Annotated in this window: 20 protein-coding genes and 10 pseudogenes; 10 read left to right on the plus strand and 20 right to left on the minus strand. The window is 47.1% G+C overall.

Going from position 1 to position 45,622, the window contains the following annotated elements; all coding sequences use genetic code 11:
• The first annotated feature begins 2 nt into the window (after positions 1-2).
• The 9 genes and pseudogenes from JCM16496_RS15620 to bamJ all read left to right on the plus strand — a co-directional run bounded on the left by JCM16496_RS15620 (position 3) and on the right by bamJ (position 13,389).
• The gene (locus JCM16496_RS15620; RefSeq protein WP_025835459.1) at positions 3-1,019 is read left to right on the plus strand and encodes a GRP family sugar transporter; all 1,017 of its coding nucleotides are present in this window, start codon (positions 3-5) and stop codon (positions 1,017-1,019) included.
• A gap of 75 nt (positions 1,020-1,094) precedes the next feature.
• Positions 1,095-4,151, plus strand: a complete 3,057-nt coding sequence (locus JCM16496_RS15625; protein WP_025835461.1) for a SusC/RagA family TonB-linked outer membrane protein — start codon at positions 1,095-1,097, stop codon at positions 4,149-4,151.
• Between the two features lie 20 nt (positions 4,152-4,171).
• Complete coding sequence (locus JCM16496_RS24110) at positions 4,172-5,158, plus strand: RagB/SusD family nutrient uptake outer membrane protein (protein ID WP_244440429.1); 987 nt, start codon at positions 4,172-4,174, stop codon at positions 5,156-5,158.
• On the plus strand, positions 5,137-5,718 hold the full coding sequence (locus JCM16496_RS24115; protein WP_244440430.1) for a RagB/SusD family nutrient uptake outer membrane protein: 582 nt from the start codon (positions 5,137-5,139) through the stop codon (positions 5,716-5,718). The genes JCM16496_RS24110 and JCM16496_RS24115 overlap by 22 nt, the downstream gene beginning before the upstream one ends.
• Positions 5,719-5,739: 21 nt before the next feature.
• Positions 5,740-7,242 carry a DUF1593 domain-containing protein gene (locus tag JCM16496_RS15635; protein ID WP_244440431.1) on the plus strand — a complete coding sequence of 501 codons (1,503 nt, stop codon included), beginning with the start codon at positions 5,740-5,742 and terminating at the stop codon, positions 7,240-7,242.
• Between the two features lie 73 nt (positions 7,243-7,315).
• Entirely contained in the window at positions 7,316-8,512 is a 1,197-nt protein-coding gene (locus JCM16496_RS15640; RefSeq protein ID WP_025835462.1) for an esterase, read from the plus strand.
• Between the two features lie 13 nt (positions 8,513-8,525).
• Positions 8,526-10,862, plus strand: coding sequence for a beta-glucosidase (locus JCM16496_RS15645; protein WP_025835464.1), 2,337 nt, complete (start codon positions 8,526-8,528; stop codon positions 10,860-10,862).
• Between the two features lie 238 nt (positions 10,863-11,100).
• Positions 11,101-12,641 (plus strand): annotated as a pseudogene (locus JCM16496_RS15650) (glycine--tRNA ligase).
• Between the two features lie 115 nt (positions 12,642-12,756).
• Positions 12,757-13,389, plus strand: a complete 633-nt coding sequence (bamJ, locus tag JCM16496_RS15655) for a BamJ family beta-barrel-assembly machinery protein (RefSeq protein WP_025835466.1) — start codon at positions 12,757-12,759, stop codon at positions 13,387-13,389.
• An 84-nt stretch (positions 13,390-13,473) separates the two neighbouring features.
• Here the strand turns inward: bamJ and JCM16496_RS25310 are convergent.
• The 17 genes and pseudogenes from JCM16496_RS25310 to JCM16496_RS15740 form a co-directional block, all read right to left on the minus strand.
• A pseudogene (locus tag JCM16496_RS25310) lies at positions 13,474-15,394 on the minus strand (serine hydrolase).
• Positions 15,395-15,422: 28 nt separating this feature from the next.
• On the minus strand, positions 15,423-16,232 hold the full coding sequence (gene murQ / locus JCM16496_RS15665; RefSeq protein ID WP_025835468.1) for an N-acetylmuramic acid 6-phosphate etherase: 810 nt from the start codon (positions 16,230-16,232) through the stop codon (positions 15,423-15,425).
• Between the two features lie 57 nt (positions 16,233-16,289).
• Complete coding sequence (locus tag JCM16496_RS15670) at positions 16,290-17,129, minus strand: BadF/BadG/BcrA/BcrD ATPase family protein (protein ID WP_005824980.1); 840 nt, start codon at positions 17,127-17,129, stop codon at positions 16,290-16,292.
• Positions 17,130-17,257: 128 nt separating this feature from the next.
• Positions 17,258-18,442, minus strand: coding sequence for an acyltransferase family protein (locus tag JCM16496_RS15675; RefSeq protein ID WP_025835472.1), 1,185 nt, complete (start codon positions 18,440-18,442; stop codon positions 17,258-17,260).
• A 33-nt stretch (positions 18,443-18,475) separates the two neighbouring features.
• A pseudogene (locus tag JCM16496_RS15680) lies at positions 18,476-21,549 on the minus strand (FAD-binding and (Fe-S)-binding domain-containing protein).
• A gap of 176 nt (positions 21,550-21,725) precedes the next feature.
• A pseudogene (locus JCM16496_RS15685) lies at positions 21,726-22,966 on the minus strand (exo-beta-N-acetylmuramidase NamZ family protein).
• 27 nt (positions 22,967-22,993) lie between these two features.
• Positions 22,994-24,316, minus strand: coding sequence for an MFS transporter (locus JCM16496_RS15690; protein ID WP_025835474.1), 1,323 nt, complete (start codon positions 24,314-24,316; stop codon positions 22,994-22,996).
• A gap of 27 nt (positions 24,317-24,343) precedes the next feature.
• Positions 24,344-25,510 (minus strand): annotated as a pseudogene (locus JCM16496_RS15695) (DUF8618 domain-containing protein); the annotation flags it as partial.
• A gap of 90 nt (positions 25,511-25,600) precedes the next feature.
• Positions 25,601-26,032 (minus strand): annotated as a pseudogene (locus JCM16496_RS22105) (SpoIID/LytB domain-containing protein); the annotation flags it as partial.
• Between the two features lie 41 nt (positions 26,033-26,073).
• The gene (locus JCM16496_RS15700) at positions 26,074-27,006 is read right to left on the minus strand and encodes a DUF4922 domain-containing protein (protein ID WP_025835475.1); all 933 of its coding nucleotides are present in this window, start codon (positions 27,004-27,006) and stop codon (positions 26,074-26,076) included.
• A gap of 1 nt (position 27,007) precedes the next feature.
• Positions 27,008-28,467, minus strand: a pseudogene (locus JCM16496_RS15705) (glycosyltransferase family 2 protein).
• A gap of 24 nt (positions 28,468-28,491) precedes the next feature.
• Positions 28,492-30,350: pseudogene (locus JCM16496_RS15710) on the minus strand (outer membrane protein assembly factor BamB family protein).
• A gap of 1,531 nt (positions 30,351-31,881) precedes the next feature.
• Positions 31,882-33,480 (minus strand): golvesin C-terminal-like domain-containing protein, encoded by a 1,599-nt coding sequence (locus JCM16496_RS25315; protein ID WP_439644536.1) that lies wholly within the window; start codon positions 33,478-33,480, stop codon positions 31,882-31,884.
• Positions 33,481-33,495: 15 nt separating this feature from the next.
• Complete coding sequence (locus tag JCM16496_RS15720) at positions 33,496-34,950, minus strand: sodium:solute symporter (RefSeq protein ID WP_025835477.1); 1,455 nt, start codon at positions 34,948-34,950, stop codon at positions 33,496-33,498.
• Between the two features lie 144 nt (positions 34,951-35,094).
• The gene (locus JCM16496_RS15725) at positions 35,095-36,261 is read right to left on the minus strand and encodes an exo-beta-N-acetylmuramidase NamZ family protein (RefSeq protein ID WP_025835479.1); all 1,167 of its coding nucleotides are present in this window, start codon (positions 36,259-36,261) and stop codon (positions 35,095-35,097) included.
• Positions 36,262-36,443: 182 nt separating this feature from the next.
• Positions 36,444-37,766 carry an ATP-binding protein gene (locus JCM16496_RS15730; RefSeq protein WP_025835481.1) on the minus strand — a complete coding sequence of 441 codons (1,323 nt, stop codon included), beginning with the start codon at positions 37,764-37,766 and terminating at the stop codon, positions 36,444-36,446.
• A 226-nt stretch (positions 37,767-37,992) separates the two neighbouring features.
• Positions 37,993-38,244 (minus strand): annotated as a pseudogene (locus JCM16496_RS15740) (helicase); the annotation flags it as partial.
• 371 nt (positions 38,245-38,615) lie between these two features.
• Between JCM16496_RS15740 and JCM16496_RS15750 the strand changes: the two are divergent.
• On the plus strand, positions 38,616-39,239 hold the full coding sequence (locus JCM16496_RS15750) for an HU family DNA-binding protein (protein ID WP_025835486.1): 624 nt from the start codon (positions 38,616-38,618) through the stop codon (positions 39,237-39,239).
• Between the two features lie 154 nt (positions 39,240-39,393).
• On the opposite strand, the gene JCM16496_RS15755 is transcribed toward JCM16496_RS15750, so the two are convergent.
• From JCM16496_RS15755 to JCM16496_RS25320, 3 genes and pseudogenes are all read right to left on the minus strand, one after another.
• On the minus strand, positions 39,394-39,834 hold the full coding sequence (locus JCM16496_RS15755) for a nucleotidyltransferase substrate binding protein (RefSeq protein ID WP_025835488.1): 441 nt from the start codon (positions 39,832-39,834) through the stop codon (positions 39,394-39,396).
• A 263-nt stretch (positions 39,835-40,097) separates the two neighbouring features.
• Positions 40,098-41,957: a RagB/SusD family nutrient uptake outer membrane protein gene (locus JCM16496_RS15760; RefSeq protein WP_025835489.1), complete on the minus strand. Its 1,860-nt coding sequence runs from the start codon at positions 41,955-41,957 to the stop codon at positions 40,098-40,100.
• A gap of 12 nt (positions 41,958-41,969) precedes the next feature.
• Positions 41,970-45,432 (minus strand): annotated as a pseudogene (locus tag JCM16496_RS25320) (SusC/RagA family TonB-linked outer membrane protein).
• Positions 45,433-45,622 lie beyond the last annotated feature (190 nt).

Below are 45,622 nucleotides of genomic sequence, written 5' to 3' on the forward strand. Positions count from 1 at the left end.
TTATGATACTTGTTGACAACTATATTGGGGCCATTCTGTGTTGTGTCTATTGTTGCCTCTGTTGGGGCTCTTGGGCGAATACGCAGAAGATGGTGACATCGAAAAGCTGGAGTTTTGAGCTTTTCTACTGGGATTTGACTTTCGGTTTATTTTTCACAGCTCTGTTAGGTGCCCTGACATTGGGCAGCTTGGGAAGTGAAGGCCGTACTTTCTTTGAGGATTTGGCAGTAATGGACTGGAATAGTATGAAGTATGCGCTCCTGGGCGGTATTGTATGGAATTTCGGTAATATCTTTCTGACAGCAGCCATTGCTGTAGCTGGGATGTCGATAGGTTTTCCCATTGGTGGAGGCTTAGCTTGGATAGGCGGTATAATTTTTAATTATCTACTGATATCTTTGGCCGGCGAAGTATACCCTGGAAACCAGACATTGCTTTGGATAGGAGTAGCTGTTATTGTGATAGCCATCTGCATTTGTGGCAAGGCTTATGGAAAAATGTCGGCAAGTCAGGCGTCTACTCCTAGAAAAGGTATCTTATTGGCTATTGTAGCGGGGTTGGCCATTATGTTCTTCTATGGCTTGGTTGTAAAATCACTAGATCCTCAGTATGTAACGGGTGGTACGGGAACACTGACTCCTTATACCGGTGTATTTTGTTTTGCTGCCGGTGTCCTTATCACGACTCCTATCTTTAATACGTTTGCTATGAGTCATCCGGCTCAGGGAAACAAGGTGACACTAAAGGATTATCTGAAAGGTGACACCCGTACACATCTGATTGGTATGTTGGGAGGTTTTATTTGGATGAGTGGTATGGTAGTCAGCTTTATGGGAGCTGGCTCTGCTAATCCGGCTATAGCCTATGCATTGAGCAATGCCGCACCAGTGGTAGCCATGGTTTGGGGATTCTTTGTATGGAAGGAGTTCAAAGGCGCTCCAAAGGGGACTGTACCTATGATTGCAACTATGTTTGTGCTCTTTGTTGTGGGACTGGTACTGATTACTCTTTCAAACTGATATTTTAAATTCATTGTTAACCCAAAATAATATTAAATGAAAACGATTGTAACACAAATTAGACAGAAAAGGTTAATGGCCTTAGTGCTGTTCCTTTTGGTAGGTATGACATCTGTTTTTGCACAGAAACAAGTAAATGTATCTGGCAGAATTACTGATGAGCTTAATGAACCGATGATTGGTGTAAGTGTATTGGAAAAAGGAACGACAAATGGTGTTATAACTGATTTGGATGGCAATTATACTTTGTCAGTGAATGAGGGTTCCATTATTGTCTTTTCGTATATCGGGTATGTGACCCAGGAAAAAAAAGCCGTTGCAGGTACTATGAATATAATGCTGAAGGAAGATAGCAAGACTTTGGATGAAGTGGTTGTTGTGGGATATGGTGTACAGAAGAAAAGTTCCGTAACAGGGGCGATTTCTTCCGTAAAGGCAGAAGATTTTGAGAATCGTACCATAACCAATGCTGAGCAGGCCCTGCAGGGTAAGACAGCCGGTGTGCAAATTATTTCTGCATCTGCGGCTCCTGGTTCGAATCCCGCCATTCGTATCCGTGGATATAGCAGTAATGCTAGTTCAGATCCTTTGTATGTGGTCGATGGTCTGCGTACGAAAGACATCAGTAACCTTGATCCGAATGATATTGAGAGTATGGAGGTGTTGAAGGATGCTGCTTCTGCTGCTATCTATGGTGCCCAGGCAGGTAATGGTGTTGTCTTGATTACCACTCGGAAGGCAAAAAAGGGAGTTCGTCGTATTTCTTATGATTTCCAGTTGTCCTCCCAGTCTTTAGGTCGTACTCCTGATATTCTGAATGCTCAGGAATATGTCAATTATATGACTGAAGGCAATCTTATTCCCAGAGAAACAATAGATAGGTATTGGGATGGAAAGACAAATACAGATTGGGTAGAAGAGACTTTTGAATCATCCATGATGCAGCGTCACAATGTCAATTTCCAAGGTGCCAATGATAATGGCTCATTATTCGCCTCACTCTCTTATTTGAGTAATAATGGTCCCATTGTTGGCAATAAGGATGTTTTTGACCGCATTACCGGTACTGTCAATGCAGATTATAAAGTAAAGGATTGGTTGAAGTTCACGACAAACAATTCATTTTTCCGTTATCATGTACAGTCTGTAAGCGAAGGCTCAGCAACCGGTTCTTTGATGCTGTCTGCCATTCAGCTTGACCCTCTTACTCCAGTCACCTATACACCGGATAAACTACCTGACACTATGATTAATTATATGAACCAAGGGCATACCTTGCTTCAGAATGCTAATGGTGATTATTATTCTATTTCCCCTTATGGTGACTCCAATAATATCAATCCGTATATTATGCGTGACCGTGGTACAACGAAAAGAGATGGTTTTGTGTTCAGCGGTTCCACTTATCTGGATTTTAATCCGATAAAAGAACTTGTCATCACTTCACGTTTGGGATATCGCTATACTTATAGCAACTCTTATGGCTATACTATGCCTAACATTACTTGCTCTGATCTTTATCAGGATTATGTATCGGTAAATGCTACAAGCTCTAATACGACGTATTGGCAGTGGGAAAACTTTGCTAACTACACTAAGACATTTGCGGATAAGCACAATGTAAATGTGATGCTTGGTATGTCTTATTCTTCCAATACCTCTTTTGGAGTGACAGGAGGAATCAATGGTAGCCGTTCTGGTGACAAGGTTGATTTAGGTATTACCAAGTTGGATCCCAACTATGCCTATTTTGCGTTCCAAACTGGTACTGCCACCCGTACGGTAAGTGGTGGAGAGAAAAGGAGATATGCAAATCTTTCTTACTTTGGTCGGGCTTCTTATGACTATGCGGGTAAATATTTTGCTCAGTTCACTCTTCGTGCGGATGCTGCCGACTTGTCTATCCTTCCTTTGCAGAAACGTTGGGGCTATTTTCCGGCTGTATCTGTTGGCTGGGTGCTTTCCAATGAGAAGTTTATGGAGAACCTCAAGTCGATTTCTCATTTGAAATTGCGTGCAAGCTGGGGACAGAATGGTAGTATTGCTGGTTTGGCAGACTATATGTATGATGCTACAATTCTGTCTGAAATCAATTATCCAATGTCCGGAGATGTGTCTTATGAAACGGGTTCACTGCCCTCTGCAACAGGCAACTATGATTTGAAGTGGGAAACTTCTGAACAAATTGATTTAGGTATTGATCTTCGGATGCTGAACGACCGGTTGAGTTTCGGATTTGACTATTATGAGAAAAAAACTAAGGATTTAATTGTAACCGGTATTACTCCTTCGCTGATTGTAGGTAACACGACTTCACCTATGAATGCAGGAAATGTCAAGAACAGCGGATTTGAGTTTGAGCTTTCATGGCGTGATAATATTAAGGATTTCAACTATAGCATAAAAGGAAACATTGCTACTTTAAAGAATAAAGTTACTTATCTGCATGAAACTTTGGAACGCATTGAGAGTACGACAAGTGCAGGCATCGGTGTTATGAATTATTTTGAAGAAGGGCACCCCATTTGGTACATGCGTGGTTATGAGTGTACGGGCATTGACTCACAAACGGGTGACCCGATATTCAAGGATATGAATGACGATGGCATTATTGGAGATGCTGATCAAACGGAAATAGGTTCAGCCATTCCCGACTTTACTTATGGTATTACTTTGACTGCTGCATGGAAAGGTTTCGATTTGACGATATTTGGTTCCGGTTCTCATGGCAATGATGTGTTTGCTGGTTATAACCGTACTTCCCGTATGAAAGCGAATACCTTGAAGGAATTCTACGATGGACGCTGGACAACTGCAGGAGACAATGCAAATTATGCCCGTTCCAATCCTAGTAATTATGATAAGTACTTGAAAAGCTCCAAGTTTGTATTCGACGGTTCTTACTTTAAAATCAAGCAGATACAGTTGGGCTATAATTTACCAAAGAATTTGTTGAAGCAGATTGGTTTGAGCAATCTTCGTTTGTATTGTTCTTTGGACGACTTCTTTACATTTACCAAGTATCCTGGATTTGACCCTGAATTTACAAGTACAGGTAGTGCAATGGGGTTGGATATGGGTTCTTATCCGTCCAGCAAGAAAGTCGTGTTCGGTCTTAATGTAGCATTTTAATCTTTAATTCAATACGAAATATGAAAGCAAAATATATTTTATCAAGTTTGTTGCTTGCTAGTTGTACTTTCTTTTCCTCTTGTGTGGACAATCTGGATATCTCGCAGCATGGAGTAAGCACTTTTGAAAGTTTCTATAAAACGGATGCTGATGCGGAAGAAGCCATTGTAGCCTGCTATAGTAATTGGAAGGATACTTATGCACCTGCATTCTGGCTGAAGAATCTTCTTTCGGATGATTGCTATTCGGCAGGGGAGAGTTGGACAGCTGCTAGTGCGCAATTGCTGTCGACTTATACATTCGACTCTGATTTTTCTCATATTAAAACGTTGTATACGAATCTTTATAAGGTGATTTATGCCGCCAATATTGTTTTGCAGTATGTAGGGGATGATTCGGTAATTAAACTTCGTGCACGTGCAGAGGCAAAGGTTTTCCGTGCGATGTCCTACATCGAATTAATTAGTCTTTGGGGGACTCCGCCATTGGTGGATCATCCGTTAACGCCAAATGAATATTCCCAGGCTAATGGTAATACTGAGGCGCTATGGGCATTGGTGAACCAAGACCTTACTGAGGCTGTCAACAGTGGTGATCTGGAGGAAAAGACAAGTTTGGATGACTTTACCTATCGTATCACCAAACAATTTGCACAAGCTCTGTTAGGTAAGGCATATGTATTCCAGAAGAATTATGGTGCTGCCGCCACTGCCTTGGATGAGGTGATCAATAGCGGAAAGTACGACCTTTACAGTGATTATGAAAATATTCAGACTACTAAAGGAGAGGCAAACTGCGAAAGCTTATTTGAGAGTAACTATGTCTACGATGCCAATAATGCTACTGGTATTATGAGTAACATGATTTGGGTATATGTGCATTGGCGCGGAGATATGCTTGCATTTAATGAGCTACTCAAATCTATTCTCACGGAGGTTGGGGATTTTTTAATCCGACCAAGGAAAGCTATGATGCATTTGTTGAGATGGGAGATACGTATCGCTTGAATGCTTCCATAAAGACATACCAGCAGATGGAAAGCACCGGTATATCTTTGAGTGATGCCATTGCATATATGCCTGACAATGCCGGTTACTTTAGTTGGAAATACCGTGTTTATGAAGAGGATGTTATCAACTATTGGTGGTTACGTTGTCCTAATAATACTCGTGCCATGCGATATGCCGAGGTCTTGCTGCTTGCTGCAGAAGCTAGTCTTCAAGCCGGAAATACGAGTAAGGCTACCGAATATGTGAATAAAGTGCGTAATCGTGCTCAGTTGCCCGTATTGGGTAGCGTTTCTATGGATGATATCAAGAAAGAAAAGCGTTTGGAACTTTGGATGGAAGGTTGTCGTTATCAGGATTTGATTCGGTGGGGCGATGCTGCTACGGTACTTGCCAAAAGAGGACAGGAAAGACCGGCTCTTTACAAAGACGGTCGTGTCAGTTGGAATGAACAGAAAAATGCTTCTGCTGGTTTCAAAAGTGGTAAGCATGAATTGCTCCCATTCCCTGCAACTGAAATGAATGTCAATAAGAATATGACCCAGAATCCGGGTTGGTAGTTAATCAATAAAATTTAGTGTATGAATAAATTTAAATGCTTATTCTTCTCAGGCCTTATGGCTGTGATGCCGGCTTGTATGAATGGACAGCAGACGTCCGGTGAAGATTCGTCAAAACCGCGTGTTATCATTACTTGTGATCCGGAACTTGATGACCTGAACTCTTTGATACGTTTCTTACTTTTCAGTACGGATTTCCGCGTGGAAGGTTTGATTTATGCCAGCAGTCAGTTTCATTGGAAAGGTGACGGGCACGGTACTAAGTGGTATGTACCTGGACGGGAATATTCTCGTAATGGTATAGACTACGGGCCTATGGAAAGTTGGCGTTGGGATCCGGAAGAACGTTTCATTGACGATGCTGTGGAAGCTTATGAGGAGGTATATCCCAATTTGAGGGTACATGATCCTTCTTATCCGACTCCCGAATATCTGAAATCCAAAATACGCATCGGTAATATAGAGTTCGATGGTGATATTTCCAAGGATACTCCGGGATCGGAGCTGATTAAAGCCGTACTGCTTGATGATTGTACAGATCCGGTATTTATCAATGCTTGGGGAGGTGCCAGCACCATAGCTCGTGCTTTGAAGTCCATTCAGGATATTTATGAGCATACTGATGCTTGGAAAGGTATTCGGGAAAAGATAATAAAAAAAGTGGTTCTTTCCCTTTCTGGTGATCAGGATGATACGTATGCACGGTATATCAAACCTTTCTGGCCGGAACTTAGACAAATGGAGATGGGCGGCATGACAGTCGGGCTGGCTTATAATGCCCAGTTGAGGGCTTCCAAAGAAAACCAGGTTTTCTATTCTCCGGAATGGATGCAGGAGAATATCCGTAGTAAAGGGCCTTTCGGTGAAATGTATCGTGTCTGGGGGGATGGAAAACAGATGGTGAAAGATGATAAGTTCGATTTCTTCGGCTTGTCGGGCTATACAGTTGATGAACTGAAGGAGCAAGGCTATGTAGTTTGGACTGGCGTTCAGCCGAAAGGGGCTTATCTGGCTGAGGGTGACACTTACTGTTTTCTGAATTTGATCGGTAATGGTCTGCGTGGTCACGAGAATCCTACTTATGGTGGCTGGTGCGGTGGAAGGACTCTTCTTCCCGATTCAGTGGAGAATCTTTCTCGTATGGAACAGATGAAGTATAGAGCTGAGCACTATCCTTTACCCGATTTTACGGCTCCGGTAATGAATGGATTGGCTGCCCGTTTTAAATGGTCAGTTACTCCAAGCTATACCGATGCAAATCATGAACCGGTGATAAAAGGTGCACTTGCCATGAATGCCAAACCGGGTGAAAAGCTGAAACTTAAATATACAGTAACCGATCCGGACAAGAATGTACTTGCCATTAAATGGTGGCAATATATGTCAGCCAGTACATATCAAGGTAAAGTGGCAGTGGATGATTCTACTTCTGCAAATACTACTTTTACTGTTCCGACTGATGCCAAACCGGGCGATACCATTCACTTGATTCTGGAGCTACAGATGATGGTGAACCACAAATGAACCGTTATCACCGCCTAATTATTACAGTGGTAGAATAAACTGGAATCAACAAACTTTAAATTGAAAAACTGAAATGAAAAAGATTTTATTGACAGTATTTATGGCAGTCTGTGGACTGCAAGTGTCTGCCCAGCAGAATTTGTTTGTTGCGCAGGACCTCGAGTCTGCAATTGTGAACAAAGATAACACAGTGACTTTTAACTTTAAGGCTCCTGATGCCCAAAAGGTGCAGATTGCTGGTGACTTTGCCGAAAAGGCGGAGGGACAACACATTGGAGGTATGGTGGGAGCAGGTTTGATAGACATGACAAAGAATTCAGAAGGAATTTGGACCTATACTACCAAGCCGTTGGATTCAGAACTTTATAGCTATGAATTCATGGTAGATGGTGTGCCGACTATAGACCCTAACAATGTTTATGTCTATCGTGACTTTGCTACCACAAGCAATGTGTTTATTGTAGGGAATGGTAAGGCAGATTTATATAAGGTAAATAAAGTACCTCATGGAACATTGGCCCATCGTTGGTATCACTCTGATGGTATGAAAATGGATCGCCGTATCAATATCTACACGCCGGCAGGTTATGAACAATCCGGTGATAGGAAGTATCCGGTACTCTATTTATTGCATGGTATGGGAGGAGATGAAGATGAGTGGACAACTTTTGGACGTGCTGCACAGATTCTTGATAATTTGATTGCACAAGGCAAGGCTGAACCGATGATTGTCGTGATGCCCAATGGGCATGCTGCCATGGAGGCTGCACCGGGTGAGAGTAGTCTGGGATACTATAAACCTTACCATATGAAGAATGGAACCATGGACGGTGCTTTTGAAGCCTATTTCCCTGAGATTATCACGTTTGTAGAAAGTAATTATCGTGTACAAGCGGACAAAGCTCATCGTGCTATTGCAGGGCTTTCAATGGGTGGTTTTCATTCTGCCAATATTTCTTTGAACTATCCTGATATGTTCGATTATGTAGGTTTATTCTCTGCGGCCCTTAATGTCCAGAGTGCAGGTCAGAAAAATAGTCCGGTTTATCAGGATATGGACAAAAAGTTAGCTGTTCAGTTTGATAAGGCTCCCAAACTTTACTGGTTGGGTATTGGTAAAGACGATTTCCTTTATAAAAACAATGCAGCTTATCGCGCTGATTTGGATAAAAAAGGATATAAATATGAGTTTATGGAAACTCCTGGTGGACATGTGTGGACCTGCTGGCGTATTTATCTCTCTGTATTTGCTCCCAAGTTGTTTAAATAAATCTAATTAGGCTATGAAGAAACAACTGTTTTATTTGCTGTTGGCTGCAGGCGTATTGAGCGCTTGTGGCCCTACGGTTCCTCAATTGGGTAAAGATTCTGTTGAGGATGTTATTAGTGCTATGACTTTGGAAGAAAAGGCACATTTGGTTATCGGTACCGGAATGGCGGGTACTTCGGGTGACAGTACGGTGATTGGCACTACAAAAAAGTTGGTTCCCGGTGCAGCAGGTACTACTTATCCGATACCCCGTTTGGGGATTCCTGCCATTGTGTTGGCTGATGGACCTGCAGGTTTACGTATAGATCCTATCCGCGAAGGGGATTCTGCTACTTATTATTGTACACATTTTCCTATCGGTACGTTACTTGCTTCTACTTGGAATCAGGATTTGGTGGAGGAAGTTGGAAAATCAATTGGTAATGAAGTGTTGGAATATGGTGCGGATGTTTTACTGGCTCCTGCTTTGAATATCCATCGGAATCCTTTGTGCGGGCGTAATTTTGAATATTATTCCGAAGATCCGTTGGTATCTGGCAAGATAGCTGCTGCATATGTCAGAGGGATACAGAGCAACGGAGTGGGAACTTCCATCAAACATTTTGCTGTTAACAACCAGGAAACCAATCGGAATGCTAATGATGCTCGTATCACTCCTCGTGCCTTACGGGAAATCTATTTGAAGGGGTTCGAAATTGCAGTGAAGGAATCGGCACCATGGACAGTAATGTCCTCCTACAATTATATTAATGGCACCTATGCTTCTGAGAATACAGACTTGCTGTCCACTTTATTGCGTGATGAGTGGAATTTCGAGGGTATGGTGGTAACTGACTGGTTTGGAGGGAAGGATGCCGTGGCTCAGATGATAGCAGGTAATGATATGCTCCAACCGGGAAGGGCTAACCAGTATGATATGATTATCGAAGGGGTGAAATCCGGAAAATTGGATGAATCCATACTGAATCGTAATGTGAAGCGTGTTCTTGAACTTATTCTCCAAACTCCTCATTTTAAAGAATACAAATATTCCAATAAACCTGATTTGAAGGCGCACGCAGCAGTTACCCGCCAGTCTGCGACTGAAGGAATGGTTTTGTTGAAGAATAATAACGAAACTTTGCCATTTGAAAGGAAGGTTAGAAATATAGCTCTTTTCGGGTGTACTTCCTATGATTTCATAGCAGGAGGTACCGGTTCAGGTAATGTGAATCGTGCCTATACAGTCTCATTATTGGATGGTTTGAAGAATGCTGGATACCAGATAGATGAAGCATTGAAGGCCGATTATGAACAGTATATTGAGGCCGAGAATAAGAAAAATACTCCTGACCCGTCTCAGCCTTTCTCTAGATTTATGCCAGTACCTCGCCCGACAGAACTTATCCCTACTACAAAGGTATTGTCAGAACAAGTTGCTAAAGCGGATGTTGCATTGGTTACGCTGGGACGTACTTCCGGTGAATTTGTAGACCGTAATGTCAGTGATTTTGAACTGAGTGAGGAAGAATTGCAACTGCTGAAGTCCGTCAGCCAAGCTTTCCATGCTGCTGGGAAGAAAGTGGTGGTGGTATTGAATATCGGAGGTGTAATCGAAACAGCTTCTTGGAAAGAACTGCCGGATGCTATTTTACTGGCTTGGCAAGCAGGCCAGGAGGGCGGAAATAGTGTGACGGATGTGTTGAGCGGTAAAGTATCTCCATCGGGTAAGTTGACAATGACTTTCCCGAACAAGTTGATGGACGTTGCTTCTTCGACCAATTTTCCTATGGATGCTAGGGCTAATACAGATGTGAGGAATAAGGAGGACAAAAGCTCTTCAGTGAAGAATGTAGACTATACGGATTATGAAGAAGATATTTTTGTCGGTTATCGCTATTTCGATAGTTTCGGAAAGCAAGTGTCTTATCCTTTCGGCTATGGTCTTTCGTATACAACATTCGAGTATGTCAATCCGTCTGTCAAAGTTGATAATGGCATATATACTGTTTCTATTGATGTGAAGAATGTTGGTAAGTTTGCAGGGAAAGAGGTTGTTCAGCTTTATGTCTCCGCTCCCAATAGTTTTCAGATGAACAAACCGGAAAAAGAACTTAAAGCTTTTACCAAAACTAAGGAATTGAGGCCAGGTGAGACTGTTACTGCCACTTTGAAACTGAACACTACGGATTTGGCTTCTTATGATGAAGCTTCTTCTTCATGGGTAGTGGATGCTGGAAATTATAAGTTTTTGATTGGAACCTCTTCCAAGGATATTAAGGCTGCACTTGATGTTGATGTGGTATCAGTTGTGGAAAAAACAAATGACATATTGAAAGCACAAGAAACTGTTAATACGATAAAGCGCTGAAGGTGAGTATAATATTATTCTTAGTTGTGATTAGGTTGATTTGTAGTGCTTAGGTAAATTAATTGTAATTGGGTAAAATTGGGAAAGAAGCTGCCTCGGAGTTATGAGGTAGCTTCTTCTTTTATTTGGTAATAAGATAAATTAATACCCTCCGTGTCCTACTTACGATATAAATCCCTATCTTTGTGGCGTTTTTTAGCTGAAAATAAGATTCAAATTAATTTAGATACAACAGAAAATGGCACAAGAAGACGTTTTTAAGAAACTCGTATCACACTGTAAGGAATATGGTTTTGTGTTCCCTTCCAGCGATATTTATGATGGACTGGGAGCTGTGTATGACTATGGTCAGATGGGTGTGGAACTGAAAAATAACATCAAGCAATACTGGTGGCAGAGCATGGTGCTGCTGCACGAAAACATTGTCGGTATCGACTCGGCAATCTTTATGCACCCCACCATCTGGAAAGCCAGCGGACACGTGGATGCTTTCAATGACCCTTTGATTGACAACCGCGATTCCAAGAAACGTTATCGTGCCGATGTGTTGATAGAAGACCAGCTTGCCAAGTACGATGACAAGATAAACAAAGAAGTGGCCAAAGCTGCCAAGCGTTTTGGGGAGGCTTTCGATGAGGCTCAGTTCCGCAGTACCAACGGTCGTGTGCTGGAACACCAGGCCAAGCGTGATGCCTTGCACGAACGTTTTGCCAAAGCTTTGAACGATAACAACCTGGACGAACTCCGCCAGATTATCCTTGACGAAGAAATCGTTTGCCCTATCAGTGGCACAAAGAACTGGACAGAGGTACGCCAGTTCAATCTGATGTTCTCCACCGAAATGGGTTCTACCTCAGACGGTGCCATGAAGATTTACTTGCGTCCCGAGACGGCACAGGGCATTTTCGTGAACTATCTGAATGTACAGAAGACCGGTCGCATGAAGATTCCTTTCGGTATCGCCCAGATTGGTAAGGCTTTCCGTAACGAAATCGTAGCCCGCCAGTTCATCTTCCGTATGCGCGAGTTTGAGCAGATGGAAATGCAGTTCTTTGTGAAGCCGGGTACGGAGCTTGACTGGTTCAAGAGCTGGAAAGAGACCCGCTTGAAATGGCACAAGGCGCTGGGCTTCGGTGATGACCATTACCGTTACCACGACCACGACAAGCTGGCCCACTACGCCAATGCTGCTACAGACATCGAGTTCCTGATGCCTTTCGGCTTCAAGGAAGTGGAGGGTATTCACAGCCGTACAAATTTCGACTTGTCCCAGCATGAGAAGTTCTCCGGCAAGAACATCAAGTACTTCGACCCCGAGACCAACGAAAGCTATACGCCGTACGTCATCGAGACCAGTATCGGTGTAGACCGCATGTTCCTCAGCATCATGTCTGCTTCTTACTGTGAAGAGAAGTTGGAGAATGGAGAGACTCGTGTTGTCTTGAAGTTGCCTGCTGCACTGGCACCCGTGAAACTGGCCGTAATGCCGTTGGTGAAAAAAGACGGTCTGCCCGAAAAGGCACGCGAAATCATTGACAGCCTGAAGTTCCACTTCCACTGCCAGTATGACGAGAAAGACTCCATCGGCAAGCGTTACCGCCGCAGGATGCCATCGGTACCCCGTACTGTGTCACCGTGGATCATCAGACTTTGGAAGATAACTGTGTGACGCTGCGTAATCGTGACACCATGCAGCAAGAACGCGTGGCTATCTCTGAACTGAATAATATTATTGCAGACCGTGTAAGCATCACATCGTTGCTGAAAACCTTGCAGTAAGAATAGGGTTAATTACAAATTATAAATTACGGGGGTGCGTAGTGTGAATGCCACTTGTTTTTTGTAATTCGTAATTTGTAATTCGTAATTAATGAATATTTTGTAATTAATGAAAATGAGAAAAGGACTTTTGTTTTTGCCTTTCCTGCTGTTGCTGGTGGGTGCTTTCATCTCTTGTGAAGAAGTGGAGGAGGCTGGAAAGTATGATAACTGGAGAGAACGTAATGAGGCATTTGCTGACTCGATAAAAAGGCTGACTGGTGAGAACTATGTGGCCACAGCAGAGCAGGCTGACGCTATGGAGCTCGGTAAACTGTATGCCATACAGACGACTGCCAGTACTACCGAAGGTGCCCAGTATGTGTATTGCAAGAAGCTTGTGAAAAATGAGACAGGAGAACGTCCGTTATATACGGGATATCATTCTACCGTCAGTGCTTTTTATTACGGAACTTTAATTGTAGGTGATCAATTCGATGGGAATTTTGATGGATACAGTGCGCTGGATACTAACATACCATTGAGTTCATTGAAAGAACCGACAGTTTTTGATTCTCCTGCCACTTTTGCTGTGGCAGGTGTACTTCCCGGATGGACAGCAGCCTTGCAGTTGATGCGGGCAGGTGAACGCTGGATGCTATATATACCTTGGCAAAGTGCTTATGGCTCCAGTGGCAATAATGATGGAACAATCCCCGGATATACCGCATTGACATTTGATTTATTGCTGGAACGTATTGTTGAATAACCAGGTATGCATATAATAAAGTGGTGAAGGTTTTTCTTCACCACTTTTTTTATTATACTTTTCCGATAGAGGGAAGGATAGTACTTATATTTTCTTCTTAATGGCCTTTACCCAGATTTTGTATCCATCCTCATTCAAATGCAGTCCGTCGCCGGTCAACTCACTGCGTAGTACATTTGTTCCCTTCTCTGTAAATAGTGGAAAAAGATTGATGTAGGCAATGCCTTCCTCTTTGGCAAGCGCCTCCAGGCGGGCGTTGATTGCCGGAACCATATCGGTCTTTCCGGTCAGTCTCTTGTATCGTCCGAAACTTTCATTGAAAGGGAGCAGGCTTTGCAGGTAGAGTTTTGTGTCGGGAGATTCTTTCCGGATGCGTTCCACCGTCATGCGAATCATGTCTGCAATACTGTCTGGTGCCAAGTCATGGGAGATGTCATTGACCCCGATAAGCAGGAACAGCTTGGCGGGATGTCCGGGAAGTATCTGATGCAGGCGGTCATAGATACCCATCACTTCATCACCGATGATGCCGCGATTACGTACGTTCTTGTCACCAAGACGGGCAGACCAGTCACCGCCACCTTCAGTCAGGCTATTGCCAAGCATCACGATGTCCTTGCTTGTAATGGCAGGCTCATCCATAAACTGTAGGAAACGTTTGTAGTAATGGTCTGTATAAACACGCGGAATGGGGCAGATGGAAGCCGCCACAGCGTTGGCAACCAATGAACGCAGGCGAACTACGCTGTGTCCGTCTTCCGGATGTACGGCGTTGATAAGGAGTATGACGGAAGTGTCATTGTCCGGATCAATAATGATGGAGGTACCCGTGTAGCCGGTATGCCCATAGGTATTAGGACCAAACAAATCTCCATTGTTGGAGGCATAGGCTGTAAAATTATCCCAACCGAGAGTGCGTCCCAGACTGGCGGTAGCACGTGGCACAGTACGCATGGCTTTGACACCCAGCGGACTCAGGATGCGGCGTCCGTTCCATTCGCCTCCGTTTTGCAGGGCTGCGCAGAGTATGGCAATATCATCAGCACAAGAGAATACTCCTGCATTACCGCTGATACCTCCGTTCATGACACGTGCCAGCGGGTCATGAACTTGTCCGCAGAGAACTTGTCCATTAGGTTGCTTTTCAGTGGGGGCAATGTCTTTTAATGTACAATGTACAATGGACAAAGGACAATTGGCTGCGCGGTCATGTTGTACGGTCCTGCCCTTCTTTGTACATTGTACATTGTGAATTGTACATTGTGAGTTGTCTGTTGTAATCCAGTTACCATCCTTATCACGTTGGCAAGGCAGATAGTCGGTATGCTCCATGCCGAGTACATCAAATAGGTTTTCACGTGCAAAGTCACGCAGGCTCTGTCCGCTTATAGTCTCGATAATGTGCTGCAAGGTGATGAAGTTGAGGCAACTGTATTGAAAATCAGTCTGCGGCTTGAAGTCGCGTTTACAAGTAGCAATATATTCCATAAGCATCGGGATTGGGAGAACCGTACTGCTTTTCCAGCTCGGCTACCGGTGCATAGGGAGGAAGACCGGAAGTGTGTGTCATCAAGTCGGCAATGCGGATAACCTTTTTCTCTTTGCCGTCTTCGCTTTCCCAATTCTTGAAATGGGGTATGTAGAGGCTGACTGGATCCAGCATGCGGAGTTTGCCGCGTTCTGCCAGTATCATCGTACATACGGCAGTCGACATGGATTTGCTGCAGGATGCCATGTCAAAGACAGTATTGGTAGTCATAGGCTCCACATTGGGATAAACACGCTTGTTGCCGTAAGCTTTCAGATAGGCCATCTTGCCGTTACGTACTACAGCAAGTACGGCACCGGGAATATCCTTGTTGGAGATGGCTGTTTCAATCGCTTCGTCAGCATACATCAACTTGCGGGAGTCCATTCCCACTTGTTCAGGGGCTACGCGTTGCAAGGGTTGCGCGGTGGCAGCTTGCAGACAAAGAGAAAAGAGAAAAAAATATATTGCTTTCATAATAAAGGGATTTAAGAGTGAGTAATAACTAAATCCGGTATGCATCCACTGCCTTCTTCACCGAGCCGTGCATCAACAGCAGTGCCTTGGCTTTGCCATAGTCCAGTCCGAGTTCCTCTACAATCATACGGGTACCACGGTCCACAAGCTTTTTGTTACTGAGTTGCATATTTACCATCTTGTTGCCTTTCACGCGTCCCAACTGTATCATGACGGAAGTGGTAATCATATTCAGTATCATTTTCTGTCCTGTTCCCGATTTCATGCGTGAGCTTCCCGTCACATATTCAGGTCCTACAATCATTTCGATGGCTACATCTGCCTCTGCTGCCATTGGTGAGTCCGGGTTGCTGGTGATACAGCCGGTCAGTATGCCGTGTTCGCGTGCCTCGTGCATGGCGCCTATTACGTAGGGGGTGGTGCCGGATGCGGCAATACCGATGACAATGTCCTTGTCTGTAATATTGCGTTCCGTCAGCTCTTCCCAACCGCGGTGAATGTCATCTTCGGCATTCTCTACCGGATTCCTTAGTGCAGTGTCACCACCGGCAATCAAGCCGATAACCAGCGTGGGGGGCATACCGAAAGTCGGTGGAATTTCCGAAGCGTCGAGTACGCCAAGACGTCCACTGGTACCCGCACCCATGTAGAAGATGCGTCCGCCTTGTTTCATGCGGGGCACAATCTGGGTTACCAGTTTTTCTATTTGAGGGATTGCCCTCTGTACGGCAAGCGCCACTTTCTGGTCTTCGGTATTGATGTCTTCCAGAATTTCACGGACTGATTTCTTTTCCAAGTCATTGTAGAGCGATGGTTGCTCTGAGATTTTTACGAACATAAGGCACGATATTTACGATTTGACGATTTACAATGTACAATTTACGATTTGTCACTTTCAGTTGTGATATTTGATGAGTCCTTCCATGGGGCTCTTGATGATTGCACCCAGTTGGATACCCATTTCTTTGGCAGCTTCTGCCAGAACTTCCTTGTAATAGAAGGCTACGGAACCGATGAAATGTACTTTTTGATGCTGATAGTCTTCATATTGCATGACGTTGCGTTTAAGGAATGCCTTAAAGCTGTTCAGTACCAAAGCGCGTACACAAGGTTCACCCAGATTCTGTGCAAGAAATGGTGACAAGCTTGCCAGGAAGCGGTTTGGGAACGGCTTGCGGTAGACACGGTCGATGATATCAGCAGGTGTCAGGTCGAACTGTTTGAGGAATTTCTCTTTCAGCTCGGGTGTCATCTGATTTTTCAGGATATCGCCTACCAACAGTTTGCCCAAGCAGGCTCCGCTGCCTTCGTCTCCCAGGATGAATCCCAGAGGAGATACATTGGTGACAATGCTTTTTCCGTCATAATAGCATGAGTTGGAGCCGGTCCCCATGATGCAGGCAATGCCTGAGTCATGTCCGCAGAGGCCGCGTGCGGCAGCCAGCATATCGGTATTGACTTCCACTTCATTTTTCACACTGAGGTGTTTGGTTATGGCACGGTGCACCATACTTATCTTGTCGGGAAATCCGCATCCTGCACCATAAAAGTATACGGCATCCAGCTCACTTGTCTTCAGCTGAGGTAATAGCGCTGTTGCTATTTCATTACTGATTTCTTCTTCCGACTGAAAGAAAGGGTTCGTCCCTTTCGTGAATATCTGTTGGAGAAGTACTCCATTCTCTACAACACACCAATCGGTCTTTGTAGAGCCACTGTCTGCTATTAGAATCATATAAATAATGTTTAATGTTCAATGTTTAATGATTAGGGGTTAATGATTAATGGTGGGTGATGCTGTTTTTAATTATAGGCAACGCATTAATCCTCAAACATTAATCCTTAATCCCTAATCCTTAATCCTTATATTTTGATATATATTTTTCGTTTGTACAACTGGTAGCCGATACACCAGTTAATGGCGATAAACAGCAGGGCAAAGGCAAGGGAACCGGCGGTTTCACCGAAAACGGGCATGAGGACTATATTATATAAGAATCCGTGTATGCTGATGCTGCCGTCTCCCCACGGGAAACTGATGCTACCGAAAAGTATGCTAAGTACGCCGCCCAATACATACATAAACAGCGGATTCACACCGAATGCCTCGAAAAACATGCTCCACTTCTTATAGCCTTTCACATCAATAATCCAGATAAGCAATGCCAGAAAACTGGATGCCAGTCCGCAAGTGACGAGTACGTAGGTAGGAGACCATATTTTCTTGTTGATGGGGCAACCGTAGCTTAGCAGGAAACCGGAGAAAGTAAGGATAACGCCTACCAGAAACAGTGTGATAAGCTGCGAATTGAGAAATGAGGCACGGTCTTCCGACTTGTTGCCATCCAGCATCAGCCGTCCTACACAGAAGCCCAGCAACACGTGTGCAATAGCAGGGATGGTGCTTAACAAACCTTCGGGATCTATGCCGTTATCCTTGTACATGTGTGCAGGGGTCAGGATGGCACGGTCTACCACGGAAAGAATGTTTGTTTCATTATAGGCGAAACCGTTGCCACACATCAACAGTATGAAGTAGCCTATCAATAGGCTGGCTATCAGATAAGGTATATGTTTATGCTTCATGGTTAGTGCAATGATGGAGGCTGCTCCGTAGCAAAGGGCCAGCCGTTGCATGACACCCAGGATACGGATACGGTCGAATGTCCAGACGGAAGCCCATAGCTTCTCTCCGAAACTGAGGTCGTCCGGAGCGGAGGCCCAGTAATAGCAGAAACGCGAGAACCAGCCGATAGCCATGCCTATAAGGAAAATGACGATAGTGCGTTTCAGTATCTTCATGCCGGCGGCGTGGCTGAACTCGAAGTTGTATTTCTTCAGGGAAATGTATGTGGAAATTCCCATGATAAACATGAAGAAGGGAAAGACGAGGTCGGTGGGGGTCAGACCGTTCCACTCTGCATGCCGCAAGGGGGCATAGATATGTCCCCACGAACCGGGGTTGTTTACCATAATCATACCTGCGATGGTGACACCACGGAGAATGTCGAGTGCAAGGATGCGTTTACTTACTTTTGTACTGTTCATTGTAATATTTGTGTGTTAAGTTAATTATCAATCCTAATTATCAGCTGCCTTTGTACATTCATCTACCAGATAGGCAATGGATACATAGGGGATACCTGAGTTTGTTGTCAATCCGATTTCACAAGTACGGCTGTTGGAGTAGCCTATATTCACTCCGGACGCTTCTATTTGCGGGCGGAGTTTGCGTAGGGCGTACGAGTTCAGCTCAGGATAGGTGAATCCCCGGTCTCCGGCAAAACCGCAGCAACCTACTTCTTCCGGCACGATGACTTTACTGGAGCAAAGGCGTGCAAGGGCTATAATGGTATCTGCCAGTCCCATTTTCCGCATGGAGCAGGTGATGTGGATTGCTACGGGGCGGTTAATAGGGGTGAAAATCAGCTTCTCACGTAAGAATGTATAGATGAATTCTGCAGGTTCATACAGTTTCATCTTCTTGATACATTCGCGCATGCGGTGCAGACAAGGGCTTTGGTCACAGAGGACGGGGTACTTGCCTTGTTCGCTGGCTTCCCAAAGTGCGGCCTCCAGTTCGGCTGTCTTGCGGTCGGCAATGTCCAGCATCCCTTTGCTTTCCCAAATGGTGCCACAGCAAAGCTTGTCCATATCTTTCGGGAAGATGATTTCGTAACCGGCTTTTTGCAACAAGGACACCATTTTATTTACCAATGGCTGCTCTACGGGAGACTTCTTGGTCAGACCCATAGTCTGGTTGATGCAGCTGGGGAAGTAAACGACAGCCTCTCCCCCCTTGCCCCCTCCCCCGTAGGGAGGAGGAGTAGTTACTCCCGCTTTATCGGAATTAATTATTTTTCCCTTATCATTATCAGGAGTATCTTTCCCCCCCTCCCTACGGGGGAGGGGGCAAGGGGGGAGAGGCTTGAAGGCTTTCGGCATAGCCGGTGTCCATAGAGGTATGCCCAATGCATTGTGCAGCCCCTTGGTAATGCCGCTCATCGCCTTTGTCCCTAATAGTGAATGTCCGAAGTTGGCTAAGGACAATACGGGACGCAGTGTACTCTTGACACCGGCGAAATGATTGGCGACAAAGTCTCCGGCTTTGTATCCCAGACTGCCTTTGGGCAATGCTTCCTGGCGGATTATATGGGTAAGGTCGCCCGTATTGATACCCATCGGGCACGACATGGAGCAGAGGCCGTCTCCGGCACAAGTCTGGTTGCCGGGATAGCGGTATTGTTTTTCGAGCAGTGCAAGGCGCGTCGGGTCCTCGCCGCTTTGTTTCAGCCGGGATATTTCGCGCTGCAACACGATACGCTGGCGCGAGGAAAGGGTAAAGCCGCAGGAGAGACAGTTGACTTCGCAGAAACCGCACTCGATGCATTTGTCAGCTACGAGTGGCGTAGCATGTCTCTTGTCACTCATCACTAATAAAGGCAGCGGCTTGAAGTTCTTGATATGGCATTGCGGGTCATCATTGAAAATGACACCGGGGTTTAGCAATCCTTGTGGGTCAAACAGCTCTTTGACGGCCTTCATGGCTTTGTAGGCGTCATCTCCCCATTCATGGCGGACAAAGGGAGCCATATTCCGGCCCGTGCCATGCTCGGCTTTCAGGGAACCGTCATATTTATCTACTACCAAGGTCTTGATGTCATTCATCAAGTCTTCGTAGCGTTTCACTTCCGCTTGGGTACTGAAGGACTGGTTGATGATGAAGTGATAGTTTCCTTCAAGAGCATGGCCGTAGATGCAGGCGTCGTCATAGCCGTGACGGGCTATGAGCTGTTGCAGCTCTGCCGTCGCTTCTGGAAGGTCTTCAATGTGGAAGGCGATATCCTCGATGAGGCAAGTGGTCCCCGGCTGGCGCGTACCTCCACAGAGGGGAAGATGCCGGAACGGATGGCCCAGTATTTGGAATATTCCTCCGGACGGTCGGTGAAGCGTACCGGAATATAGGTGGTGAAGGCTTGCAGGCAAGCTTCGATGGCAGATATGTTCTGTTGCAGTTCTTCCGGGGTACGGGCTTTGGTTTCGGTCAGCACTGCTGTCAATCCGGTTTCGTCGCCGGGCTCCACGCCGGGGAGGGCAGAGGAGGCAACTTCGCCTTTGTATTTTAGGAATACGGGGTCGTTGACGGAAGAAAGGCTCTTGTAGTCTAGCATCTCAGCCCCTTTTACCAATGGAGAATTGACAGTTGACAATTGACAATTGGCTGCGCTATCATGCCGCACGGTTTCATTGTCACTTGTCAATTGTAAATTGTCAATTGCTTTCATGGCTACCACAGCGCGGCACGCCTCCTTGATGGTCTTGAAGTAGAGCATAGCGCTGGCCTTGTAGGGATAATCATATTCAGTCTTCATCGTCACTTCCGAAAGGAACGCCAGTGTACCTTCGGAACCTACCATGAGGTGGGCAATGATTTCGAATGGGTCGTCGAAACGAACGAAGGGCAGCAGATTGAGCCCGGTTACGTTTTTGATGGAATATTTGTAACGGATGCGTTCGGCCAGTTTTTCGTTGGTACGTATTTCATCGCGCAGTTCGCAGATGCGGCGGATGAAGTCACGGTGGGTCACTTCGAAGGAGGCGCGGCTGACGGGATTTCCGGTATCCAGCAGGGTGCCGTCCATCAGGATGATACGGGCGGAAACAAGCACCTTGTCGCTATTGGCGTGCGTACCGCAGTTCATGCCGGAAGCATTGTTCATGACGATACCGCCCACCATGGCGCTTTTCACCGAAGCGGGGTCCGGTGCAAACTTGCGACCGTAGGGAGCCAACAGTTCGTTCACACGTTGTCCGATGATGCCCGGCTGGAGGGTTATCTGTTCGTGGTCGGCAGATATGCTGTATTTTTCCCAATTCTTGCCGGCTACGATGAGGATGGAGTCACTAATGGCTTGACCCGACAAACTGGTCCCTGCCGCTCGGAAGGTGACGGGCAGCCCGTGGCGGCTCGCCAGTTTCAACAGTTGTGAAACTTCATCTTCGTCTTTCGAACGGATTACAATCTGGGGAATCAGTCGGTAAAAACCGGCGTCCGTACCCCAAGCCAGCCGGCGAAGTTCGTCGGTGTAAATCCTTTCCTGCGGAATGAATCGCTTTGCTTCCTGCAGGAAAGCCATGTAACTTTGCTCTTTCATATTCACTTTTTTTACTATTGCATCACTTTACTTCAAAGTGCTCTGTAAACGTGTCTCGCGAGGGGGACCCTCAGTCGTATATTGAGGGTATCTAACTATACGACTTAGGGTGTCTCTGTATACGACTGAGGTACCCTCCGTATCATGTTTTTTTTCTTCCTTATTCGTCTGTAAATTTATTTATATAAATAATACTTTTTCGACAACTTACGGAAGTCTTCGGCATCTTTATACCAGTAGTCGCGTATGTCCTCCCAACGGTTCCGTTTCAAGAAGCGCTCGCGTATCTGTCGCGAACCGCTTACTTTGTCGAACATCGAGAAACGTCCCTTGTCGGCATGGTCAAACACGGCACGGTCCGGATAGAGGGCGGCGACTTCCTGCATGACCAGGAATTGCAGGTCGCTCAACGGTGCTTTGCCGAAATCCATGATGTGCACTTGCACACCTTGCAGCAACTCGCCTTTGCCTACACTGTAGAACGGTTTCAGGTACATCGGTCTGAAGATGACCCCCGGTACGTTCAGACGGTTCAGGTTTCCGGCCAGCTTTTCTGCTTCCACCCATGGTGCGGCAAACATCTGGAACGGAATGGTATACCCCACGCCGATAGACATATATCCCAGTTCGCCCAGAATACCGCTGACGGGGTAGAAGAATGCAGAATGAGGATGTGGAATGTGTGGAGAGGAGGGAACCCATTGCAGTCCGGTTTGGGTATAATCCATCTTGCGTTTCCAGCCTTTCATCTTCACTACGTGGAGATTACATTGTTCCCCATCCTTCAACATCTTCTCGCCATTGAGCATCAGTGCCAGCTCACCGCAAGTGAGGGCGTAAAGGTACGGAATTTTAAACTGGCTTACAAAAGAAATGCAATCATCTTCAACCAAGTTGCCTTCAATCTTCAATCCGCCTACGGGATTGGGCCGGTCCAGCACAATGAATTCCTTGCCGTTTTCGGCAGCGGCTTCCATGGCCAGTCCCATGGTGCTGATGTAGGTAAAGGAACGGCAACCGATGTCCTGGATGTCATATACCAATACATCCACGTCTTTCAGCATGTCCGGCGTGGCCTTGCGGGTCTTTCCGTAAAGCGAATAGACGGGCAGTCCGGTAGTCGCGTCTTTGATGTCTGTCACATGGTCGCCTGCGTGCACATCGCCGCGCACGCCGTGTTCGGGGCCGTAGAGTGCCACAAGGTTCACGTTGGGCGCCTCGTGCAGGATGTCGATGGTGGACCTCATCCGGTTGTCCACCCCCGTCGGGTTGGTAATCAATCCTACACGCTTACCTTCCAGCATCGGAAATTCTGTTCTTTCAGTACCTCGATGCCGGTCTTTATTCTGATTTTCTGTGCCTGCATCATGCCGCCGCAGAGGAGGCAGAGCAAGGATATAATAATAATCTTTTTCATCACTAATCACTAATCATTAAACATTAATCACTTTTTCCCATATTCCGGGTCTATCCTTCTGTCTGCAAAAATGGTGACAACAACCGTGGCGAAACAGCATATCATTACCAACCAGAAGAAGTCCGTATATCCGATAGCCTCCTGGATATATCCCGCAAACATACCTGGTATCATCATGCTTAGTGCCATGAATGCGGTACAGATGGCATAGTGGGATGTTTTGAATTCTCCTTCGGAGAAGTACATCATGTAGAGCATGTAGGCCGTGAAACCGAAGCCGTAGCCGAATTGCTCGATGGCGATGGCGGTGGAGATGGCAAACAGATTGTCGGGCTGGGCAATGGCAAGATAGACAAACGTCAGGCATGGCAGAGTCATGCATCCTGCCATCCACCAGATGGATTTTTTCAAGCCAATGCGTGATGCGAACAATCCTCCGAGGATACCGCCCAGGGTGAGGAATATGACTCCGATGGTGCCGTATACGATACCTACTTCTGCTGTCGATAGTTCCAGACCTCCCGATTCTTTGGAGGCAACCAGGAAAGGCATACACATTTTGATGAGGAATGCTTCAGGCAGGCGGTACAGCAACATGAACACGATGGCCAGCAATGCGCCCGGTTTGGTGAAGTAGGTGGCGAATGTTCGTCCGAATTCTCTGAATATGGCTCCTGCAGTGGCGGCATCGGCAGCCAGTGTTGACTTATCTGAGGTGGGTTTAGGAACTGCAAAGAGGTGATAGAACGTCACCAAGCTGAACAGAACGGCTGTAACCAGCATCGTGATGGTCCATGACAGCGGAATGTTTTCGGTTCTCAGTTCGATGGCGCCGGCAATGGCTACGAGCACGCCTTGTCCGAAGATAGAGGCGAGCCGGTAAAACGTGCTTCGGATGCCGACGAAGGCTGCCTGGTCACTCTGTTTCAGTGCCAGCATGTAGAAGCCGTCGGCGGCAATGTCGTGTGTGGCAGAGGCAAAAGCCGTGATGATGAACAGCATCAGCGTGATGCTGAACATGCTGATGGGGGTTGTTCCGGTTGCCATAGTCGCCTCGTCCGGCCGTGGAATGGATAGCGTCAGCAGGATGAATGCCACAGACATCAGAATCTGCATGGAAAGGGTCCACCATCTTTTGGTCTTGATGATGTCGACAAACGGGCTCCAGAAGGGTTTGATAGTCCAAGGCAGATAGAGCAGGCTTGTGAACAAGGCCATTTCTCCGTTCGGTACGCCCATCTTGGTAAACATCATCACGGAGATGTTGTTTACGATAAAATACGGAATGCCTTGTGCAAAGTACAGGGTGGGTACCCATGCCCATGGCGATATGTTTTTTGTATGGTTCATGATATTGATTTATTGTGTGCTATTCGATTATTCATACAGCTTGTCAATGCTGGCACCTACATAGTAGTGCAGCAGTATTGCATCATACTTATACCCTTGCTCGCCCATCACGGCTGCACCTATTTGGCAAAGTCCCACACCATGCCCCCAACCGGCGCCGGTGAGGATAAAGCGTCCGGGAATGCCTTCGGCGGACAACTCCTCTTTGTCTACCACGAAGGCAGAGCTGTAGAGGTGTGAAGTGGAGAGCGTGCGGCGGATTTCCAGTTCCTTGCCGATGGTGAGTGTGCGTTTGGTTCCCACAATCTTCAGTTTCCAGAGGCGTCCGCTGGTTCCGCGGGCTATGGGGATAAGGTCGATGATTTGTCCGTAGTCGATGCCCGAACGTTTCAGAATGAGGGCTGAAAGCTCTTCCTGGGTATATTCCACTTTCCAGCGATAGAAGTCCGTAGTCTCCTGGTCGTAGTTGTTGAGCACCTGCGAGAGGATTTTCTTGTCGGTGGTGTTGCAGAATGCTTCGGGATAGGTACGTATCCAGCGGTCCGCTTCGGCTTCCTGCGTCAAATCAGGCAGTCCGGTGTGCACTTTGCTGTCTCGCTGTTGGGCAAGATAAGGGTATTTGATGTCTTCCCAACAGTATTGGAATTCCTCGAAAGCGCCGCCACAGCATTTGGAGAAACGGGCGTCGCAAATCTTACCGTCGGACGTCAGCACCTGGCCGCGGGTAGCGGCAATGGCTTGTTTCACAATATCGGTAGAGGCACGTGTAATGCCCTGGTAGCGCTGACAATGGTCGTCGGCGCATACATCGAAGTGGGTGTGGTCCTCTCGGTCGTACCAGCAAAGCCTCTCCCCCGGCCCCTCCCCCGTAGGGAGGGGGGGCTGCGCTATGCAGGCTTTGATTCGTTCGATAACACGGTCGGGTTGGGCTATGATTTCGTTGTTTGTAAAACGTAGAAGATGATAACCTAAGGATTCTAAATGTAAAGTGCGTTCTTTGTCCTTGTTTTTTTGCTTGGGGGTACCGTGATATTCCCCGTCTACTTCAATGATGAGTTTCTTCTCTAATGATACGAAGTCTGCGATATAGTTGTCTATGATATGCTGCCTTCTGAATTTAGTTCCCAACTGATGATTACGTAGTCTCTCCCAAACAATCTTTTCAGCTTCGGTCGGTTCCTTCTTCAGCCGTTCCTGATTCTCTTTCAACACCGCATAATTGCTCCTATCCGCTGTCTTATAACATGGACTATCTTCTCCCCTCTACGGGGAGGGGCTGGGGGAGAGGCTTGCCAGTAGCCAGCTTCGGGAGATGACAGCGTGTGCCTTGAGCAGTTCCAGGGATGCGGTGGCACTCATCTCGGAAGAGATGACGCTGGTCAGATAATCTTCTACATGGATGACGTTGATGCCAGTAAGCTTTCCATTCTCAACGATGATTTTGAGGGCACCCAGAAAACGCTGGTCTTCCTTGCGCTCCCAATGGAAATTGATGCCGATGGTAACGTCCAATAGCTCGAAGGCATCGGTCTGCTCGTGTTGCGGTTCGAACAGCAGTTCGTCATACCGGCGTCCGTTCCAGAGAATCTTGCCTTCGTCGTAGGTCACTACCTGCTTGCCGCTGACTTCCGTTCCGTCCATGCGATACGGATTCAGCAAAACGAATTCTATCTGCGGTTCAAACAGAATGCCTACTTGTACTTTGGGCTCTTTCATAATGGTATTTCTTTAAAATTAGAGTTCTTGGATTTCAGAAGTCATATTTTTTCCCTGATGCGCTGTCGTACCTTGTGGAAGTCCTCGGCAGAGAGGCATACTTCACTTAATATCTGTGCTACATCTTCCGCAGTGATTTTCAGGAAATCCTTTTCTACGGGGGTGATAAAGACACCTCCCAAGTCGACGGATGCCGGGCTGCTCAACAGATTGGCTTCTCCTTCGGCGGTATAGCAGGCGGGGCGGTGTTTCTCACGCGGGAAGACAAAGACCATCCAACGGTCGGCTTCGTATAGGACCAGTACGTTCATCATCGGCTCGTCTTCTCCGGGTTTCACGTCCAGAGAGCGGTAGATGATGTCAAACAAGTCTGCCGCGTCCTCTTTGGAGGTAGACTCAATGACGAGTGTGGCACGGGGAGCATCGTCGAGATACCACAGCACTGCTTTCCTATAATCGGCTATTTTCCCGGCAGTCTGTCCGCGCCAGTCCTTTTCAATAGGCATGAATCCTTTGTTTCCTGCCTGGAAATGAGCATGGTCGGGGGCGGAAGCACCACATTTGGGACCGTTGTAGAAGATGGTGTAATCCGTCAGCGCTTCGGCCAGCTCCAGCATGTCGGTGAAGCGGGAGGCTATGCGTTGAGGGGTATGTGCCAGTTCCGGTACTGTCAGGTGGCGGGGGAAGATGGGGAACGGATTCACCAGAATATGGTAGTGTCCGCCAAACGGGATACCTTTCTGTACCGGTGGCAGGTTTGCCGGGCACAGAAAGCATTTCCGTTCCTGGATGGACTTGGCATCCACCTTGGCACCGGAGGAAACGATGCGTGCGGGGTTGAACTGTACCTTATAAGGTATCCCGTTTACATTCAGCTCTTTCACCCGCACACCGGAGAGGGCGGCATAGTTGTTGCGTGCCGTCTCCCAGGATGCCAGTTGTTCGGTCAGAAGATTGTGTATCGTTTGATTCATATCACTTGTTTTGGTTCATCGCTATGCGTGCCTGAAGTTCCCAGGTACGGATGCGGTCTTTGTAGAGGTTGTGTCCGTTCATTTTCACGATGTCCAGTGAGGCATCGGAGTTGTCATCCCAGCGGCGGCAGAGGTAGACTACGTCGTACACGCGTCCTATCTGGTACTGGCGGGAGAAGTTCAGTCCCAGTGCATAGTCTTCGCCATAGCTGGTATTGGGTACTTTCACTTCGCGCAGCACCGGGGTATAGAAGGCGCGCGGGGCACCCAGACCGTTGATGCGGAGGGCGTTGTTGCGTCCGTTTGCCGGAGTCCATTCCTTGTGGTCGATGATGCCCGGAGCAATCATGTTCATGTTGAAGTCCGTCATCATATAGGTGCCTACTACCATGGCACAGTTCTGCTCGTAGAAGGCGCGGACCATGATGGCGAGTGTATTTTCGTCTTTGTATACGTCATCGCTGTCCAGCTGCACGGCAAACTTGCCGCACTTGGGTGGTGTACCCCCATATTCCAGCAACCGCCGATGCCGAGGTCGGTACGTTCGGGGATGATATGGATAAGGCGTTCGTCATCCTTGAATTCATCAATGGCCTCCGTAGTGCCGTCTGTGGAATGGTTGTCGATGATGATAAGATTGTATTTAAAGTCTGTCTTTTGCATCAATACAGATTTGATGGCGTCACGGATGGTACGGATGCGGTTGCGTACCGGGATGATGACGGAGGCCTCATATTCGAAGTTGCCGGCGGAGAACTCAATCTTCTTGAACTCCGGTGCCAGATACCCCCCGATTTCTTTCAGATGTTCGGTACATGCCTGCTCCATCTCAATCTGGCGGTCACGGTTTTTGGGGTCCACGTAGTCGAAAATCTTTTCGCCGCTTTTGCGGGTATCGTTTTCCACCTCGCTGTACAGATATTCGTTGATATGTACCAGGTCTGAATACTGGCTCAACTTCAGACGCAAGTCGTAAAGGCCGGCAAATTTATAATCGGACTTCATGCGTTCGGCAGCTTGTTTCAGTTTTCTGGTGTCGAACAACAATACAGAGCCGAAGTTGAAATCATCCCTTAATGAACCGAACTGGTAGTCGATTACCGGAGCGTTGGTCTGCTTGCCGTCTGCGATTTGGTAGTGGTCGGCATACACCATACCGGCACCTGAATCTTCAAGAATATGTATCATACGCTCCAGGGCAAACATGCCCATTTCGAGCGTGGTCTCTTTGGTATAGAGCAAGGTGTAGTCTCCTTTGGCCAAGAAAGCGATGGTCTGCATGGTCATACTGCCGAAAGGGTACTTTTCCCAGAGGCGTCGGCAGCCCGGAAGCGGGTCCAGTTCCGCATCGGTGGTTATTAAACAAATGTCCTTTACCAAACCGGTGGCTTGCAAATTCTCTACTGTTTTTTCTACTTGTTCTTTTCCTGCGTAGGGAAGAAAGCAACTGATTTTATTCATGATATATCTTTTAATTTTTAATTTTCAATTTTTAATTCTCAAAAGTCCCACTTCCCCGCTGGTTGCCGTGAACAGAACTTCGTGGCCGTTCAACGGAACTACGGTACTGATGAGTGAATTTCCTATTTTATGTTTCCACAGTACCTTGCCTGTTTTTCCTTCCAGTGCGAAGATAAGTCCTTCTTTGGTACTGCCAAACATTACCCCCTCTTTTTCCACTTGCATGGAGGGGGCATGCTCATAACCGAAACCTACATGGGTTGCCCACAACTCCCGCGGAGTATCTCCTTGAGCTGCATAGCAGACAATACTGTCGTTCATCGTTTTGCTGTAGATACGTTCACCGTCTTCGGAAAGTCCGATGGTCTCGCGCACCATGGACTGGAAGGTGCGCCACACGGTATTGCCCGTATGGATGTCTATGGCGGTCATGGCGCGTTGCGGTCGGTAATGAATACTTTGCCGTCGGCAGCTACCGGCCATACGGCGGCAGGAGAGAAGTGCATGCGGGTCAGTCCGCCCGTCCATTTCCACAACTCACGTCCGTCAGTCTTGTTCAGGGCATACAGTGTATTGTCCCATGCGCCGAAGATGACTTTGTCTTCCGTCACCAACGGCTTGGTTTCGATGTAGCCCTTCACGCCGGTGTAGGCCCAGATTACTTTTCCCGTATGGATGTCTATGGCGCGGAAAGTGGCATCACTGGCACCTATGTAGGCGGTACCGTTTGCGATGGTCACGGCTCCGAGTACCGGTTCGGCAGCTTTTACCGTCCAGAGCAGGTTGCCGTCTTTGGCGTTCAATCCGTAGATGTGGCGGTCGGCAGACCCGAATACAACGATACCTTCGCTTACGGCCGGGGTACCGACAATGCGTTTGCCGGATTCAAAGCTCCATAGCTTTTTGCCGTTTTTCAGGACGTAGGCTGTCAGCCGTCCCATATCGTCTCCTACGAACACTTTATCTTTTTCTACGGCGGGCGAGCAGTAAATGCCTGCGCCCGTCTGTACCATCCATTGTTCCTTTACTTTCGGATATTCCTTGTTGACCGAGAAGTCGGGATATTTCTCCGCTTTTCCATTGCGGTCGTAATATTGCCCGGCCAGCGAGAAGGCAGCCCATTGCTTCTTAGGCTCGCCGATACGTTGCGTGTATACACGGATGGAGTCTTTGGTTACTTCGTAAATGCCGTAACCCGGTTTTCCTTCTTTGTCGCGCAGGTTGCTGCGCATCAGTACGCCCGGAATGCCGTCATAACGTAAATCCCGGTTGCTGTGATAATGCCCGCCGATAAACAGACGCACGTTGTAAGGGCGGACGGCATCCGTCACCTCATACCAGTTGTCCACATCCCCGTCCATTAGCGGGTAGTGGGTGACAAGTATCACCGGTTTGTCTTTACCGTTTTTCTCCATTTCCTCCGTCATCCAACGGATGTCTTGCGGCACTACATGCCCATAGGCCATACGCATCAGCGGACCGGAGTTGAAGCCGAGGAAAAGGAATCCCTTATGTTCGAACTCAAAGCGTTCGCCGCCAAAGATTTCTCCGAAAGCGGTGCAGCCGGAGTCGCTCCATTTCGTTTCATGGTTGCCGAGGGCTACGTGGTAGGGCACTTTCAGCAAGTCAAGGCACGATTTCACTTTTTCCATGGTGGCACGGTCGCCTTCTTCGGTCAGGTCGCCTGTCACCAGGACAAAGTCGATACTGTCGGTGGCATTAATCTGTGCTATGGAACGCAGCAAGTCCTCAGTGGGGTTCGGATTGTTCGGGGTCAGATGAATGTCTGTCAGTTGGGCAAAACGGAATGTCCCTTGCTGTGCCTGCATCCCCAGGGGGAGCAGGCAAGCCATCAGGACGATTATTAACAGTCTTCTGTTCATAGATGATGATTGGTTGAATATTACTTGTTGTCATTGAAGAATGTCAGTACAGCATTCATGAATGCCTCTCTTTCAGAATCAGTGCGTATGGATTCGAAGGGGAATCCCAGTACACAAGTCTTGTAGTCGCCTTGGTAGGCCACACCGGCACTCAGGTTGTTTTCAGAATACCGCATCACGGTGTGTGCATCTTTGGTTGCCGGTTCAATGGCGTCCGGTGATTCCACCACATACGAATCGGCATTCAACTCATTGTGATAGGTATAGTTTCCTGAAAAGGCGGGGAACGGAGAAGCTACGCTTTTCACCTTACCCATTGTAGCCGCTTGTCCCACACGCCACTTATATTTCAGTACTTCCATTGCAAATTTCTTGTCGGCTTCGTCGGCGGTTGCAAGGCGGTTGTCCCATAAATCCGTTCCTACAAAAGCGCCCGAAACAAAGATATTTCCACCTTGCTTACAATAAGCCGCAATAGCCTCCTGCATCGGTTTGCTGAAAGTCTTGAACTCCAACGGTTTTACGCTTCCCCGTCCCATTTTGGTCTGGCACTGCTTCCCAAGTATCAAGTCCACATACCTATACTCCCTCATATCCACCGGAGTATTTCTATCTCCCCTCCCTGCGGGGGAGAGGCTTTCATTACTAACCGATACAAACGAATACCCCGCTTTCAGGATAGCGGCACCATGTATGGCAGGATAATCGAACGTATTTCCTGCGATGACTTGGGTCTCGTAATTTCCATAACTGTCGCCGAAACCGGAGGCGTCGTCGTCCATCCAGGGAATGGAACGGCGGTATTCCTTCATCTTGCCAATGTAGCTGATGTCCCGGATATAGGGGACCCCGTGGTCCTGCTCATCCAGAAATCCGGCAAGGAGGGTGTCGGCGGGGGCGGGTGCCGTAAAGTCGGCAGGGGCACTGATACGGTCGAATCCGTTTATCACCAATACGGTACCTTTGGAATTAAACGCCCGTCCGGCGGAAAGAATTTCGGAAGGGAAACTTTCACCGCCCTTGTTGACAGCAGTAACCTTGTAGCTGCATACCATGCCGGCGGGGAGCGTGGTTCGGTAACTGTTGCCGTCCACCAATACTCCGTTGTCGAAATCCCCGTCGCCGATACGGGTATAAACAATGTATTTCTCTGCTACGGCAGTCGGTTCCAACGCATCCGCTACGGGTTGCCAGGTCAGTTCCACTTCGTTCTCGCTGGTCATGCGCAAGGCCATGTGGTCTACCGGTAACGGTTGCACTACATAATCCATGTTGTATTGTGAGCAGAGGAACTGAAGCATACCTTTATAGATAGCGCGGCTTACGGTGAAACGGAAACGCGGGTCCAGTCCGTAGCGCATATCCGCAAAGTTCTGATGGGAAAGCAGTTCGAGCAGCATGGTCGGTACGCGGGGTACACGGGCCTCGTAGTAGGATTGGTTCCATTTGCCGCGGCGTGTCCATTGGGGTTCGTAAAGGGTACGCACATCGCGCACGATGTTGGACTGAATCAAGTCTGTCAGGTCGTGGCTCAGGTAGCGGGATGCTCCGTTGGCGAACTCCTCATTGTAGGCGTTGGTATAGTAGATGCCGAGTGTACCGATGTAGAATCGTTCAGGGTGGTTCCCGCATCGGAGTGGAAGGCAAAGGCCATGTTGACGGGAATGTTCAGCCCTTTTTCCGTCGGGTTCACGGTAGAACCTCCGGAAAGGTAATTCACCCAGATACCACGGCATTTATAGTCGTCCGTGTAGTCATTCTTGCCGTTGCTTTCAGAATATACGCTATCCGGTATGCCTGCCCATTGCAGCCAGTAACGGGCAGCTTCGCAGAAGCGGGGATAGTTGGATAGTTGATAATTGATAGTTGATAATGGAGAATGGTCTGCACGGTCTTGAATGTCGCCTGCATGGGTGTTTTGCAGGTTGCGGGTGTCGGAGCTTTTCAGGTTTTCCGTAGCGCCCTCATTGGAGATGCGGCGGGCAATGTTCCCCATACCGCCGCCAATCTTCACAGCGTCGGCGGTGATGACTCTGCCTGCTTTGGATGAGAGGTTGCTCAGAACCACTTTGCATGCATTGTTCCGGCCGGCATTGAAGCCGAAGGTACCGAGGTAAATCCAGGTGCCGCCTCCCATTTGCTGGTTTACCTTGAACTGCGTGGTGCCGCCTTTGTGATAGACGGTGTAAAGGGCATCGTCCGAGCTGTTTGGCAAGGTTTGGTAAGAGACGTATACGGCGTATTGTCCGGTCGAAGGGATTTCGGGAATCCATTCGGCGGTGCTTGCGTTTCCTTTCTTGATGGTTTCTATGGCGCGGTAGGTGCCTTCCTTGAAAGGATTCTCAAAGTCTATGTATTGGGGGCGCAGGTGGGCGAAGCCTTGTCCTGCTCCCTGGCTCCAGAGCTTGTCACCGGAATTTTCTGTATAGACGGAACGGCCGGTCAGGCAACCGTCATTGTCTACAATGACTTCTGCCGTCTGGCAATCGCGTTCGCGGGGAAGCAGCACATTGGCACCGGCATTTTCCAACATCGGTACGAGGAAGGGCAATACGTAGCTCTGGGTGTAGAGGTCTTCCACTGTCTGGAAGATACGCGCACGCTGCCATTCCCAGCGGTCAAGTTTTGGTTCGTAGTACCAGCCGTGGCTTTGCCATAGGGCGATGTGCCGGTTATACAAACCGTTGGTGGGGGTGTAGGGGGAAGAAACGTCGGTAACCAGAGGCTTGGAAGCGACGGGGCTGAATGTCTTCGCCTTTTTGTCTTTTTTACTGCGCAGGGCTTGGGGAACCAGTTCTTCGATGCTGCGCTTGTTGGTACGGATCTGCAGCTTGTATTTGGCAAATTCCGCCGGCAGCAGGGCGCTTACGCCTTGGTAGATTTCGGCCACATTGTCCTCACGGAAAGGAATATAGGCACAGTTCATGTTGGCAAACAGTTGCAGTGTGTTTCCTTCCACAGCCACTGAGTCGATGCTGATACGTCCTACTGAGATTTCTTTCCGTGCGGTGGTATCCAGAAATCTTCCGATTGCCTGGCGGACATCCGTCGGAAGTCCTTGCGCGCCTCCCGCGTGGGGGAAGAGGGAGGCGGCAAGCAGACTAAGTAAAAACTGACGTCTTACATTCATAGATGATGTATTAAGTTAATTGTTCTTTTTATCTTTCTTAATCAACAGACAGAGACCGATGAAAGTGAACAGTGCATTGAAAATCAGCAATTCGTAGCTGAATTGATAACCTCCGAACCAGGCTTCGGAATTTTTCTGCAGAATGAAGCAGAGAACCGGGGAGGCGATGGCAACCAGCGGGATGTACTTGTCACGCACTTGTTGTTTCATGAAGATGCCGAAAGCAAACAACCCCAGGATAGGACCGTAGGTATAGCTTGCCAAAATATATACAGCGTCGATGACACTGGTGTTGTTGAGAAGATTGAATACGAAAATGGTGATTCCCATGACAACCGCCATGCCGATGTGCACTTTCTTGCGCATCTTCACCACCGTCTCTTCCGACTTGCCTTTCGTTCCCAGAATGTCTACGGTGAAGGAAGTGGTCAGCGCGGTGAGTGCCGAGCCTGCGGCTGAATAGGCAGAAGAAATCAGGCCGATGATGAACAGTATGCCCACAATGGCAGGGAAATAGTTGCCGGTGGCAATCAGCGGGAATAGTTCGTCACTCTTCTCCACAGAAATCTGCTGGTTGGCGGCAAAGATGTAGAGCAGCACGCCCAGCATCAGGAAGAGCAGGATGACGAAGAACTGCGAAATGACGCTGGTAATCATGTTCTTCTGTGAGTCCTTGAAGTTCTTGCAGCTCAGGTTGCGCTGCATCATGTCCTGGTCCAGCCCGGTCATGGCAATCATGGTGAAGGCGCCGGCGAGGAACTGCTTGAAGAAGTACTGCTTGCTGTTCACATCGTCGAAGAAGAAGATGCGGGACATGTCACTGTCGGCAATGGTGCTTACCATACCGATAAATGACAGATTGAGGTCGGAAGCGATATACCAGATGCAGAGTACGACCGACACCACCAGACAGAATGTCTTCAAGGAGTCTGTCCAGATAAGAGACTTCACGCCACCCTGGAAAGTGTACAACCAGACCAGTGCCACCGTGATGGCCACGTTCAGCAGGAAAGGCAGTCCGAAAGGTTCGAATACCAGCAGTTGCAACGTCAGGCATACGAGGAACAGACGGACAGCGGCACCGAGCATTTTGGAGATGAAGAAGAACCAGGCACCCGTGCGGTAGGAAGACATGCCGAAACGGTTCTCCAGATATTCGTAGATGGATACCAGGTTCATTTTGTAGAACAGTGGTACCAGCAGATAGGCTATGATGAGCTGTCCGGCAATGAAGCCCAACACCATTTGCAGATAGCCGAAGCTGCTGGCGGCAACCATGCCGGGTACAGATACATAGGTCACACCCGAAATGGCGGAACCGACCATGGCGAACGCCACGACATACCAGGATGACTTGCGGTTACCCACAAAGAAGCCGGCGTTGTCTGCCTTCCTTCCTGCAATATAGGATACCGTGAACAGTATTGCGAAGTAGGCGGTGATGGTGATGATTACGGATAGGGGAGTCATAATGTTTATTTACAATTTATTCATTTACAATTTACAATTTGCCATGCGGCGTTTCTTTAGTATAAACTGTTGTACCTTCCCATTTACTTTTGAATTGTACCTTCTCTGAAATAGTACATTGTAAATAGTGAATTGTACATGTCTTTATTCTTCATAGAGCAGGTAGGGCTTGCGCTGTACCTTGAATTTCTCTACGTCGTCTTTCCATCTTGCCTTGATTTCTTCGGCGCTCTTTCCTTCCTTTATCATTTTGCGCACGTAGTCGGTGCCTATCAGCAGTTCGAAGAAGGAACGGAAGAAGTGGTCGTCCATGTTCAGATTCCGGTAAGCGTCTATCACGTAGCTCAGGTCGATACCGCGTTTCCAGATTTCCTCGTCGCTCATGTTGCTTAGGTTCACGCCGTGGCAAAGCTTGCCCAGCTGGGGCGGATTCTTGGCTCCGGGAACACTGCGCGGGGTGAAGCTGTAGCTGTAGCCCGTCATGTTGGGATGCCCGTAGACCTGGAAGGGGAGGTCGGTTCCTCTTCCCAGACTGACCGGAGTGGCCTCGAAGTAGCAGGTCGAGGGGTACAGATAGATGGACTTCATGTTCGGCAGATTGGGGACGGGGGGAATCGGCAGCTTGTATAGGGTCTGGTGCGTATAGTTCTTGCAGGGAATGACGGTCAGGTCGCAAGTGCGTGACGCCGGCAACCAGCGTTCGCCGTTTACCATCAGGCCCAGTTCGCCCAGCGTCATGCCGTGCACCACGGGAATCGGCAGCCAACCTACACCGGATTTATACTTCATGTCCAGTATCGGGCCGTCCACGTAGTGCCCGTTCGGATTGGGGCGGTCCAGTATCAGCATCTTACGGTTGTATTCTGCACAAGCGTCCATCAGCCGGCACATAGAGGCATAATAAGTATAGAATCTCAAGCCTACATCCTGGATGTCTACCACAAGGATATCGAACTTGCGCATGGATGCTTCGCTTGGTTTTCCGGATTTCCCGTCGTACAGCGAGAGGATAGGTACTCCGGTCTTCTTGTCTACCGAGCTGGACACGTGTTCGCCTGCGTCGGCATCTCCTCTGAAACCGTGTTCAGGGGAGAAAATGGCTACTACATTGAACTTGTTTTCCAGCAGAATATCCAGCAGATGCTTGTCTCCTATCATTCCTGTATGATTGGAGAATATGGCAATTCGTTTATCTTTTAGGATTGGAAAATACTCGGAAGTCTGTTCATCACCTAAAATAACTCGTTCTTCTTGTGCCCGGCACAGTAAAGAACTACATAGCACAAAGGCTAAAAGCAGCAGTTTCTTCATAATAGTATTATTAAGGAGGACGTTGTTTGCAACAAAGATACGTTTTATTTTAATATCAAAAACACTTATTTTGATATTTTTTACATTATCAATCATAATTTGCAAATAGGCCACTGTTCACCTTATTAAATGGTGGTTGAGCTGCATCAGCTGCGTATTCACTTCGTATAGGAAGGATGTTCTTACATGTCTTCCAATGACAGACAAACGGTTTCTATCCGATACCTGGGCAACAACTTCTTTTTTAAGTGTTCGACTTTTGAAGCCATCAGTTCTGGTTTGAAGTTTTTCTTCTGGCGTTTTACTTCGGCGGCCACTGCACGGTTCTTTTCCAGCTTCAAGGCAACTATATCTATTTCGTTCTGGCTGCCTTTGGGTTCCCACCAGGAACCGATGGCCCGGTATTGATGGCTTTCCGCAAATTGCTGTTTGAAGTAGGCTTCCAGCAACTTTCCTGAATAGGTGGGATAATCCGCTTTAATGATAGATTGCAGGCCGATGAAGTTCTTGATTTCAATAAGGGAGCGATGGCGGTCGAAATAGTTAAACCAAAACCGTATGAAGTGGTCTGTTATTTCGTAGCGTATGGTTTGGCTACCTTCTTTTGCCAGAATCGGACGTTGGCGGGCGATGATATTATAGTCCTCAATCAGCCTTTTGATTTGACCTCCTACGCTTTTTTCTCCCAGGGCGGCTTCAATATCCGATTGCGTGTTGATACCTCCTGAAATACAGCTTAGTATGGAGAAGTAAGTTGCATAGTTTTTGCCAAACTCCTCTATGAGCATGTTTTTCCCTTCATCTGTAAAAGGGGAATTTTCTCTGACCATAAAAGTTATCATATCATCCACGCTCAAAGTTCTGTTGTCGCAAAATAGTTCTACATATTTAGGGATTCCGCCGGTGAAGGAGTAAAGTGCCAGTAGGTCATCATTGACATATTGGGGGTGGTAATCGTGCATAATTTCTTTCAGTGTAGGCAGGGTGAAAGCTGACAGTTTAATGATATTGTCCGCTCTGCCGAATAATGGTTCTTTGGAATTCTGAAAGATTTTCTGCATTAAGGAATAGATGGAGCCGGATACTATCAGGTTCATCCGGGATTTTTTGCGGTATTGGTCCCAGATGTTCTGCATGTCGCTATATACGGATTCATTGATGTTGTAAAATTCTTGGAATTCGTCAATCACCAGATTGAACGTTTTGTTCATTGCTTGTTCCATCATATACTGAAATAAAGAACGGAAAGTTTTGATGTCCTCCGGGACATAGACTTTGAGCGATTGGGCTATGACAGGAATAAACTCTGTGCAAAGTGTTGCTTCGTTTTTGCGTCCTACGAATAAATATACCGTGGGCTGACCTTCTACCGCTTTCATGATAAGACTTGTTTTGCCGATACGTCTTCTGCCGGTCACTACTGTGAGACGGGAATAATCGTTGAAGGATAATATCTGTATGCGCTGTAATTCAGCAAGTTCTGAGGTTCGGTCATAGAATTTCATAAGCACTTTGTTTGTTAGTTACTGCCGTAACAGTTACAGTGGTTACAAAGCTAACTAAAATCTTTGGAAAAGGCGAATGAAATGAGAAAAATATCATAAAAGGGGCCTCTTTGCAAATGTGGTTTCTTTATGTCGCCCTCACTGCTCTCACTCTCACCTTCTTCACTCTCCTCCGCGCCACGGAAATGGCAAAGGAAAAGTTCTTCCAATGGGTCTACCCGCTCGAATTGTAGGTCTTTATCCGGTGTTCTCCTGCTTTGGTGCGGGTCATCTCTACGGCGGGATAGAGACGCGGCAGTCTGTCGATATGCTCATATCGGGCGTTGGTCCCTTTCAAATGCGGGATGATGCTACGCAGCTCCGTAATGTATCCGGTCTTGTTCTCGGTTTTCAGCTTTTCCATCAACATGTCCGTTTCTTGTGTGCTGACGGCCTCTTTTCCGCTTTCGCGTTCCTCTCTGATCAGTGTGATTTTCATTCTTTATCGTGTATGTAATATTCTTGTAAAGATACGCCGGGAAAGGGGTGGATACAAGCTTTTCAAGGATTATTTTCCGGTTGGCTTCTTTTTGGAGGTGGAATGCCTATATGTTTCTTTTATAAAAGGTGTTCGTTTCTTTGCTTATCCCCATAGTTTTGTCTACTTTTACACCAGAGTTTATGAACAGCCCACTAAAGTGGTCTTTTTTGTTCATATTAGTGAACGGAGCAGCTCACTACAGTGAACGGTTCTGCTCACAGGCTGGGCTGTGATATAACCTTTGTACTTCAACAGACTGCGTACGTACTTCGCACGTGTTCCGTGCAGTGCTTTATCGTATAATGTAACCCTTTAACGCAGTTTGAACTATGGCTATTTTGTTTGATTGGTACGAGAATCCGGATTCGTACGACAAATCTCCGGAAGATAAAATCCTTCATCCCCGTCTCCGCCTGAATGGGAGCAGGTCTACCGATGAATTGCGGCGGGACATCCAGGCACGTTGCTCATTGACAGAAACCGATGTGACGGCTGTGCTCGATGCTGTGTCGCACGTCATGGGCAGGGAACTTGCCGAAGGCAGGCAGGTGCATCTCGACGGCATCGGCTACTTTCGCGTGTCGCTCACCACGACCGAACCGGTAGTGGCTGCTACCAAGCGTAAGTTGACGAAGGTGAAGATGGCGGGTGTGAAATTTCGCGCCGACCAGAAACTGAAAAATGAAATTGGTGCCATCAAGGCAAAGGCTTTGAAGGCAAACGAGCATTCGGCCAAACTGACGGATGAAGAGATAGACCGCCGCTTGACCAACTACTTCGCTGCCCGTCCTTTTATGACGCGGAATGACTTCCAGAGTGTTTGCGGCATGATGCGTACTACGGCCATGCGGCATATCCGTCGGTTGCGTACCGAAGGAAAGTTGAAAAATGAAGGGACAATACAGCAGCCGATTTATGTGCCTGCTCCTGGATATTATGGTAGGAATGAGTGACTTATGTACTCTAAGTGAAATAAGATTTTGGTGAGGGTGAATTTTGCCTCCACCTTTTGAAATTGCTCTCACTCACCTCTTGAATGCCGATGGATAGGGCGGTGTGTACGAGAGGTGAGGGATGTGAGGGTGTGTACTTGAAATTCAGTTTGCTTTACTGGGTTACGAACGGTTGAATATGGGTATTCAAGAATTGCATTTTCTCTTCAAATCTACAGAATAGGGGGAAATAGAGGTTCGTGATGTTTTCAGAGACTACATCGTTGTCATAATTGTGTGATGTCAGGTTTCGGGCTTCTATAGTCTCCATCCACCGTTTATCGTCAATCAGTCCCATCTCAAGGGCTTTGCGTATGGCATCACGGGAGCCGCGAATGTCGGTATATCCCTGATACTCGGCATAGTCTTTCATTACTTTCCAAGCCAGTTCGTGAGTGTATTCAAAACGTTGTATCATGCCTTCCTGCAATAATTCGTCCACTTCATCGTTGAACTTCAATTGCTCGGACATGATTGCCATAGCTTGGCTTAATTTGGCTAAAGCCTTTCGGTAGTTGGAAAAACGCTGTATCCATCGTATGTTTTGCTGTACCATGAGGATTGTTTTTTTAGGTAAGCAAATATAGGCTTCTTTTGTGTAACGAACAAATGGATGGGTGTTTTTTCGCATATGAGGGCGATATGTTGTATTGTAGTATTTTCATTAATTGGTAATAATAATGCCAAGATATGTGTCTTCAAATCATAGGAAGACAAGTCAGCCCGCAATGTATTAGTCATTTGAACGGAAAACTATTATATAAAAAACAACGTCTGCCTCAATCGGGCAGACGTTGCACTCTTATTATAGGAATGGAGTTACCAACCACCTGTCTGAGTCAGGGTGAAGCCTTTGTTCTTATAGCTTGCAATGATGCTGGAGCCGATAGGAGAAAGATAGTTCTTGTCCGAGAAATCGTTTCTTGCAGCGGCATTGATAGGAATTGCATAGCCCACCATGTCTGCTTGATTGCTACCATTCCATACAACTACCGTCCCGTCTTCCTTCATGACAGATTTACCAGCTTCTTTGTTTGCGTCGTCCAGTTGTTCGGGGAATTCATTGGGCAGATCGACCCATGCACCGAGCATTGTTTCAGGATACTTCTTGTTGTCCATGTAGTCCAATTTGAACCAGCGGCGTATATCGCTCAGGCGTTGCGTCTCAAATACAAACTCCATGCGACGTTCACGACGGATTTCCCACATCAGGGCGCTGACGTCAGCGTCGCGTGCCGGGTCTTCGGTAATGGAAGCAATCTGTAACGGTGCGGTTTTCTGTACACCGTTGGCAATGGCAGTCTCGTCCAACGGACGGTTGCGGATAGCATTGATAGACTTGTCTATATCGGCTTGGGTAACAGCTGCACCACCTAAGAATTCGCTCATGACTGCTTTCGCTTCAATCCAGTTCAACAAAACTTCTGAAAGACGGAGGCAAGGAGCTGCGTTGACGTTGACATTGCTCTCGAACTCATCAGGGCGGTTGGCATTGTCGGCATAATAAGTGGCTCCTTCACGGCTGATGAACTTGTCTTGATAAATGTAGGTGAACGAATTTTTCCAAGAGAAGTTTAGGAAAGTCGCTTCCAGACGTGAGTCTCGGGTTTTAGCCAGATCTTTCATGGAGAAACTCCCGGCGTTTTCGACATCGGATATCTGGTAGGGTTTACCATCGGTACAGATGAACGACCGGAGCAGCGCCAGGTTTGCGTTGGAGCTTAATGTCTCCTCACCATTGGAGTAGGAAGCCAAACAGTGGGTTACTTTACCGGCTTCATAGCTGCGGTAGAAAATAACTTCCGGATGACTGGCCAGACTGTTGCTTCCAAAGATGGAGCGGAAGTCTTTCGTGCAAGACCACTTGTTACTGTTCATGACAATCTCAGATGCCTCTATACAAAGTTGCAGGTATTTCTTGGCATTCTCATCACTGAGCTTGGAACTGGCTTCAAGGGTATTGTCTTTATGGTAGTGCTGCCAGGTTCCTTCGAACAGCATGATGTTGGAAGCAACAGCGGCTACTACGTAGCGGTTGATGTTCATAGAGCCATCGTCTATTCGTACATTCTCCAGCGCATACTTCAAATCATCGTAGATTGCATCTGTCACAGTGCTACGCGAATCCCGGTCTTTATACATGGAAGCCAAATCTGTTTCATCTACGGGAGCGTTCCAATAAGGAACGTCGCCGAAAGTCATTACAAGACGGTAATATTCGTAAGCGCGGAAAAAACGAGCGATACCCATCCAATGGTTGTAGGCCTCTTCGGAAAGGTTGGCTTTATGTGATTCCAGACGGTCGATAGCAATATTAGTCTTCCGCACCCATGCGAAGTCCCATTGACGGCCGCCATACTCGGCTCCAGCCCATGTGTCCAAATCATACTTACCATTGTCTCCGGGGACAACAGCTGTGAAACTTGTTTGCTTGGCCGAATTGGCAAAGTCATCACTGAATGTATAACCTCTTACGGGAGTAAAATTAGTGCCATAGCCACTGTTGTATCCTGTAAAGTAATAAGGATAATAATAGTTGAAGTAGAGACGATACTGGTCTTCACTTGTCCAATAAGTGTCGTCGGTATATTTCGTTTCGCTTGGTCTGTCCAGCACATCGGTACAAGAAGATAGACCCAGACATGCGATGGAAAATGCTGCTATGATATATTTTTTCATTGTTTCCAAAATTTAGAAGGTTAATTGAACACCGATTGATATTGTACGGAAAGCAGGAGTACCGATACCTACACGACCACCGGCATAGTTGCTTGTACTGCTGTTGGTCAGGTATTCATAATCTGCGGTCTTCAGTACTGCGGCTTCGGGGTCGACAGGGGTGCCGTCCAAGTGGTCCCAAGTGAATAGATTTTCGCAAGAAGCATAGATGCGTGCTTTTTGGATAAGAGCTTTCTTGGTCAGATATTGAGGTAATGTATAACCTACGGTGATATTCTTCAGACGCAGGTAAGCCATGTTCAGCAAGTAACGGTCAGAATAACACATGTTGAATGAGTTGGTCCCATTGCCCATGTTGACAGCGCGTGGGTAGAAGGCATCTGTGCGGTCTTCTCTCCAGTAGTCGGTGCTGAATCGTTTGGCGATGGCACCGTCACCGGTGTTGAAGCCTGCCAATGTCAGTGAAGAAGAACCCCACATATCGCATTTTCCTACACCTTGGAAGAAGAGTGAAAGGTCAAAGCCCTTCCAGTCTGCTCCCACGCGGAAACTGTATTGATACCTCGGAGTAGAGTTGCCGATCACTACTTTATCACCGTGGTCGTCAATGGTGTTGCTGCCCGATGTGATTTCACCGTCACCATCAAGGTCTTTGTACATCACGTCACCAGGACCGAAGACAAGGCTGCCTGACTGCAAATAAGCTTGGTTGTGGGCATTCGGGTCTTTCAGTTTATTGATTTCAACTCCTGCGCCCTTGCCAGTTGTTACTTTCTCTTTTACGAAATTGCCGTCGGCATCATAAACGAAATCGTCCTTCTGATAGAGGCGTTCTACTTTGTAACCCCAAATGTCTCCATAGCGTTTGCCTTTGTAGTTGCTGTCAAGACCAGTCACATTGCCGTAGTTGTCAATAATGGTCTTGAAGTCGCTCAATGTCGCATTGGCTGTGATGCGCAGACCGTTTTTAAACTGGTGACTGTAATCGAGACCGATTTCCCATCCGTCGGTATGCAGATTGCCATAGTTTCCTTTCAATGAAGATGTTCCATACGTAAAGGTCAAATCCTGATTAGGAACAATCATGTTTTCTGTTTTGCGGCGGAACCAGTCGAACGTAAAACCAAGTTCTCCATTCAAGAAGCGGGCATCCAATCCGATATCGAATGTGGAGATATCTTGCCAAGTGATGTCACGGGCAACCGAAGTTGGAGTCCCTACATAGTTGAGGAGATTGCCATCTCCGCCAATCCAACTAACTGTAGAACCGGAAGAAATTGTGGAAACATACAGTGAGTTAGGCACAGATTGGTCACCGATTTTACCCCAAGATGCACGCAGTTTCAGAGCCGACACGGCTTCTTTGATGGACTGCATAAAGACTTCTTCACTTACGCGCCATCCTGCAGAGAATGAAGGATACCAACGCCAACGTTGGTCTGCGCCAAAGACGGAAGTTCCGTCATAACGTAAGTTGGCTTCCAATAGGTATCTACCTGCATAGTCATAGTTGATACGACCGAAATAACCTAACTGAGCATTCCAGTCTTTGTCACCATATACATATTGCTCTCCGGTGGCAAAGTTGAACTGAGGATTCTCTACGTCGTTGACCTGCATTCTGCGAGCCTGGCTGTACTCCATGTCGTAAGTTACGCGGTTCATACCAAGCATGAACTTCATGTTATGGTCTTTTAAAAAAATCAATTCATAGGTGGTATAGGCGTTGATGGTGTTACGCATTGAGTTCTCGGTATATCGATCCAAACGGTCAACTCCCGAACCTGCGCCCGTATAGGTACTCATTACTAAATCGTAGGCAGGCATATCCTGACCGTAGTAGTTTACAGTGACTTGATTGCCGTTGGCATCCAAGCGCGGTGTTGCGCCGCCCCAAGTATTGGCTGCCGTAAAACGGGTACCAGGACGCAACCAAATATATTCTTGGTTGGCGTGGGAATAATCAAAATCAGCCGTCCATCCCTTCAAAATGTTCAAATGGAGTCCTACATTGATATTGGTATAGTTGCGGGTCATCTTTGCGGTATTGGCTTGGCTGAATTCAGAAGCCGGACTACGAAGCTCGTTGCCATTTTCATCTATTCCCATCGTAGATGTCACTCCAACGGTAGCAATAGTACCAAGGGTCGTATACACCGGTAGCATTGTAAGGGTAGCTCTTTTCACGTTTTGAGTAGATGGCACCGGCTTTCAAGGTAATCCATTTATTGAATTCGGTAGTCAGGTTGATAGAAGCGTTGTAACGTTTGAAGTTGTCTTCTTTAGCAGCTTTGTTCATACCGTCTTGATCCAAATATCCTAAGCCTATATTAAAAGTCGTTTTTCCACTTTTACCGTTTACTGAGAGGTTGTGGGTCTGGGCTACAGCTACATCTTTGACCAAGTAATCGTATGGGTCGTAATGGCGTACACCGATTTTTCGGTTGTTGGCATCAAGATACCAGTCACGTCCATAGACGGTGGGATCGTTTTTGCCCACTTTACCACCATAAAGCTTTTCCCACTCTTTGGACCGTTCAATACCTTCACGAGTGATGTAGAAAAATGCACCGGCCACTGTGCCACCAGTACGTTCTGCTGCATCCATGATGTATTCCATACCACTAATGCCACCGACATTGCTGTCTTTGGCTACAGTTTGGAAAGCTACGTTTCCGGAGTAATTGATGGTTACTTTATCCGTCTTGGCACCTTTTTTAGTCGTAATTAGGATAACACCGAATGCAGCTTTTGAACCGTAGATTGAAGATGCTGCTGCATCTTTTAATACGGATATTGATTCGATATCATCGGGGTTTACTAAGCTGATACTGGGTATTTCTACATTGTCCATTAAAATAAGCGGTTTGGAATTGCCTTCCAATGAGGCTATTGCGCCACGAATCTTAATGTTGGGGTCTGTGCCAACTTCGCCGGTTGGGATAGTGATTGTTAACCCCGGGGTAGTACCTTGTAACCCACGGCCTACGTCTGAGATCGGTCGGCTATCCAGAGCCTTCCCTACATCAACTGTAGCTACGGCACCTGTTAGGTTGGTTTTCTTCTGTGCACCGTAACCTACAACAACTACTTCGGACAACATTTCTGCGTCTTCCATTAAGACTACTTTCATGTTCTTGGCTGCCTTTATATCTTGGGTCTGGTAACCTACGAACGAAATACGAAGTACTGCTCCTTGTTTTACGCTTAATGTGAATTTGCCGTCGATGTCGGTTACAATACCATTAGTAGTACCTTTCTCCACTACACTGGCGCCGATAACCGGTTCACCGGCTGCGTCTACCACCAGACCGGTAGCGGTGATAGTTTGTAATTGTTCTGTTACGCCAAACGATTTATCAGGATTGGCTTGTACAGCCATCACGTTACCGCTGCTTAATAACAGTGAGCTGATTGCCACTGCTGTGAGGAGTTTGCTATGTGTTAGTCCTCGTTTTTTGTGATTTTCATTCATAAATGATTGATGATTTGTTGTTAATTAAATAGTTCTTAAATTTAGGGTAAGGGTAACAAGAGCCAAATAGTGGAGACTATTCAACTTGCAGGATTGTTTCTTTTTCCATAGGCATTTTCTCTTTTTAAAGGTTCATAACTTTATATTATCTCTTGTTTTCCTATTTGTTTGCCAAGTCCAGACGGAACTT

The organism is Bacteroides rodentium JCM 16496, assembly GCF_000614125.1.
Taxonomy (GTDB): domain Bacteria; phylum Bacteroidota; class Bacteroidia; order Bacteroidales; family Bacteroidaceae; genus Bacteroides; species Bacteroides rodentium.

What these genes read in the sequence shown, in the direction of transcription:
- JCM16496_RS15755 (WP_025835488.1), bottom strand. Translation starts at nt 39,834, where the DNA reads ATGGTACAGCAAAACATACGATGGATACAGCGTTTTTCCAACTACCGA.
- JCM16496_RS15645 (WP_025835464.1), top strand. Translation starts at nt 8,526, where the DNA reads ATGAAGAAACAACTGTTTTATTTGCTGTTGGCTGCAGGCGTATTGAGC.
- JCM16496_RS15690 (WP_025835474.1), bottom strand. Translation starts at nt 24,316, where the DNA reads ATGAACCATACAAAAAACATATCGCCATGGGCATGGGTACCCACCCTG.
- JCM16496_RS15700 (WP_025835475.1), bottom strand. Translation starts at nt 27,006, where the DNA reads ATGAATCAAACGATACACAATCTTCTGACCGAACAACTGGCATCCTGG.
- murQ (WP_025835468.1), bottom strand. Translation starts at nt 16,232, where the DNA reads ATGTTCGTAAAAATCTCAGAGCAACCATCGCTCTACAATGACTTGGAA.
- JCM16496_RS25315 (WP_439644536.1), bottom strand. Translation starts at nt 33,480, where the DNA reads ATGAATGTAAGACGTCAGTTTTTACTTAGTCTGCTTGCCGCCTCCCTC.
- JCM16496_RS24110 (WP_244440429.1), top strand. Translation starts at nt 4,172, where the DNA reads ATGAAAGCAAAATATATTTTATCAAGTTTGTTGCTTGCTAGTTGTACT.
- JCM16496_RS15640 (WP_025835462.1), top strand. Translation starts at nt 7,316, where the DNA reads ATGAAAAAGATTTTATTGACAGTATTTATGGCAGTCTGTGGACTGCAA.
- JCM16496_RS15620 (WP_025835459.1), top strand. Translation starts at nt 3, where the DNA reads ATGATACTTGTTGACAACTATATTGGGGCCATTCTGTGTTGTGTCTAT.
- JCM16496_RS24115 (WP_244440430.1), top strand. Translation starts at nt 5,137, where the DNA reads ATGGGAGATACGTATCGCTTGAATGCTTCCATAAAGACATACCAGCAG.
- JCM16496_RS15720 (WP_025835477.1), bottom strand. Translation starts at nt 34,950, where the DNA reads ATGACTCCCCTATCCGTAATCATCACCATCACCGCCTACTTCGCAATA.
- JCM16496_RS15730 (WP_025835481.1), bottom strand. Translation starts at nt 37,766, where the DNA reads ATGAAATTCTATGACCGAACCTCAGAACTTGCTGAATTACAGCGCATA.
- JCM16496_RS15670 (WP_005824980.1), bottom strand. Translation starts at nt 17,129, where the DNA reads ATGATTCTAATAGCAGACAGTGGCTCTACAAAGACCGATTGGTGTGTT.
- bamJ (WP_025835466.1), top strand. Translation starts at nt 12,757, where the DNA reads ATGAGAAAAGGACTTTTGTTTTTGCCTTTCCTGCTGTTGCTGGTGGGT.
- JCM16496_RS15725 (WP_025835479.1), bottom strand. Translation starts at nt 36,261, where the DNA reads ATGAAGAAACTGCTGCTTTTAGCCTTTGTGCTATGTAGTTCTTTACTG.
- JCM16496_RS15750 (WP_025835486.1), top strand. Translation starts at nt 38,616, where the DNA reads ATGGCTATTTTGTTTGATTGGTACGAGAATCCGGATTCGTACGACAAA.
- JCM16496_RS15760 (WP_025835489.1), bottom strand. Translation starts at nt 41,957, where the DNA reads ATGAAAAAATATATCATAGCAGCATTTTCCATCGCATGTCTGGGTCTA.
- JCM16496_RS15675 (WP_025835472.1), bottom strand. Translation starts at nt 18,442, where the DNA reads ATGAACAGTACAAAAGTAAGTAAACGCATCCTTGCACTCGACATTCTC.
- JCM16496_RS15625 (WP_025835461.1), top strand. Translation starts at nt 1,095, where the DNA reads ATGGCCTTAGTGCTGTTCCTTTTGGTAGGTATGACATCTGTTTTTGCA.
- JCM16496_RS15635 (WP_244440431.1), top strand. Translation starts at nt 5,740, where the DNA reads ATGAATAAATTTAAATGCTTATTCTTCTCAGGCCTTATGGCTGTGATG.